Here is a 57,671-nt window from a genome sequence, read left to right as displayed (position 1 = left end):
CGGCCGAGCCAGCCCATGCGCGCGATGCAGTTGAAGATCCAGGCAAGCTCGGCGTGGCCGGAGACCTGGCTCTGGTTGAACACGATGTGCTTCCTGGGATCGATGCCGCTTGCGATGAACGCCGCGGTCACTTCGCGGGTGTTGCGTGCGAGCTCGGCCGGGCCGCCCCAGACGTCCACGCCTTGCGTGATCGCGTGCATGTCGACGACGCAATAGATGCAGTTGTGGGTTTCCTGCATCTTCACGAAATTGACGATCGCGCCGAGGTAGTTGCCGAGGTGCAGATTGCCCGTCGGCTGGACGCCCGAAAAAACCCGTTCAACGAATGGCATGGTCAGTTTTCCTGAGAGGTCGCCGGCCGTCGTTTCCAACAGCGGCGCTGCCCCGTCAAGGGCAATTCGATAAACCCGCGCGGGCCAGGGCCGGTCAGGCGGGTCGCTTCAGGGCGCTAACCGCCTCGCACCAGGAGGCCGCGCCGAGGATTTGCAGGAGCATGCCGTAGACGGCGATTCCGGCGCCAATCTGCAAGCCCAGCACAATGAAGCGGATGAGGCCGTGGGCCTCCACCGGCATCAGCCCCGTCGTCAGCCAGAGCAGGACGCCCATGGCGGCGGCCGCAAGCACGATCCGCGGCAGCCGTTTGCGGGCGGCGGCGTCGACAGAGAAGCCGAATTCGCCGGTGCCCTTCCGAAGCAGCGAGAGCGCGCTGCTCCAGCCGCCGGCCGCGATGCTCGCGGCAATTCCGCTCGCGCCAAAGAAATGGCCGAGCAGGACGGCGAGCGCGATCGCGACTACAAAACCTTTGGCCGTTGCGAGCAGCGGCGTCATCGTGTCGCTGCGGGCATAGAAGGCCGGCGACAGCGCCTTGATCAGCACATGCGCCGGCAGGCCCAGCGCCAGCCACATCAGCGCGTGTGCCGTCGCCGCGCTGTCCTCCGCGCCAAAAGCGCCGTGCTCGAACAACAGCCGCACGATCGGTTCGGCCAGTACGATCAAGCCAAGCGTGGCAGGCAGCGCGAGTCCGATTGCAAGCTCCAGCGCGCGCGATTCCGCATGCGCCACCGCGTCGCGGTCGCCACTGCCGACCGCGCGTGTCAATTCAGGTACCAGCACCGTGCCCATGGCGACGCCGACGATGCCGAGCGGCAGCTCGATCAGGCGGTTGGCGAAATAGAGCCAGGAGACGGCCGACGGCGTGGCCGAGGCGATGATCGCGCCGGCTACCATCAGCCATTGCGGGCCGGAGCTTGCAATCATGCCGGGGATCGCCTTGGCGAAGAAGCCGCGCATCTCCTTGTCGAAACTCGCGCGGAGCGGTGTCGCAAGACGTGCGCTTCGCTGCGACAGCAGCATCACGAGTTGCAGCAGGCCGGCGATCCCGACGGTCGCCGCCAGCATCCATGCGGCGAAGGTCGCATCGGCGTGCCACAGCAGCAGCGCGGCGATAGCGGCGATCAGCGCGATGTTGAACAGCAGCGGCGAGAGCGCGGTGAGCGCAAAGCGCCCTTGCGCGTTCAGCAAACCCATCAGCACCGTGACCGGGCCGGCGAAGGCGAGATAGGGCAGCATCAGCCGCGCGTTCTGGACGGCGAGATCGAGCGTATTGCTGCCGGCGAAGCCGGGCGCGATGATCATGATGATCAGCGGCATCAACAGCGCGATCACGATGGAGATCACCATCAGGGCCGCGCTGACCGTGCCGAGCACGCGCCCCGCAAATGCCGATGCGGCCTCTTCGCCGTCGCGGTCACGCAAGCGGAGCCAGGCCGGGATCAACGCCGCATTCAATGCTCCCTCGCTGAGCAGGCGCCGCACCACGTTGACGAGCTGGAAGGCAGCCAAAAAGGCATCCGCCACGACGCCGGTGCCGAGCAGCGCCGCGATCAGGGAATCACGGGCAAAGCCCAGCAGCCGCGAGGCCAGTGTTCCCGTCGAGACTGTCAGGAAGGAGCGGATCATCGGCTGTTATAATACCGTTGCTTGCCCGTGCAGGGCCGGTCGTGATAGGCCGCGAGCTACATTTTCAGGCCGACAGGAAGCGGATTTTCCGCAACCCTGCAACCGGGCAACGGGATCAAAGTGAATGGCTGACGTGAAATATGACGTTCTCGGCATCGGCAACGCGCTGTTCGACGTGCTGGTACGGACCGATGAAGCCTTTTTGGTCAAGCACGGCATGGCCAAGGGCAGCATGTCCCTGATCGACGAGGCACGGGCCGCCGCGATCTATGCCGACATGGGCCCGGCGACGGAAGTCTCGGGCGGCTCGGCCGCCAACACCATCGTCGGCATCGGCAGCCTGGGCGCGCGCGCCGCTTATGTCGGCAAGGTCAAGGACGACCAGATCGGCAAGCTCTATGTCCACGACATCCGCGCCGCCGGCGTCGCCTTCAACACACCCGCCGCGAAGGACGGCCCTGCCACTGGCTGCTCCTATATCCTGGTCACCGGCGACGGCGAGCGCACCATGAACACCTACCTCGGCGCAGCGCAGGATTTGTCGCCGGCCGATATCGATCCGGCAGAGATCGCCGCCGCCAAGATCGTCTATCTCGAAGGCTATCTCTGGGATCCGCCGGGCGCCAAGGAAGCCTTCCTGAAGGCCTCCAAAATCGCCCACGAGGCCGGCCGCAAGGTGGCGCTGACGCTGTCGGACTCCTTCTGCGTCGGCCGCTACCGCGATGAGTTCTTGGGCTTGATGCGCAACGGCACCGCCGACATCGTGTTCGCCAACGAGTCCGAGTTGCACTCGCTCTATGAGACATCCGATTTCGACACTGCGCTCAAGCAGCTGCGCAATGACGTCAAGCTCGGCGTGGTCACCCGCAGCGAAAAGGGCTGCGTGGTAGTGACGCCGACCGACGCCGTTGCCGCCCCGGCCTCGCCGATCAAGCAGCTGGTGGACACCACCGGCGCCGGCGATCTCTTCGCCGCCGGCTTCCTGTACGGTCTTGCGCGCGATCTCTCGCACAAGCAGTGCGGCGAGCTCGGTGCGCTTGCGGCCGCCGAAGTGATCCAGCACATCGGCGCGCGCCCGCAGGTCTCGCTGAAGGAATTGGCTCGGCAGCGCGGGCTGACGGTTTAGGGCTCGCCTCTCTCCCCGTCATTGCGAACGTCACTCTCCGCTGTCGTCGCCCGGCTTGACCGGGCGACCCAGTATTCCAGAGGCGTTAGCGAGATACAGAGAAGCTGCGGCGTACTGGATTCCCCGCTTTCGCGGGGAATGACAGCCTGATTGTGGCCGCCAGCTGTGGCCTCACGCCGTCTTCGCCGCCTTCAATCCCAGCCGCTGCTCCACCGCCTCTCGCATCACGAATTTCTGGATCTTTCCGGTCACGGTCATCGGAAATTCGTCGACGAACTCGACATAGCGCGGAATCTTGTTGTGGGCGATCTGGCCGTCGCAGAAGGCGCGGACTTCTTCTGCGGTCAGCGCCTCCCCTGACCTGACACGGATCCATGCGCAGAGTTCCTCGCCGTAGCGGGTGTCGGCCACGCCGAAAATCTGCACGTCCTGAATCTTGGGGTGGCGATACAAAAACTCTTCGATCTCGCGCGGATAGAGGTTCTCGCCGCCGCGGATCACCAGATCCTTGATGCGGCCGACGATGTTGCAATAGCCTTCGTCGTCGATGGTGGCGAGGTCGCCGGTGTGCATCCAGCCATTGGCATCCAGCACGTCGCCGGTCTTTTCCTTCTCCTCCCAATAGCCCAGCATGACGCTGTAGCCGCGGGTGCAGAGCTCGCCGCGTTCGCCGCGCTTGACGATCCTGCCTTCGAGGTCGATGACCTTGACCTCGACATGTGGATGAATCCGGCCGACCGTGGACACGCGCCGCTCGAGCGGGTCGTCCGTTGCGCTTTGGAAGCTGACCGGGCTGGTCTCGGTCATGCCATAGGCGATGGTGACCTCGCGCATGTTCATCTCGGTGTTGACGCGCTTCATCACCTCGATCGGGCAGGGCGCGCCCGCCATGATGCCGGTGCGCAGTGATTTCAGGTTGAACGTCGCGAACTCGGGATGATCGAGCTCCGCGATGAACATGGTCGGCACGCCGTACAACGCGGTGCATTTCTCCTGTTCGATCGCGCGCAACGTCGCGAGCGGATCAAAGCCCTCGCCGGGATAGACCATGGTCGTGCCGAGCGTGACGGATGCGAGGTTGCCCATCACCATGCCGAAGCAATGATAGAGCGGCACCGGAATGCAGATGCGGTCCTGCTCGGTCAGGCGCATCGCGCGGCCGGTGAAATAGCCGTTGTTGAGGATGTTGTGATGGGTCAGCGTCACGCCCTTCGGTGATCCGGTGGTGCCGCTGGTGAACTGGATGTTGACGGGATCGTCGAACTGAAGCGCCGCGCCAAGCGTAGCGAGTTGCTCGCGATGCCTGGCGCCCCCCAGGCGCGCGACCTCTTCGAAGGGGATCGTGCCGGACGCCGAGGGACCGCCGATCTGGATCACCATCCGCAGCGCGGGCAGCCGCGCCGCCTGCAACTGTCCAGGCCTGGCGTTCGCCAATTCCGGGAGCAAGGTGTTGAGCATCTCCACGTATTGGCTGGTCTTGAACGCGGTCGCTGTGACGATCGCCGCGCAGCCGACTTTCTTCAGCGCGAACTCCAGCTCGCTCAATCGATAGGCGGGATTGATCGTCACCAGGATCAGGCCGGCCTTGGCCGCCGCAAACTGGGTCAGCGTCCATTCCGGCCGGTTCAGCGACCAGATGCCGATCCGCTCACCGCGTTCGAGGCCGAGCGCGAGAAAGCCCGCGGCGAGCGCGTCGACGCGCTCGGCGAATTCGGTCCAGGTCCATCGCACGTCGTGGCTGGGCGAGACCAGCGCCTCGCGATGACCCCAGCGCCGTACCGCATGGTCGAGACTGCGACCGATGGTGTCGCCAAGCAGCGGCGTGTCCGAGATGCCGCAAACGTAACTGTCGGCTTTGCCTGGAAGACCGTCCGCCAAGTTCGTCTCCTCAATTTTGTTGCCTCGTGCCCGAAGCCGATGGCTTTCGGGCACGAGGTTATCCGTTGCCGGGAAGGCGCGCGACGCCGTGCGCCTCATACTAAGTGGTTAGGCCGCCTTCTTTCCGCTGCCCGCATCGAGCCCGGCATACACGCCACGCTCGAAGCTCGCGAATGCCTGCAGGCATTTCGCGTCGGCGAACGGCAGCAGCTGCATCAGGATCACGCCGGTGACGTCGCGCGCCGGATCGATCCAGTAATAGGTGTTGGCAAGACCCGCCCAGGCGAGGCTGCCGGCGCTGCGACCCTCCGCGGTCTTGGCGGTGTTGATCATGAAGCTGAGGCCCCATTTCTTCACCTGGTCCGGATAGAGATCGACGTCGTTGCTGTACATCGGCGCCGCGGTGGGCAGCTTCGTTACGTTGAGATCGCCCATCTGGTTCTGTCCCATCATGGCGATCGTCTCGGGCTTCAGCACCTGGTTGCCGTTGCCGCGGCCCTTGTTCAGGATCATCTGGGTGAACCTGATGTAGTCGGCCGCGGTCGAATAGAGGCCGCCGCCACCCATGTGGAATTCCGGGTTCTGTTCGAGCTCGAACGGGATCGCGGCGAGCTGGCCGTCCTCGCCGCGGGCATGCATGCCGACGAGACGCTTGCGCATGTCGTCGGTGATCTTGAAGGCGGTATCGGACATTCCGAGTGGCGCGAAGACATTGTCGCGCAGATAAGCATCGAGCCGCTTGCCGCTGACGGCTTCCACCGCCTTGCCGACGAAGTCGATATTGGTGCCGTATTCCCAGCGCGTGCCGGGATCGGTCATGATCGGCGTCTTCAGCGCGGCATTCTGGCAGGTGGTGATCGCGGGGATGCCGGCCTTCTCCAGATGGATCGCAAGATCGCCGTTCCACATGTTGTAGGCGAAGCCGGCGGTGTGGGTCATCAACTGGCGTAGCGTGATCGCGCTCTTCGCCGGCCGCAGTTTTGGTTCGCCCTTGGAATCAAAGCCGTCGAGCACTTGCGGCTTGGCGAGATCGGGCAACAGTGAACCGATCGGCGCATCGAGCGTGAGCTTGCCCTGCTCGACGAGCTGCATCGCGCCGGCTGATGTCACCGCCTTCGTCATCGAGGCGATCCAGAACACGCTGTCGGCGGTCATCGCATCGGGCTTGGACAAGTCGCGCTTGCCGAACGCGCCCTGATACAGAATCTCATTACCGCTGGCGGCGATCGCAACGGCGCCGGGAATCTCCTTGGCGTCGCTCATCTTGCTCAGAATCTCATCGATCTCAGCTTTGCCTTGCATACGCGTTTCCTCCGGTTTGATTATTGTTGGAAGTGGTCGATTGTCCTCCCGCATCCGCTGCGCGGCAAGCGTGGCCATATGCACCCTTCGGTCGCGATGTCGTGACTTGACGGTCCCGGGCCAGCGCGGGACGACTGACCTCAACGCGTCCTCACAATCTGCGGTGGATGCCGCGCTTCGCCGTGACCTTGGATGGGCTCACACGGTATGTTTTGAGTGTTTGAAGCACTTGAAACATTTTGTGCGTTGCGGCGTTTGGCATCTGGCCCGGTGGCGGCTGACGTTAAGACTTGAAGCAAATTTGGCGGCCGTCCCATCGGCCGCGGGGGACCCGAAATGATTTCGACCTGGAACGAATGGAAACGCTATCCCCGCCCCGGACGAGGCGACAATCTGGAAGCGCCGATTTCTCCCGGAATCTACGAAGTTCGCATCGCCGGCACCGGCGCTCTCTATTCCTTCGACGCGGTCGACAATCTGGCGCAGGCCCTTGCGCTGCTGTCGGTCGGCTCAAAATCCTGGTTTGGTCGCCGTGATGCCTCCGACGTCCCCGATCTCGAATACCGGACCTGCGCGACCTCTTCGAAGGCCGACGCCAAGGCGGCCGCCGAGCGTATGATCGGCCGGCGCGAGACCTATCTGAGCGGCGCGGCGTAACCTCTCCGCTTCCGGTTTAATTCCCATCAGATGTGCGTTGCGGGCCGGTGCATTGCGCGCCGTCTGTCCCTATATTCCGGGCCGATCCGATCGCCCCAAATGATCGTCCGAGGAGTGACGCCATGACCCCGACCGCCGCCGCACGCGCCCAGCACGCCACTGCCACCCTGCAGGGCCGGTTGAAGGACCCGTTGTTGCTGAAGGAGGCCTGCTACATCGACGGCGCCTGGGTCGGCACGCCGGTCTTCGCGGTGAACAATCCCGCGACCGGTATCGAGATCGCAAAAGTCCCACAGCTTGGTGCGGACGACACCACCAAGGCGGTTGAGGCAGCCCAGCGCGCCTTCCCGGCCTGGGCCAAACACACCGCCAAGCAGCGCTCCAACATTTTGCGCAAATGGTTCGAGCTGATCGTCGCCAACCGCGAGGACCTCGCGCTGATCCTCACCTCCGAGCAGGGCAAGCCGCTGTCGGAAGCGCTCGGCGAGGTCGACATCGGCGCCGCCTATATCGAGTTCTTCGCGGAGGAGGCGCGCCGCGTCTATGGCGAGACCATCCCGACGCAGCGGCCCGATGCGCGGCTGCTCGCGATCAAGCAGCCGATCGGCGTCTGCGGCGCCATCACGCCGTGGAACTTCCCGAACTCCATGATCACGCGCAAGGTCTCGCCGGCGCTGGCCGCCGGCTGCACCGTCGTGCTGAAGCCCGCCAACGAGACGCCACTCTCGGCGCTTGCGCTGGCCGTGCTCGCCGAGAAGGCCGGTATCCCCAAGGGCGTGCTCAACATCATCACCGGTGATGCGCCGCCGATTGGCAAGGTGCTGTGCGAGCATCCGGCCGTTCGCTTCGTCGGCTTCACCGGCTCGACCGCTGTCGGCAAGATCCTTTACCAGCAGGCTTCCGTCGGCGTGAAGCGGCTCGGCCTCGAGCTCGGTGGCAATGCGCCCTTCGTGGTGTTCGACGACGCCGACATCGATGCCGCAGTCGAAGGCGCGATCGTCTCGAAATACCGCAACATGGGTCAGACCTGCGTCTGCGCCAACCGCCTCTACGCCCAGGACAAGATCTACGACGAGTTCGTCAAGAAGCTGTCGGCGAAGGTCGCGGCGATGAAGATCGGCGACGGCACCGAGAGCGGCGTCACGCAAGGGCCCCTGATCAATTTGAAAGCGGTCGACAAGGTCGAGCGTCACATCGCTGACGCCGTGAAGCGCGGCGCCAAGATCGTCACCGGCGGCAAGCGCAGCGAGCTCGGTCGTTCCTTCTTCGAGCCGACCGTACTTTCCGACGTCAAGCCGGACTCGCTGGTGGCGCAGGAAGAAACCTTTGGTCCGCTCGCCCCGGTGATCCGCTTCAAGGACGAAGCCGACGTGGTTGCGATGTGCAATGCCTCGCCGTTTGGTCTGGCCTCGTACTTCTACTCCCGCGATCTCGGCCGCGTCTGGCGCGTCGCCGAAGCCCTGGAATCCGGCATGGTCGGCGTCAACACCGGCCTCATCACCACCGAAGTCGCGCCTTTCGGCGGCGTCAAGGAAAGCGGCCTCGGCCGTGAAGGCTCGCGTCACGGCATGGAAGAATATGTCGAAATCAAATACGTGATGATGGCGGGGGTGTGAGGCCCTAGCCGTTCCCGCGCCGTCATGGCCGGGCTTGACCCGGCCATTCACGACTTGGCGGTTTCGTAGCCCGGATGGAGCGCAGCGTAATCCGGGGCCCTGTTGCTTGTGGCACAATCCCGGATTGCGCTTCGCTCCATCCGGGCTACGAGGGCCTTACCGCCTCAACACTGAGATCGTCCGGTTCGCAAACGTCAGCCGCTCGGCCATGACCGACACGAAATAGGTCAGCAACTTCTGGCTCAGCGCGGGGTCTTCTTCCCTGATCGCGTCGAACTGGTGCGTGTTCAGCACGTAGAGCACACTGTCGACCTCGGCCTGGATCGTCGCGCTGCGCGGGGCGCGCGACACCAGACCCATCTCGCCGATCGTGGTGTAGCGGCCCAGGCTGCGGACGCGCGTGGTGCGGTCGTCTTCGGCGGGGATCATGATGCCGACGCGGCCGTCGAGGATGAAGTGCATGGAATCGGCGGGGGCGCCGGCCTGCACGATGACCTCGCCGGCCTCCACCTCGATGCGCTGGCAGCGGCGGATCAGCGCGTCGGCATCGTCCTCGCTGCCGAGAATGCTTGCGAACCAGTCGTGCAGACTTGCTTCTTCCAACGCCAGGCCCTGATGCTGCGAGATGATCTCGTTCTCGCACCATTCCAGCGCGTGATCGAGTTCGGGGATGATCGTGACGCCTTCGCCGACGAAGTCGCTGGAGCGCAGCACCTTCTCGGCCGCTGCCGACAGATGCACCAGAATCAGCTCTGCGCCGAGGTCGACCGCGCTGCGCTTGATCTGCGCAAAACTGTAGGCGGCTGAGGAATCGACGCCGGTGACGAGCTTGAAGTCGAACAGCAGATAGCGGCACTCCGGGCGTTCCTGGAGCAACCCCTTGACGTGCTGGTAGAGCCGGTTGGCGGAGCCGAAGAACAGATAGCTCTGGAGATTGAGGCCCTGGATCTTGCCGCCATGTGCCTGAAGCACGTCCTGGTCGTCGCGCGAGCGGTCGAGCGAAGAGCGATACTCGGAGCCATCAAAACCGTACTTGATCGATTCGACCCGGGCCGCGCTGAACGCAAAGGTCGCGCAGCCGATGATCACGCCGATCAGGATGCCCGGCACGAAACCCCAGGCCACGATGATCACGATGATGGCGACCAGCGACAGATATTCGAGCTTCGAAAGCCGCTTGCGCGATTCGATGATCCATCTGTGCAGTTGGTCGGCGCCGAGATAGAGCAGCAAGCCGCCGAGCACAAACTTTGGAATGAAGCCGAGCAGGTCGGGCGCGACCGCGAGCATCAGCAGCGACAGCGCCGAGGCGGTGAGACCCGACGACCGCCCGCGGCCGCCGCTGGAGAAATTGAGGACCGAGCGGCTGATCGAGCTGCAGCCGGGATAGCCGCCGAGCACGCCGGTGAGGATGTTGGCCGCGCCGGTGATGTTCAGCTCGCGCTCCAGATTGGCTTCGCGGTGGATGGCGACCTCGATGCCGGTGGTGTTGAACAGTGTGCTCGATGCCGTGACGAAGATGACGGCGACGAGATTGCCGAGCAGGTCCGGCACGGCAAACCAGGGATAGCGGGCGAGATCGTCGCTGTGCCAGGGCAGCATGAACGCCGCTTGCGGCGGCGGCTGAAACGTCCAGCCCAGCGCGTGGGCCTCATCGAGCGAGACGCCCGAGATCCAGAACGCCAGATGCGCCGTGATCACGCCGCCGATGAGAATAATCGGCAGCCCGAACGGATTCCGCGAGCGGTGCCAGGTCAAATACAGCACCAGCGCCATGGCGCAGGCGGCACCGAGCTCAAGCAGCGTGGTGCCGTTGGCGAAGCGCGGCAGCGTCGAGAGCTGCACTGGAGTGTTGGTGATGACCCGGACCGCGCCCAGGGCGATGAGAAGTCCGGTGGCGCCGAGGAAACCGCCGACCACGGGATAGGGCACGTAGCGGATGGCCCGGCCCAGCCGCGTCAAACCCAGCCCGCACAGCACGACACCAGTCAGCACAGTCGACAGGCCGAGCGTGATCAGGACCGCCGAGAGCAAGGGTGCCGACGGATTGGCGGCTTCGATATGCGCGGCCAGCGAGGCCGCCAGAATTCCAGTCACGGCGGCGGTCGAGCTGTCGGGGGCGGCGATCGCGAAGGGCAGGGAGCTGCCGAGCCCGATCACGGCCGCAAGCACCGCGGAGCTGATGAAGGTCGCGGCGATGCCATAGGACAGATAGGGCGAGAGCGGGCCGGCGAAGATCAGCAGCGCATAGGACAGCCCGAACGTCACGGTGAGGACGCTCGCCGCACTGCCCCCCAGCATATCATTCAGCGCACGCTTGACGGACGGGCTGACCCTGGTGACCGGATCTGTCACGCCGTGACACTCGCTCATGAAAATTCCCGTCCGGAGAGGTAGACGAGTGCCAGCCTAGCGCAACTGGATTCTTGCAAATATGAAGTATCCGACAGTTCGTCGGCGGTCGGCGTGTGAACGGTCAGCCATAGAGTTAGTGGGCAAAACCAAAATGCCCACCGGGACAATAGGGGATGCGGCTGTGCTGGAGAGACGCGCCGGCCTCTCCGCGTCATTGCGAGCGCAGCGAAGCAATCCAGAATCTTTCCGCGGAGCAGTCTGGATTGCTTCGTCGCAAGAGCTCCTCGCAATGACGGAGGCTGGAGCTAAATCTTCAGCTCGCTCCCCGTCACGCGACGATACGCTTCCAGGTACCGCTTGCTGGTTGCATCGACCACGCTTGCGGGCAGTGGCGGTGGCGGGGCGTCGCCGTTCCAGCGGCCGGCCCGGCGCTCGACATCGAGATAGTCGCGCAGCGGCTGCTTGTCGAAGCTCGCCTGCGGCTGGCCGGGCTTGTAGGCATCGACGGCCCAGAACCGCGACGAATCCGGTGTCATGACTTCGTCGATCAGGATGATGCGGCCGTCCTTGTCGCGGCCGAACTCGAACTTGGTGTCGGCGATGATGATGCCCTGCTCGCGCGCCAGCTCTTCGCCGAGTGTGTAGATCGCGCGCGTCATGCTTTCGAGCGTGTAGGCGACGTCGTCGCCGACGACCTTACGCATCTTGGCGATGGTGATGTTCTCGTCATGGCCGGTCTCGGCCTTGGTCGCCGGGCTGAAGATCGAGGGCTCGAGCTTCTCGCTCTCGACGAGGCCCGCCTTCAGCTTTTCGCCCGCCAGCGTGCCGGAGCCAGCATATTCCTTCCAGGCCGAGCCCGAGAGATAGCCGCGGATCACGCATTCGATCGGAAACACGGTGGTGCGGCGGGACAGCATGGCGCGGCCGAGGATCTCGGCGCGGTGTGGTTTCAGCGCCGGCACGGCCGCGATGATCTCGTCGGCATCGGCGCTGATCATATGATGCGGCACCACGCCTTCGAGCTTGTTGAACCAGAACGCGCTCACTTGCGTCAGCACCGCGCCCTTCATCGGGATGGTCTCGCCCATCACGACGTCGAAGGCGCTGATGCGGTCGGTGGTGAGGAGCAGCAGGCGGTCGTCGTCGATGGCGTAGATATCGCGCACCTTGCCGCGGCCGATCTTGGTCAGGGGCAGGTCGCTGGAGAGCATGGTGGTCATCGCAAAGCTTTCGAAGACTTGGCCTTCAGGCGAGAAATCCGGTCGCGCCGGACAGCGCGACCGGACACCGGATTAGCCTATTCCGGCAGCGGAATGAACTCATGTTCCTGCGGAACCGCGGCGAAGCGGCCGGTTTTCCAGTCCTGCTTGGCCTGCTCGATCCGCTCCTTGCTGGAGGAGACGAAATTCCACCAGATGTGACGCGGGCCCTCCAGCGCATCGCCGCCGAGAAACATCATCCGCGTGGCCTTGAGCGCCTTCACGGCGATGCGGTCGCCGGGGCGGAAGATCAGGAGCCGCGGCCCCTCATAGCGCTCGTTGGCGATCTCGACCTCGCCATCGACCACGTAGATCGCACGCTCCTCGTGATCCGGGTCGAGCGGCACGCTCGCGCCCGCCACCGCCGTAACCTCGGTGTAGAACCAGGGTGAGACCATTTTCACCGGTGAGGTGATACCGAAGGCAGATCCGGCGATCACCCGCGCGGTAAAATCGCGCTCGGAGATCATCGGCAACTCGCCCGCCGCATAATGCTGGAACGAGGGATCGATCTCTTCGGAGCCAGCCGGCAGCGCGATCCAGCTTTGCAAGCCGAGCATCTGCTGCCCCGCGGCGCGCTGCGCATCCGGCGTGCGCTCGGAATGGGCGATGCCGCGCCCAGCCGTCATCAAGTTCATCGCGCCGGGTGCGATCTCCTGCACGTTGCCCTCGCTGTCGCGATGCATGATGGACCCGTCAAACAGATAGGTGACCGTGGCAAGCCCGATATGTGGATGCGGCCGCACGTCCATGCCCTTGCCGGAGACGAACTGCACCGGACCGAAATGATCGAAGAAGATGAAGGGCCCGACCATCTGCCGCTTGCCATGCGGCAACGCGCGCCGCACCACGAATCCATCGCCGAGGTCGCGGGTGCGCGGCACGATGACGAGATCGAGCGCGTCGCAGGACATGGGATCGCCGAGCACGGGATCGTTGGAGGGTTGCCAGCTCATGGTGAACTCCTTCTTTAGACTTGCGAGGCCGATGGTAGCAGCATTTTGCATTGCCGTCGCGACAAAGGCCGGGCAGTGACTGTCGTGGTGCGGATGGTCCTTGAAAAGATGAGCGCAACGAACGATGTTCGACCGACTTCCACCGTGACCGGCCGCAGCATTCGATGACAACAGCCGCCCTCGAACTCGCCTTCCGCGCCGCCAGCGTCGCGCTGCTGCTGGTGCTGGCGGCGTCGCTGCTCTCGGATTTCCGCAATGTGCTTGCGGGGCGGCTCGGTGCTGCTCTCGCGCTGGGCCTGGCCGCGCATGCGGTGAGCTATTCGGTTGGCGTCACATCGCGGGTCCCGTTATGGCATGCGCCGCTGATTGCGCTATCGACCGGCAACATCGTGGTGTTCTGGCTGTTCACGCGCGCGCTGTTCGACGATGAGTTTCACTTAAATTGGTGGCACGGATGGGTCTGGGCGCTGGTAACGGCGTTCAGCTTCGCAGGCTGCGTCTGGATTGCGCCTGGCGGCCATTTGCGGTTCTCGGTGACGGTGGTCAACCTGATCGTGCTCGGCTTCATCGCGCTTGCGATCGGGCAGACGATCGCATCGTGGCCGGCCGACCTGGTCGAGCGCCGCCGCCGCGTTCGCGTCTTCATCGTCTGTGCCGGCGCGCTCTATGGCGGGGTGAATGCGCTGCTTCAGATCTCCGTTGCGGGTTACCGCGTCGGCTCCGTCGCCGATACGATCAATGCCGGCGTGCTCGCCTGCATCGTCGCGGCCATCACCTATGCCATGATGCGCGTCGATGGGGCCGATCTGCTTCCGGCTGCCGCGCAGGCCGCACCGGCCGTCGTGTTCACCCCGCAGGCTTCCGAAGACGCTGCCGACCAGAAGCTCATCGACGCCCTGATGCGGCTGATGGCGGACGAGCGGATCTACCGCCAGGAGAACATCACCATCGGCGTGCTGGCGGGCCGGCTCAAGATTCCCGAATACCGGTTGCGCCGGCTGATCAACCAGCAGCTCGGCTACCGCAACTTCAATGTGTTCCTGAACAACCACCGGATCGAGGAGGCCAAGGCCGCGCTGGCCGATCCCGCCCAGGCCGAGGTTCCCGTCATCACCGTCGCAATGGACGCCGGCTTCCAGTCGCTCGGCCCGTTCAACCGCGCCTTCAAGGCGGTGACAGGCGTGACGCCGACGGAATATCGGCGGCTCAAGGCCGATGCGGCCTAGATCTTTAGATCATTGAAATCACACAAGGATTTTGGAATCGGCTAGTCCCGATCCAATTTCAACAATGCCATTCCAAATCCGGCGAGCGCGCTCGCCCGCATCCGGCTTGTCTCCGGCACTCGCCCCGAAGCCGGAGAAAGCCCGTGACCCGCCGCCGCAAGATTATCCTCCTCACCACCGCAATTGTCTGTGCCGGCCTCGCGCTCGGCGTGGCGCGGGCTCGTGACGTGCCCAGGGTTGCCACCGGCTTCATCGCCGACACGCTCTGCTCGGAGACGTTCGTCTCGGGCCTCGATCCCAAACGCGACCTTGCCGAGACCACCGATGCGATGCCGGGCGCGGGTCTGTTGACCTGGGCGATGGATTTTCAAGTCGATCGCGCACGCAAGGATATCACGGTGTCGCTGTTCGGGATCGGCCGCAGCCATGCCGTCTATCGCGAGGGGCTCGGCTGCACGCTCGACCACGGCCAGGGGATCGCCGACGTCGCGCTGCCCTCCGACGACAAGCAGCCCGCCTTGCTGCCCGAGATCGCCGGCGAGGGGCTCGTGCCGCCGCAAAGCGCTGCGCTATCAGCCGCGCTCGACCGCGCCTTCGCCGAGCCTGCGCAGCCGCCCTATCGGCGCACGCGCGCGATCGTCGTCATGAAGGCCGGCCGCATCATCGCCGAGCGCTATGCCGATGGCATCGGACCGGAGACGCAGCTGCTCGGCTTCTCCATGACCAAGTCGGTGACCTCGGCGTTGACGGGCATTCTCGTGCGCCAGGGCAAGTTGAAGCTCGACGAGCCCGCGCCAATTGCCGCCTGGCAGAATCCGGATGATCCGCGCCACGCCATCACCGTCGACCAGCTGCTGCGGCATACTGCTGGCATAGCGCTCGGAAGTTCGTTGCAAGCCTCGCTCGGATCCGTGCTCGAGCCGGTCAACACCATGAAATACGCCGAGGACGACATGGCAGCCTTTGCCGCGCGTGCGCCGCTCGCGACCGCGCCGGGCACGGCCTGGAATTATCACGACGGCAACTTCCTCATCCTCGCGCAGCTGATCCGCAATGCCGCAGGCGGCAAGCCGGCGGATGCGCTTGCCTTCGCGCGCCGCGAACTGTTCGCGCCGCTCGGCATGGTCAACGTCACGCTTCAGCTCGACGGTGCCGGAACGATCGAGGGCTCCGGCGAAATGCTGGCGTCCGCACGCGACTGGGCGCGGTTCGGCCAGCTCTATCTCGACGACGGCGTCGTTGGCGGTAAGCGCATCCTGCCTGAGGGCTGGGTGAACTACTCCGCGTCAGCCACGCCGAACGCTTGGGTCGGGATCGGCGCGGGCTTCTGGACCAACCAGGGCCGCAGCTTTGGTGCGAAGTTTCGTATCGCGCACGGCTGGCCGCGCGATGCCTTCTTCGCCAAGGGGACGATCGGGCAGTACACGATCGTTATTCCCTCCGAGCGCCTGGTGATCGTACGGTTAGGCCGCTCGCCGAACGTGCCGCCGGAAGCGGATGGTGTCTTTGATCTCGTGCGCGATGTCATTGCGACAACGCGCGAGAAGGAGAAGCTGGCGGGAGCGAATTGATTTAACCTCGCCCCGCTTGCGGGGAGAGGTCGGATCGCCCTTGCGATCCAGGTGAGGGGGTACAGGTCTCTCGACGATCTCATGCGCGGAGAGAGGCCCCTCACCCCAACCCTCTCCCCGTAAGAACGGGGAGAGGGAGAAGAGCGACCTACTGCCGCCCCAGTTCCGTCGCCTTCGCCACGCGATCGAACCGCTCCAACGTCATGATCGCATCGGCGAATTTGTCGGCTCGTGCATTCAGCACGGGCCGCGCCAGCGTCAGAAACTTCTGCTGCATCGCCTGCGCATCCGGGAACGATGCCGGCTCGCCGGAGGGATCGGCGTAGAGCCGCTCATGCACGCCGTCATCCGTGGTAATGCTGACGCGTGCGCCAAAGGGATGGGTGCGGCCGACCTCGAGCCGGTCGTCTTGCACCACATCGAACTTGTCGGCGAGCGCGTCGATCGCGGTGTCGCCGAGACGGTTGTAATCGTCCCAGCCGAACGAGCCCTGGTCGAGCGCGAGCGCGCCGGTGAAGAACATCGAGAACTGGCCGCCGACGATCGAGGTCGGATGCCGCTTGGTCGCGGCGTCGCCGGTCAGCGTGATGCCGTTACGATGCAGCCCGATCTCGACGCGCTTGACCTTGTCGGGCGTCAGATTGTGCTCGCGCCGCATCGCGATCAGCGCGTCGATCGCGGCATGGGTGTAGCGGCAGCTCGGATACGGCTTGACGCCGATCTTCATGGTCTCGTAGGTCTTGCCGAGTCCGGCCACCGCCTTGTCGGGATGCGCGTCGTCGGTGTAGCCGGCGAGCAGGCCGTGCTTGCCCTCGACCGATTCCGTCGCGCCGACGAAATCGTTGCGGGCGAGCGTCGCGGCGATCACGCCATTCATCGCGGCCGCGCCGACCTGGTAGCGTTTGTTCCAGGCGCCGTTCATCAGGAATTGCAGCGAGCCCGCGGCCTGGCTGCCGGCGACGCCGAAGGCGGCGATGATCTGCGCCTCGGAGAGGCCGAACAGTTTGCCAGCCGCCGCAGCCGCGCCATAGGTGCCGGCCGTCGCGGTTGGATGGAAGCCGCGCGCATAATGCGAGGTCGGATCGAGCGCGTTGCCGAGCCGGCAGCAGACCTCATAGCCCGCGACGATCGCCGTCAGCACGTCGCGGCCGGACGCGCCGACCATCTCACCGACGGCGAACGCGGCCGGAACCACCGGCGCGCTCGGATGCAGCGAGGAATCCGCATGCGTATCGTCGAAATCGAGGGAATGGCCGAGCGCGCCGTTGAGCAGGGCCGCCACGGCCGGGGTCCAGGTCTTGCTGTCGCCGAACACGGTGGAGTCGCCCTTGGTGTCGAGCGACAGCGCTTCCAGCATTTTCAGCAGCGATGGGGTCGATTCCGCCTCGGACCGCGCGCGGATGGCACTGCCGAGGAAATCCAGCGTCAGCACCTTGGCGCGATCCAGCACCTCCGCCGGAATATCGGCGAATTTCAGGTTGGCGACATAGGCGGCGAGCGTTGCGGTTTCGTGGGCCATCGTGTTTCCTCGTTTTGGCCGGCAAATTAGGCGGGCTGATTTGGCCTTTCAAGCGGCCTTGCGGCCGCGGGCATCAGCTATGCTTCTCGCTGGCTCTACGAGGATTGGACCGGGACATTCGATAATGACACTCGCAAAAGAGCTGTTCGACCGGGTCTGGTCGCGAAAGACGCAGTTGGGGCTGGCGGTCCGGGTCACGGTGGCGGCGACGGCAGCCTATGCAATCGCCACGGCGCTGCATCTGTTGCTGCCATTATGGGCCGTGCTGACCTCCATCATCGTGACCCAGATGAGCGTCGGACGCTCGCTGAAGGCGACACGCGACTACATGCTCGGCACGATCGGCGGCGCCGTCTATGGCGGCGCGATCGCAATCCTGATCCCCTATTCCGGCGAACTGGGCCTGCTGGGTTTGCTGGTGTTGGCCGTGGCGCCGCTTGCCTTTGTCGCATCGATCTATCCGAACCTGAGCTCTGCAACGGTGACGGCCGTGATCGTGCTCGTGCTTCCGTCGATGCATCATGCCGACCCCATGGCCTCGGCGATCGATCGCGTCAGCGAAGTTTCCGTCGGCGCGGTGACGGGACTGCTCGTCTCGTTCCTGGTGCTGCCCTCGCGCGCGGTGCGGCAGATCCGCGCCAGCGCGGCCAGGCTGCTCGACCTGATCGCGGAGGCCTTCACCGAATTGCTCGCGGGCCTCACGCGAGGCCGCGACAACGATGCATTGCATCGGATTCAGGATGGCATCGGGACCGCAATGGTGGGCATGAATACCATTGGTGCCGAAGCCGAGCGCGAGCGCTCTGCGCGATTGTCGGGCGGGCCGGATACCGGCCCGTTGCTGCGAACGATTTTGCGGTTGCGCCATGATGTCGTGATGATCGGCCGCGCCACAGTGGTACCGCTGCCGATAGAATTGCAGACCCGCCTCGCCGCGCCCTTGTCGGAGGTCGCGACTGCGATCGCCCTCTTCGTGCGCTCGGCGGCTAGCGCCTTGCGGGCCGGTGCCGGCGCCCCGGCGATCCGCCCTGTGCATCTGGCGCTCGATCGCTATGCCGATGAGGTCGCGGCCGTCCGCCGCGACGGCCTGATCCGCGGCCTGCCCGGCGAGATGGCGGAACGCTTCTACGCCATCGGCTTCTCGCTGGAGCAGATGCACCAGAATCTCTGCGACCTCGATCGCGTGGTCGGCGAATGGGCGGAATCTACGGCCGACAAGTCCGCGCGGATGGCGGAGTAATTATCGGGCCGGCTCCACGATGCGTCCCATCATGCCGCGCACGACGAGCTTGTGGAACGGGATGATCAGCGCGAGGTAGGTCCGTCCGAGGAGGTTGTTGGTCCGCACCAGCGTGGTCGAGGTGACATGGCGCAGCGTCGCTTCGCCCGCGACGTCGACCACGAGGCGGAAGTCGAGATGGGAATCGTCGAAGCCGGCGATGAGCTGATCCGGCGTCTCGCTCAACACCGGAAACAGGCCGATCAAGCCGCCTGGTGCGTACGCGCCTTCGCCCGATGTCTTCAGCCCGAAGGGTTTCACCAGGATGTTGCGCAAGCGGGTCAGCGCATCGATCCAACGCGGCGCGTTCAGGACCATTCGGGTGCAGGCCTCGCGCGCACTCAATTCCGTCGTGCCGACCTCCACACGAAACGAGTCGATGAACTGCGCGCCTGATAGCACCGTGCCGGCATCGACATTGGGGGTGATTTCGCGAACGGGAGCTGTCATCCCGCGATCTTGCGCGTCAACATCCGGAATCGCAAGATCAAGAGTCCGGCATAGACGAACGATCCGATCGACAGTCCGATCCAGACGCCGACCGCGCCGAGGGCGGCGTGGAAAGCCAGCCACCAGGCGATCGGGAAGCCGACGCACCAATAGCCGATCGCGGCGAACACCAGCGTCATCCTTGTGTCATTTATGCCGCGCAGCGCGCCGCCCATGATGGTCTGGAGCGCGTCCGCAATGAAGAAGGTGGCGCCGACCAGGAGAAGTGTTGCGGTCAGGTCGACGGTCGGCGCGCTGGCCTCGCTACTGCCGAAAAACAGCCGCCCCAGCTCATAGCGGCCGAGGATGATGGCAACCGTTAGCGCCGAGACGAACGCCACTCCGAGCACCGCTGCGACGAGGCCTGCGCGCCGCACCGCGGCCGGCTCGTTGCGGCCGAAGGCGTGGCCGACCCGGACGGTCGCGGCCATGCCGATGCCGAGCGGGACCATGAACAGGACGGCGGTGACCTGGAGCGCGATCTGGTGCGCGGCGAGCGCGGTGGTCGAGATCAGGCCCATCAAGAGCGCGGCCGAGGAGAACAGGCCATATTCCAGCAGCAACGAAAATGAGATCGGCGCGCCCAGCGCAACAAGTTGGCGCATCAACGGCCAGTCGATCCGCCACAGTTGGGCCAGTGGATGATAGTCGGCGAACGGCTTGCGCCACGCCGCGACGGCGAGCGCGGCAAGGAAGGTGCCGAGATTGACCAGCGTGGTCGCGAGTCCCGCGCCGAACAGGCCGAGCTCCGGCAGGCCGAACAGGCCATGGATCAGGCAATAGACCAGCGCCAAGTTCGCGGGGATCGCCGCGAGCGTGATCCACAGCGGCGCCTGCGGCCGGTTCACCGCGCTCATCATGCTGCGCAGCGCGATGAAGCCGAGTGCCGGCGCGATGCCCCAGGCCAGCCCGTTCAGATAGCGTTGGGCGAGGCCGGCTGAATGTGGCGCCTGTCCGAGCGCAACCAGGATGTGCTCGCCATAGAGCGGCGAGGCCATCATCGGCAGCGAGATCAGGAGCGCGACCCACAGGCCGACGCGCAAGGAGAGGCGGATGCGTCTGACGTCGCCGGCACCGAACGCTTGCGCGGCCAGCGGTGATACCGCAGCCATCAAACCAAGTCCGAAGGTGAAGCTGACGAAATAGACGGTGTGCGCAAGTGCCGCAGCGGCGACCGCATCCTCGCCGAGCCTCCCGATCAGCACGAGATCGCTCGTGATCATCGCGATCTGCCCCAGCTGCGTCAGCATCATCGGAACGGCCAGCCGCAACGTCTCGACGAATTCTTGCGCGAGATGGCTGTGCACGCCGGCTTGCGGCTGCGGATGTGGTTCGACGCTGTCGAGCATGAGGGGTCAATAGCACGGTCGCGCGACGAAAACATGGCCCCTTGTGCGAGGGGTGAGGGGCTCTATCCGCTAGCTCGGGTACCGTAGGGTGGGCAAAGGCGCACTCGCGCCGTGCCCACGATCCATCAATGATTCCGAGAGAAATGGTGGGCACGCTGCGCTTTGCCCATCCTACGACACTGTGGTCGCGGAGAGTTAGCCCGCAACAAGAAACCGCCTTAGCTCTTCCGCTCGGGCACGCGCCGGATCTTCGCACCCAACGCGTTCAGCCGTTCGTCGATGCGCTCGTAGCCGCGTTCGATCTGGTCGGCGTTGTTGATGGTGGAGGTGCCCTCGGCGCAGACGGCCGCAAGCAGCATCGCCATGCCGGCGCGGATGTCGGGCGAGATCATCGATGCGCCGCGCAGCCGGCTGGGACCCGCAATGATGGCGCGGTGCGGATCGCAGAGGACGATGCGCGCGCCCATCCCGATCAGCTTGTCGACGAAGAACATCCGCGACTCGAACATCTTCTCGAACATCAGGATCACGCCTTCGCATTGCGTGGCGGTGACGATCGCGATCGACATCAGATCGGCGGGGAAAGCCGGCCAAGGCTGGTCCTCCAGCTTCGGCACGTGGCCGCCGAAATCGTCCTGGATCTTCAGCGTCTGGTTCGACGGCACGATGAGGTCGTCGCCCTCGACGCGGCAGACGATGCCGAGCCGCTCGAAACCCATACGGATCGAGCGCAGATGCTCGACGCCGGCGCGTGTGATGCGGAGCGGAGAACGCGTCACGGCGGCAAGCCCGATCAGCGAGCCGACCTCGATATGGTCGGGCTGGATTCTGTAGGTCGCGGCGCCCAGCGTGGCCGGACCATGCACGATCATGGTGTTGGTGCCGATGCCCTCGATCTTGGCGCCGAGCGCGACCAGGAAATTGGCGAGGTCCTGCACATGCGGCTCGGAGGCCGCATTGCGCAGGTAAGTGATGCCGTCGGCGGCGACCGCGGCGACCAGCGCGTTCTCGGTCGCGGTGACACTCGGCTCGTCGAGGAATACGTCGGCGCCGGTGAGTTTGGACGCACGGAATTCGAGCCGGTCGGTCGCGGTGACCTTGGCGCCGAGCTGCTCGAGCGCCAGCATATGCGTGTCCAGCCGGCGCCGGCCGATGACGTCGCCGCCGGGCGGCGGCAGCATCACCTCGCCGCAGCGGGCGAGCAGCGGGCCTGCGAGCAAGATCGAAGCGCGGATGCGCACGCAGAGATCTGGATCGAGATCGGCGGCGCGGATGCTCTTGGCGTGGATATGAAGCGTATTGCGCGCGGTCCATTCCGCGGACGCGCCGACCGAGCGGATCAGCTCGACCAGCGTCTCGGTGTCGCGGATCCGGGGCACATTCTCCAGCGTCACCGGATGCTCAGTGAGCAGGGCCGCCGCGATGATCGGCAGCGCCGAATTCTTGTTGCCGGCCGGCTCGATCGAGCCCGAGAGCCGGTGACCGCCCTCGACGATGTATTGGATGGGCGCCACGGGGTTCTCTCCGTCCTGTTGGGTTGGGGCGGGCTGCTTTGGAGGCGGAAACTATAGGGAATTGAGCGCGGTAGCAATTCTGCGCTGGCCGCTCCGAAGAGGGTGCGCTCCCTCCCCCGCTCGCGGGGCAGGGCAATCGCAGATGGACAAACGTAGCGAGGAGCTCGCCCGCAGCCATCCTTCGAGACGCCCGCCTTCGGCGGGCCCTCAGGATGAGGGCAGAGGATGCCGTAGCAGTTTCACCAGCGCTGCTACCACGAAGCCTCATCCTGAGGAGACCGCGAAGCGGTCGTCTCGAAGGACGAGGCGCTTGCTCAGGCCTATCCGAAACATCATATGCGATTGCCCTGGCTCGCGGGGAGGGCCGGGGAGAGGGCGCCTCCGCAACGGGACATTCCCCCTGGAGGAAAGAACCCTCACCCGGCGCATTGCGCCAACCTCTCCCGCAAGCGGGAGAGGTTGCAGCGAGTGCGCGGCGAGCAGATCGAATCCGAAAGGCTATCGGGCCTCAGATATCGATCGTCGCGCTGAGCGAATGTTCCTGGATGAAATCGCGGCGCGGTTCGACCACGTCGCCCATCAGCTTGGTGAAGATGTCGTCGGCCTCGTCGACTTCCTTGACCTTCACCTGGAGCAGCGAGCGCGCGTCGGTATCCAGCGTGGTCTCCCAGAGCTGCCCCGGGTTCATCTCGCCGAGACCTTTGTAGCGCTGCAGCGTGATGCCCTTGCGACCGGCTTCGGTGACCGCCTCGAACAGGTCGACCGGGCCGTGGACGGGATGTTCCGTGTCCTTGCGCCGCAGCTTGCCGGAACGGGAATAGACATCTTGCAGTTTCGTCGTGTACTCGTCGAGCTTGCGGGCCTCGGCCGAGCCCAGGAACGCGTCGTCGATAACCGCCGCTTCCTTGACGCCCCGAACGGTGCGCTCGAACATGAAGCCCTGGCCCTCGACGAATTGCCCGACCCAGCCGCGCTCGACCTCTTCGGCCTGGTTGTCCAGGCGGCTCGCGATGTACTGCGCCGCCGCGGTCGCGTTGTCGGCATTGCCGTAGATCGATTTGTTCAGCACGCCGGTGATGGCGGCCTGCTCGATCACCTTGCGGTTATAGCGGCTGTGCAAATTGCGCAGGATGCTGCGGACGACTCGGGCGTCGTCCACCAGGGAACGCAGATCGCGGCCGCTGCGGTCGCCGCCGGTCCCTGGAATGTAGATGCAGTCGTCAAGGCCGGTGTTGATCAGATAATCTTCCAGCGCCCGCTCGTCCTTCAGATACTGCTCGGACTTGCCGCGGCTGACCTTATAGAGCGGCGGCTGGGCGATATAGAGATAGCCGCCGTCAATGATGTCGCGCATCTGCCGGTAGAAGAAGGTGAGCAGCAAGGTGCGGATGTGGGCGCCGTCGACGTCGGCGTCCGTCATCACGATGATCTTGTGATAGCGCAGCTTCTCGATCGAGAATTCGTCGCTGATGCCGGTGCCGAGCGCAGTGATCAGCGTGCCGATCTGCTCGCTTCCGAGCATCTTGTCAGGACGGACGCGCTCGACGTTCAATATCTTGCCGCGGAGCGGCAAGACGGCCTGGAATTCGCGGTTGCGGCCCTGCTTGGCGCTGCCGCCTGCCGAGTCACCCTCGACGATGAAGAGTTCGGACTTGGCCGGATCCTTTTCCTGACAATCGGCGAGCTTGCCGGGCAGCGAGGAGACCGAGAGCGGGCTCTTGCGGGTCAGCTCGCGCGCCTTTCGCGCCGCTTCGCGCGCTGCGGCGGCCTGGATCACCTTGCCGACGATCATCTTGGCTTCGCTGGGGTGTTCCTCGAACCAGGCCTGGAGCGCCTCGTTGAGCACGTTCTCGACCACGGGACGCACTTCCGAGGACACCAGCTTGTCCTTGGTCTGCGACGAAAACTTCGGATCGGGCACCTTCACCGACAGCACGGCCGTCAGGCCTTCGCGGCAGTCGTCGCCGGTCAGCGCGATCTTTTCCTTCTTGGCGTTGGCCTCGGCGTAGCCGTTGACCTGGCGCGTCAGCGCGCCGCGGAAGCCGGCGAGATGGGTGCCGCCGTCACGCTGCGGGATGTTGTTGGTGAAGCACAGCACGTTCTCGTGGTAGCTGTCGTTCCACCAGAGGGCTGCCTCGACGCCGATGCCATTCAGCTCTGCGCGCACCATGATCGGCGCCGGCACGATCGCCTTTTTATTGCGATCGAGATATTTGACGAATTCCTCGACACCGCCGGAATAGTGCATCTCCTCGCGCTTCTCGACCGCATGGCGCATATCGGAGAGCGCGATGTTGACGCCGGAGTTGAGGAAGGCGAGCTCGCGCAGCCGGTGCTCCAGCGTCGCGAAATCATATTCGATGTTCTTGAAGGTCTCGGTCGAGGCCTGGAACGTCACTTCCGTGCCGCGCTTGCCCGGCGCATCGCCGACCACTTTCAGCGGCGCAACCGCGTCGCCATGGGCGAACTCGATGGTGTGCTCCTTGTCGTCGCGCCAGATGCGAAGCACGAGCTTGCTCGACAGCGCGTTCACCACGGAGACGCCGACGCCGTGCAGGCCGCCGGACACCTTGTAGGAGTTCTGGTCGAATTTGCCGCCGGCATGGAGCTGGGTCATGATGACCTCGGCCGCCGAGATGCCTTCGCCCTTGTGGATGCCGACGGGAATGCCGCGGCCGTCGTCGCGCACGGTGACGGAATTGTCGGCGTTGAGCACGACATCGACGCGCGAGGCGTGGCCCGCGAGCGCTTCGTCGATAGCGTTGTCGACGACCTCGTAGACCATGTGGTGCAGGCCCGAGCCGTCATCGGTGTCGCCGATATACATGCCCGGACGCTTGCGGACGGCATCGAGCCCCTTGAGCACGCGGATCGATTCCGCACCGTATTCGCTCGCGGCGGAGGGCTCGTTTTCGGCAGCGGGCTGCCGAGCAGGTTCTGTCATGAGAGGCCTTCGAGATGTCGCCCGAATCAGCCGCGCAAAAGGCGCTGATTTCGAAGCTATTTGTGCCACGAAAGAGAGATTGCGCCTAGCGCAAAGTATCCTCCGGCAACCCTTTGACTAAATGGGGTTTTTGGGCCGGTTTTCAAGGCGCGCGAGGGCCGATTTTGGGGCTCGCGAAAAGCCCGATTCGGCCGTCCGTTTTCACCCCTCGAAAGGCGTGGATTTTGCGGGGCGCGGAGGGCGGCTCCGGGGCGCTGGAAGCGCCCTGGAGCGGTCCAATTGGAGCGAGCTACGGGCTCAATACATCTGAAGCGGCACGACATCGCCGCCGGGTCCCACTATGAGGCCCCAGGCGAGCGCCGCGGGAAATGGTCGGGTTCAACGGCGGTTACCGCCGCGCCGACACCCGTCCGCTCTCGACGTCAAAGACTTCTCCGCCCGCGTCGATCTCGGCAAACGCGGCCGGATCCGCGCCGGTCAGCCAGACCTGTGCGCCGAGCTTGCGCAGCTCCTCGAACAGCGCGGCGCGGCGGTTCGGGTCGAGGTGGGCGACGACTTCGTCGAGCAGCAGCAGCGGCACGATGCCGGTCATCTCCGCGACCAACGTCGCATGCGCCAGCACCAGGCCGATCAGCAGCGCCTTCTGCTCGCCGGTCGAGGCGTCGCGCGCGGGCATGCTCTTCGGCGCGTAGATCACCTGGAGATCGGTGAGATGCGGGCCGTCGGTGGTGCGGCCGGCGATCGCATCGCGCGGGCGGTTGTCGCGCAGGATCTGGCGGTAGCGGTCCTCGACCGAGGTCGCGGTCTCGGTCAGCAGCGCGTTCTCCATCCAGCCGTCGAGCGCGATCTGCGCCGACGGAAACGCGGACTGCTGCGCACGCGCATTCAGCATGCCGGTCAGGCGCGCCGCGGTCTGGCCGCGCGTTGCCGCGACCGCGACCGCAAGCTCGGCGGTCTCGCGCTCGATCGCGTCACACCAATGGTCGTCGTAATTGCGTGTCTCGAGCAGGCGGTTGCGCGAGCGCAGCGAACGATCGAGCGCGTTGATGCGGCTGGAATGCTCGCTGTCGATCGCAAGCACCAGGCGATCGAAGAAGCGCCGCCGCTCGGAGCCTGCGCCCATGAACAGCCCGTCCATCGCCGGCGTCAGCCACACCATGCGGATGTGGTCGCCGAAGGCGGTCGCCGAATTCACCGGCTCGCGGTCGATGCGGCAGCGCCGGCTGACCGCGCTGTCAGCGCGCGGCGGATCGATGCCGGTGCCGAGCGTGGCGAGCCCCAGCGCGCCCTCGACCTGCGCGGAGACTGCCCAGGAGCCATCGCCCTGGTTATCGGCGACATCCTCCAGCGTGGCGCGCCGCAAGCCACGGCCCGGCGACAGGAACGAGATCGCCTCGATGCAATTGGTCTTGCCCGCCCCGTTCGGCCCGACCAGCGCCACCATGTCAGCCGCCGTCTCGAGCCCCGCCGCCCGATAATTCCGAAAATGCGTTAGCGTCAGGCGATGAATGCGGGAGGGGGTCATGCTGTCTTTGTCGTCGCCGGACCTCTACGCCCGGCAATGACGGATGTAGTCGATGCGGAGGGACGCCGGTAGCCCCTCACACCCGCATCGGCATCAGCACATACAGCGCGCTCTTGTCGTCCTTGTCCTGCACCAGGGTGGGCGAGCCGGGGTCGGCGAGCTTCAGGGTGGCGACGTCGCCTTCGATCTGGGCTGCGATGTCGAGGAGGTAGCGGGAGTTGAAGCCGATATCGAGCGCATCGGAGGCGTACTCGACCTCGATCTCTTCGGTGGCGCTGCCGGAATCCGGATTGGTCACCGACAGCACCAGCTTGCCCGGCGACAGCGACAGTTTTACCGCGCGACCGCGCTCGCTCGAGATGGTCGAGACGCGGTCGACCGCGTTCTCAAAATCCTTCTTGTCGACGACGAGCTCCTTGTCGTTGCCCTGCGGAATGACGCGGCCGTAGTCGGGGAAGGTGCCGTCGATCAGTTTTGAGGTCAGCACCACATTGCCGATGGTGAAGCGGATCTTGGCCTGCGACAGCTCGATCGTGACTTCGGCCTCGTTGTCCTCGATCAGGCGCTGCACCTCGCCGACCGTTTTGCGCGGCACGATGACGCCGGGCATGCCCTCGGCACCCTTGGGCTGGACCAGATCGAGCTGGGCGAGGCGGTGGCCGTCGGTGGCGACGCCGCGCAAGGTCGCGGCTTTCGCCGTGCCGGCAGCATGCAGATAGATGCCGTTGAGATAATAACGCGTCTCTTCGGTCGAGATCGCGAACTGGGTGCGGTCGATCAGCCGCTTGACGTCCTTGGCGGCGAGGTTGAACGCGTGCGTCAGGTCGCCTGTGGCCAGATCAGGGAAATCATTCTCCGGCAGGGTTTGCAGCGTGAAGCGCGAGCGGCCGGCGCGGATCGCGAGCACGGCGCGGTCGCCGTCGGCTTCCAGCACGATCTGCGAGCCATCCGGCAGCTTGCGCACGATGTCGTAGAACATGTGCGCCGGCACGGTGGTCGAGCCGGCCGTGGCGGTCTCCGCCGGCAGCGTCTCCGTCACCTCGAGATCGAGGTCGGTCGCCTTCAGCGACAATTTCGCGTTCTCGGCGCGGACCAGCACGTTGCCCAGGATCGGTATCGTGTTGCGGCGCTCGACCACGCGATGGACATGGCCCAGCGATTTCAGGAGTTGCGCGCGTTCGACCGTAACCTTCATTGCACTACTCGCCCGATCCCCAAAAGATGGAAAAAGCCGGGCGGAGGAAAGCGCGCCGCGGCACCGAAGACCCCGGAAAGCCGGATCATCCAGCCGATATGACCAAAGCCGTCGGGGTCGCGCAAGGTGGCTCGGATGGCCCCCGGATTCAAGGGATCGGTGGCAGTTTCCCACGATTTACCGCCCAGAACGAAGACCGCCGCCCGGGCGTGGCCGGGGCGGCGGGTGGGTGGGGGATGGCAAACTAGGCCTTTATTCCTGCAGCTGACGCTTGAGCGACTCGACCTCATCGGAGAGCGCGGTGTCCTTGGAGACCAGTGCCTCGATCTTGCGCACGGCGTGCAGCACGGTGGTGTGGTCGCGACCACCGAAGCGGCGACCGATTTCCGGCAGCGAGCGCAGGGTCATCGTCTTGGCCAGATACATCGCCACCTGGCGCGGACGCACCACATTGGCGGTGCGGCGCGAGGACAGCAGGTCGGAGCGGCTGACATTATACTGTCGTGCCACCACGCGCTGGATGTCCTCGATCTTGATCCGCTTCGGCTCCTGCGGCCGGATCAGGTCGCGCACCTCGTGCTCGGCCATTTCCAGCGTCACCGGCCGGTTGTTGAGTTTCGAGTGCGCCAGCAGGCGGTTGATCGCACCTTCGAGATCGCGCCCGTTATGGGTAATGGCGCGCGCCAGATAGGTCAGCACCTCCTCGGGCACCTCGAACGTCGCATGATGGGCGCGGGCTGCTGCGACGCGCGACTTGAGAATGCCGTGGCGCAGTTCTTCGCCGAGCGAGGCCATCTCGACCACGAGGCCGCCGGCCAATCGTGAACGAACGCGATCATCGAGACTTTCCAGATCGGAGGGCGGACGATCCGCCGCGATCACGACCTGGCGGCCGGCATCGATCAGCGCGTTCAGCGTGTGACAGAACTCGGCCTGGGTCGACTTGCCCTGCAGGAACTGGAGATCGTCGATGACGAGCACGTCGATACCGCGCAGCGCTTCCTTGAAGGCCAGCGCCGTCTGCGTCTTCAGCGCGGCGACGAAGCCGTACATGAATTTTTCCGCGGTGAGATAGAGCACCTTGCGCTCATTGCCGGAATTGCCGGCCCAGGTCACTGCCTGCAACAGATGCGTCTTGCCGAGGCCAACGCCGGCATGGATGTAGAGCGGGTTGAACATCACGGGATCGCCGCGGCGTCCCTCGGCGACCTGACGCGCGGCCGCATGGGCCAGCGTGTTGGAACGGCCGACGACGAAGCTCGCAAAGGTCAGGCGCGGATCGAGCGGCGAGCCGCCGAGCGCATCATGATTGGCGGAGACCGGCGCGGTCGCCGTCGAGCGCAGCTCGGGCGCGGGCGCACGGCGCGTCTCGACCGCGGCCGGGGCTTCCTTCTGCTGCACCACGGGGCGCACTGCGGAGCGAACGGTGAGGTCGATGCGATGTACTTCCGGCATCTCGGCCTGCCAGCACGACAACACGCGCTCGGCATAATGGGCCTGGATCCAGCTCTTGAGGAAGCGGGTCGGGACCGAGAGCCGCACGCTCTCTTCCTGCACGCCTTCGAGATCCATGCGCGCAAACCAGCTCGTATAAACGTCTTCGCCAACGTTCGTGCGCAGCCGGCTCTTCACGCGTGACCAGCGATCCTGTTCCGATGTCGTCATCATTTGAAAACTTTTCTTGAGAGATAAGGTTGCGTTGTGGGCGCCATGCAGGGTTCCCTGCCATGGCGCGACCTCAAGCGAGTCCATCTTCGGGCACAGCTCGACCGTTCGGCGAAAACGCCGCGGGTCAGATCAGTGATGTCTCGGATGGAGAGTTCGCGAGGTCAGCGCGTACTCGACGCGCCCTCACACGTGGGGGGCTGATCGCGGGACGGATCGGAAACGGCATCGGTGAACGATGATAGTTGAGTCAATACCGCGTTGAATCCGTAGGACATGATACCTCCCCGTCCTGCCGTGATCGCTCACGGCAAGGTCCTGCGTAAAAGAACTCCCGCGCCGTACGCCAGTCGCGAATGTCCTGCCCGTCTTGTCGTGTCGTCCGCTCGGCTTCGCCATCGCGCGTGTCGGGGTAGCTTCGAGACGTCTCTCCTGTGCGTCTGGCGCGAGCAGGATCGCTAAGATCCCGCTTGGAGACATTCAGACAAAGAGCTACCGTTCCCACATTGCTGTGGGTTTTTCTACCGACAATCGCTTGTTGAAGCGTCGCCTACGTGCACACCGCCGCCGATTTGCACGCTCGCCCCGTTTCTAAAACCGCGCTGGTCTCAAGATCGTGGGCGCCGCGAACGACTTAAGGAATACACTAAGCGGGAAGACTCGCAATGAAATTGATTCACACTTGAGGCATCAAAAATCTTGACCAGCGTTAACGCCGCGCACGACTTGTTCACAGGCTTGAGACCAAGTTTCTGGATTCGTGCACAGATTCGAAAATCGCCCGTGTCGTGTGACAAAGACTCCCCCACCGCCAAAAATTTTTTACAAAAGCGTCACGCACCCGACGCGCGGGCGAATTTTCCAAATGCTTGTCGCTGCTATGTCGATAAGTGATTAGCGAGACATCGTTTTTTGAGTCTCGTTTCACAGGGTAACTCCACCGTCAGAGTTGTTCCGGGGAAACTACGGTGTGCAGAACTCGCGCGTGCGAGAATGCAAGATAGCCGCGCCCCGCAGGGGCTTTTCGCAGCGCAGTGAAAGTTTCCGCTGTTGCAAAAACAGCGGCAGGTAAATTACGGGCGCGGCATGGCGAAGACGGCACGACTCTGGTCGCCCAAGCGGGAATTGTGACAGGCAACAAAAAGCCCGGCGTGAAAGCCGGGCTGATTGACGATCGCGATGACCGCTTCAACCGATCGAAGGAGACGACCGGATTGTTCGACGGCCGTGCTTCGCGAGTTTACTTCGCGAGCTTGGCGATCTGCGCGGTGAGGCGCGAGACTTTGCGGCTGGCGTTGTTCTTGTGAACGATGTTGCGCTGCGCGGCCTGCATCAGGGCGGGCTCGGCACTCGCTATCGCCTTCAGCGCGGCGGCGCGGTCGCCGGTCGCGATGGCTTCCTCGACGGTGCGGACGGCGCCGCGCATCTGGGTGCGGCGCGATTTGTTGACGGCGGTGCGGCGGGCGATCTTGCGCGTCGCTTTCTTGGCGGAGGTTGTGTTGGCCATGGTCTCAATGTCCTTATGCGGTACCGGTCGCGTCTTGGTCGGGTAGCGCCGGCTGCTTGACCGCGGAATCGACGCTCGGATTTATGGTGTTCGGTTGCTGGGCTGTTCCCGAAGCATGAGCGATAAGCCTCGCGGCCATCTCTGAGGCTCAATAGAGCCTGCAACTGCTCAAAGAACAGCGGCGGCAGGATTGCGCCCGCCGCCAGTTGGCGCCCTTATAGAGGGGGTCTTTGGCACCGTCAACGCTTTCCAGGCTGGAAAACAGCGCCTCAGGGACTGCGAGGGGTGCCGTAACGCCCTGAAGAGGTTGAATTTCTGCCGTCGTCCGGTTATTGGCTGGCGGCGTTTCTTTGGGTCGTCCGATCAGACGGCCATCTGGGGTGAGGCATGGTCCGCGGCTTTTTCCGACTGATTGGCTTGCTGCTGCTCGCTGGCGGGTTCTTCTTCATGGTCTATGACGGCGCCCGCTGGGTGGCCGACCAGAGCCTGCGCTTCACCCGGTTCGGCCAGTTCTGGAACGACATCAACCAGGCCAGCCAGTCCGCCTTCCGGACCTGGGTCGAGGCCAAGGCGCCCTGGCTCTGGACTTCGGTGATCCGCCTGGTGCTGGACCAGCCGGTTTTCGCCGTCCTCGGCCTCCTCGGCATTCTCCTGATGATCCTGTTCCGCCCGCGCAAGCCGCTGATCGGCTATTCCCGGGACTGATCTTCAGTTCCCGCCCGGGACTGACCTTCAGTTCCCGCCGGGACTGATCTTCAATTCCCGCCGGGATTGAGCGCCGCACTGGGCGCGGCGTAACAGAGCTGCCCCTTCCCGCGTACATGCTTATATTCCCACTCGATCGCGAGCACGCCGCCTGAGCGCCTGGTTCAGGCGACCGACAGCTCGTTTCTCGGAGATCCCATCATGCTGTTCATGCGCAAGACCACCGCACTGCCAAACGCGGCTGAATCGCTGCCCGGCCGCGCGCAACCGATTCCGACCGCGACCACTCATTTCGTCAACGGCGCAAACTTGCAGCCGCCTTATCCCGCAGGTCTCGAGCAGGCCGTGTTCGGGCTCGGCTGCTTCTGGGGCGCCGAGCGAAAGTTCTGGGAGCTCGGCGACGGCGTCTATTCGACCGCTGTCGGCTATGCCGGCGGTCACACGCCAAACCCGACCTATGAAGAGACCTGTTCGGGACGCACCGGCCATACTGAAGTGGTGCTGGTCGTGTTCGATCCGAAGAAGATCTCTTACGAGAAGCTCCTGAAGACGTTCTGGGAGAACCACAATCCCACGCAGGGCATGCGCCAGGGCAACGATGTCGGCACGCAGTACAGAAGCGCGATCTACACCTATTCCGATGCGCAGAAGAAGGCCGCCGATGAGTCGATGGCGCTCTATCAGAAGGCGCTTGCTGGAAAAGGCCTCGGTGCCATCACCACAGAGATCGCGCCCGCCGGCGCATTCTATTTCGCCGAGGACTATCATCAGCAATATCTGGCGAAGAATCCCGCCGGCTATTGCGGCCTCGGCGGCACCGGCGTGTCGTGTCCCATCGGTGTGGGTGTGAACGCGTAAGCCAGCCACGAAGTTGGTGCACCTCTCCCGCTTGCGGGAGAGGTCGGCGCGTAGCGCCGGGTGAGGGTTCTCTCCTCTTGGGGAGTGTCCCTATGCAGAAGCACCCTCTCCCCAACCCTCTCCCGCAAGCGGGCGAGGGAGCGCACCGTGCCCGTTGCTCCGTTGCTCCGTCGCTCGCATCGTCGCACCAAAGACCCCCTCAACCCTTTATTAACCATAACCGGTGCATCACTGCGGCTGTCTCGTTCCGAGGGATAGCTCCGGTGCCGGTTGCACGCGCGTTTCGATGGTCGATCCTGGCAGCGTCCGCCGCGCTGACCCTGGGCGGCTGCATGCAGACAACCGGCTCCGTCGCGTATATGCAGCCCCGTCCCGATCTCGACTCCATGGCCTATGGCCAACCCTACGGCGCTCCGCAGCCGGTCGTCGTTGCCAGCGGCGGCGGCGCCATTGACGCACTCACCAATTCCTTTGCATCGGGTCCCGCCTCTGTGCCGGTGGCCTATGCTGCACCGATGGAGGCAGCGCCGGTCCGCTACGGCTCCTCCTATCACCTCGACGCCGGCGACAGGCTGCGCGTGGTGGTCTACGGCCAGGAAGGGCTCACCAACAGCTACGCCATCGATGCCGGCGGTTCCATCACCATGCCGCTGATCGGCGGAGTGCCGGCACGCGGCCGCACTCCGGCAGGGCTCGCCGGTGAAATCGCCGCGCGCCTGCGCAACGGCTTTATCCGCGAGCCTTCGGTGGCGGTGGAGATCGAGTCCTATCGCCCGTTCTTCATTCTCGGCGAAGTCTCCGCGCCCGGCCAATATCCCTATGTGCCGAACATGACGGTCGAGAGCGCGGTCGCGATCGCCGGCGGCTTTTCGCCTCGCGCCAAACGCGACCTGGTCACCGTCACGCATACCGAAGGCGGCGGCTCCATGCGCGCCGTCGTGCCGCTCGGCACGCCCGTCAGCCCCGGCGACACCGTGTTCGTCGGCGAGCGCTGGTTCTAGTTTTTGTTGTCATTCCGGGCCTGCACCGCTTCGCGGCGCATCCCGGAATGACGGACGAGAGAGGCGTACGCTACTTCGTCAAATGCTTCGCAAAAAACGCCAGGCTGCGCGGCCAGGCGATCTCGGAACTGGCCTTGTCGTAGCTCGGCCGCTCGTCGCAATGGAAGCCGTGCTGGGCACCCGGATAGATGAAGATTTCGACCTCCGGCCGCTTCGTCTTGACGGTCTCGACGTCGGTCAGGGGAATGCCGTTGTCCTTCTCGCCGAAATGCAGCTGCGTCGGCACTCTCGGCTTCTCGTCTGCGAAGCGCACGACGGCGCCGCCATAATAGCCGATCGCGGCCTTCAGGCCGGTCAATCGCGTCGCCGCGACAAAGGCGATGCTGCCGCCGAGGCAGAAGCCGATGATGCCGACCGGCCCGACGCTCTTCACAGCGTCGATCGCGGCTTGTGTGTCGCGCAGCATCGCGTCCCAATCGGGATTGGCGACGAACTTGCGGGCTTCCGCGATCTCATCGGGCGTATAGCCCGACTGGAAGCCCGGCGATGTCCGGTCGAAGATCGACGGTGCGATCGCGACATAGCCTTCGCCTGCGAGGCGGTCGCAGACCGAGCGGATGTGGTGATTGACGCCAAAAATCTCCTGGATCACCACCACCGCGCCCTTCGGCGTGCCTGAGGGATCAGCGCGATAAGCGCCAGGCTGGAAATGATCCGACGCCGTCAGTTTGATGTCTTGTCCCACGCGGGTTGTCCTTCTTGCTTAGTCGTTCCGAAATTGCAGCTCTCTCCCCTCATCCTGAGGAGCGCGTCAGCGCGTCTCGAAGGATGAAAGGCCGAGATGCGAGAGCCGGGCCTTCATCCTTCGAGACGCTTGCTTCGCAAGCTTCTCAGGATGAGGGAAGGGGCCTCACTCCCACATCCAGTTCTCGCCGTAATCCTCCTTCCATCCTGCCAACCGTCCACGACGGAATTGCAGGAACAGGCGGTGGCGGTACGGCACCAATCCACTGCCGCCGATGTCGCGAAGGGCGAGATAGATCTCGTTGCCGGGGCGCCCCTTGACGTATTGCAAGGGCTGTCTGAGCGCGTGCGCGGTCTGCTCCGCGTCCATCCCGAACGCCAGAGGCGTGTTGTTCGACAGGGTTTCGACGAAGGGACGGCGCAGCGGCACTGTGCCGAACGGTTCGGCTTGCACCGACGCTGCCATCGAGAGAAGCGCTGCGACCGCAGCCAGGATTACCCTCTTCATTGCCGTGGTCCTCGCCTTGCCTATCCCGGCAAGTTCTTCAGGAAAGGCACCACGGCGTCAACAAAAGCCTTGGGCTGATCGATGTTGACGGCGTGTCCGGCCGCGGGGATCACGATTTTTTGTGCGCCGGGGATTTTTGCCGCCATGTAGTCGGACGCCGCCAGGAACGGCGTGTCGTCGGCGCCGACCACGATCAGCGACGGCACCTTGATATCAGGCAGCAGCTCCATCACTTTGGCATCGCGCTGGGTCAGCATGCCGCGCGCGGCCAGCGCCAGTCCCCTGGCGTTGCGATGGTTGGCGGTGGCGCGCTCGCGCGTGGCGGCTTTCAGCACGTCGAGACCTTCGCGATCGAGCTTGTCTGCGGTGGCGAGCGCTCGCGCATTCCAGGCCTCGCGCGCATCGTCCTTCTTGAAGCCGGGGCCGGTGTCGATGATCAGCAGCGCACGGGCGGACTGCGGATAGGCGCGATAGAACGCGAGCGACATGTAGCCGCCGAGCGACAGCCCGCCGATGATGGCACGCTCGGCGCCGACGGCATCGAGGATCGCCGCCATGTCGCCGACGGTAAGCCGCTCGCTATAGGCCTTGGGGTCATCGGGATAATCGGACTGGCCGTGGCCGCGCATGTCCCACAGGATCAGCTTGTAGTCCTTCGAAAGTGCAACGACCTGCTCATGCCACATCGCCGACGTCGAGGAGTAACCGTGCGTGAGCAGCAGCGGCGGCCCATCGCCATGAACTTCGTAGTAGATGCCGACGCCGTCCCGATCGATCTTTGGCATTGCTTCCGCCCTTCTTGTTCTTCATTCCAACCACGACACCGGTGCACCCTTCCAACTGGCAGGAAAGAGCGGCGAGATGGAGTGTCTCTCCGCGAGCCCGGAATCGTAGGGTGGGCAAAGGCGCACTTGCGCCGTGCCCACCACCTTTCTCCGATCGCAGCCAATGGTGGGCACGCTTCGCTTTGCCCACCCTACGAGACTGTCTCGTTCCTCCGCATCCTAGCCCGCATGGTTACTCAGTAGAAACCGCCTCGCCGCGATGACATGCACGCCCAGCGCGCTGCTTGTTGCGTTCAGTCGCTAACGTCAACGCCGTTGTCGCAACGCACAACAAGCGGATGCCGAGTTAGTTTCGATCGATTCCAAATTGCATTTGCCTCTGGCCGCGAACCCGATCATTCTTGCGCTCAAGGCGGCCGCCGACCCGGTGGGCGTCCGCTATTACAAGTTGCCGCCGTAAGCGGCTTCATTGCACCGGCAGGGGAAGACGCCTATGCCAACGCTCACCATCAACGGGCGGAGTATGTCCGTGGATGCGGCAAACGACACGCCGCTCCTTTGGGCTATCCGCGAACAATTGCAAATGACCGGCACGAAATTCGGCTGCGGTGCCGGCCTGTGCGGTGCCTGCACCGTGCACGTCAACGGCGAAGCCGTGCGCTCGTGCCAGACCATGGTCGGCGACGTTGCCGGCAAGAAGATCACCACCATCGAAGGCCTTTCCGCCAAGGGTGATCATCCCCTGCAGAAGGCGTGGGTCGCCGAGCAGGTGCCGCAATGCGGCTACTGCCAGTCCGGGCAGATCATGCAGGCGGCTTCGCTGCTCGCGAAGAACGCCAATCCGACCAAGGAAGAGGTCGTGGCGCATATGGACGGCAACCTCTGCCGTTGCATGACCTACTCGCGGATCCAGAAGGCAATCATGCGCGCCGCCACCGAGATGCGCACAGCATCCGCCGCCGGCAACGAGCGGAGGCCCACATGAATCGCCACGTGAAAAACGTAACCCCCGAGACGACAGATCTCAGCCGCCGCTCCTTCCTGGTCGGCACTGCCGCCACCGGCCTCGTGCTCGGCTATGCCGGCGTGCCCGGCATCGGTGAAGCGCTCGCCGCGGCTCCCGCCAATTTCGAGCCGAGCGTCTGGTACGCGATCTCGCCGGACGGTCTCGTCACCGTAACCTGTGGCAAGGCCGACATGGGCCAGCACATCGCCTCCACCATGGCGCAGATCGTCTGCGAGGAGCTGGGCGCGAAGTGGAGCGACATGCGGGTCAACCTCGCCTCCAACGATCCGAAATTCAACGATCCGGTTCTTGGTGCGCAGATCACCGGCGGCAGCTGGTCGACCATGATGAACTTTGACGCGATGAGCCGGGCGGGCGCCGCCGGACGCATGGCGTTGACCGAAGGCGCTGCCGCTGCGATGGGCGTGCCGGCCTCCGAACTCGCAGTGCGCGATTCCATGATCGTGCATGCGAAGTCGAAGAAGCACATGTCGTTCGCCGATGTCGTGAAGAGCGGCAAGGCGACCAAGACTTTCACGCCTGACGAGCTGAAGGCGATCAAGCTGAAGACGGCGGATCAATACACCATGATCGGCGTGTCGGTGCCGCAGCTCGACATCCCCTCCAAGACCAACGGCACGGCCAAGTACGGCATCGACGTAATGATTCCGGGCATGGTCCATGGCGCGATCGTCACTCCGCCGGTGCGTTTCGGCGCGACGGTGAAATCGGTTGACGACAGCGACGCCAAGAAAGTGCCGGGCTTCATCAAGGCCGTCACCCTCGACGACAAGACCCAGACGACGACCGGCTGGGTGGTCGTGGTCGCCAACACCTATGCCAACGCCAAGAAGGCGGCGGCAGCGCTGAAGGTCAGCTATGACGGCGGGCCGAACGCGAAGGTGTCGAGCGAGTCGCTCTATGCCGAGGCCAAGCGGCTGCAGGCTCTCGACGATTCCGGGCAATTCTTCGTCAAGGATGGCGATCCCGCGGCAGCGTTCGGCACGGCGGCCAAGGTGCTGGAGGCGGAATACACCACCAGCATCAACATCCACGCTCCGATGGAGCCGATGAACGCCACCGCGGAGTTCAAGGGCGACATCCTGCACATCTATTCCGGCAACCAGTTCGCGACGCGCTCGGGTGCGATCGCGGCGGGTGCCGCCGGGATCGATCCGAAGTTCGTCGTCATGCACCAGATGTGGCTGGGCGGCGGTTTCGGCCGCAGGCTCGATGCCGACATGATGGTGCCGGCAGTGCAGGCGGCCAAGGCCGTCGGCAAGCCTGTGAAGGTGATCTACACGCGCGAAAACGACATGACGATGGATTTCTCGCGTCCGCTCACCTTGCAGAAAGTGAAAGCCGGCGTGGACGGCGACGGCAAGCTCGTCGCGCTCAGCCACGACGTGGTCTCGGCCTGGCCGACACAGCGCTGGGGAATCCCCGATTTCCTGTCGCCCTCGGTCGACAAGAAGGGGCCGCTCGACGCGTTCACGGTGAACGGATCGGACTTCTTCTACACCGTGCCCAACCATACCGTGCGGGCGATCAAGAACGAGATGGCGCACAACGCCACCCCGTCCGGTCAGCTCCGCTCGGTGGCACCGGGTTGGACCTTCTGGGCGGTCGAGAGCATGATCGACGAGATCGCGGCTGCGACCGGCAAGGATCCGGCGCAATACCGTATCTCGCTGCTCGACGGCGCCGGCAAGAACGACGGCGGCGCGCAGCGGCTGCGCAACACCCTGCTCGCCGCAATGGGCCTTGCCGGCTATGGCACCAAGAAGCTCCCCAAGGGAGAAGGCATGGGCGTGGCCTGCGTGTCGTCGCAGGAACGCGCGACCGCAAGCTGGACCGCATGCGTCGCCCACGTTGCCGTCGCGCCCTCGGGCGAGGTGACCGTGAAGAAGCTCACGGTCGCAACCGATGTCGGCACACAGGTGCATCCCGACAACATCCGCGCCCAGGTCGAGGGCGCGGCGATGTGGGGCCTGTCGCTGGCCTTGTACGAGAAGGCGACGTTGAAGGACGGTGGCATCGAGCAGACCAACTTCGACAGCTACACGCCCTTGCGTATGAGCCAGGTGCCGGAGGTCGCGATCGCCGTGATCGCCAACGGTGAAAAAGCCACCGGCGTCGGCGAGCCAGCGGTGACGGTCATCGCCCCCGCCATCGGCAACGCCATCTTCAATGCCTCCGGCGCCCGCGTGCGAGCGCTGCCGATCACGGCCGAGGCCGTGAAGGGGGCGATGAAGGCGTAAGGCCGGGCCTCATTGCCAGGAAAAAAGATCCGCCGGAGGGCAGCCTCCGGCGGATTTTTCGTGGCTCAACAATCGCGCGCTTACGGCACCAGCGAATAGCTCGTACTGCGGCCACCGGCGGCGTCCCTCTGAAGGATGCCCTTGTCGATCAGGTCTTCGATGTCGCGGGCAGCGGTCGCTTGCGAGACCTTGACGATTTGGGCCCATTTCGAGGAGGTGAGCTTGCCCTCGAAGCCCTCGAGCAAGCGGTTCAACATCAGCCGCTGGCGATCATTGAGGGAGCGCGCGCCATGGCGCTCCCAGAACCTTGCCTTGTGCAGCACATTTCCGATGATCGTCTCGGCGCCGTCGAAAGCGCGATCGAGGCAATCGAGGAACCATTGTAGCCAATTGGTGATGTCGAGCGTTCCGCGCTGTGTCCTTTCGAGGATGTCGTAGTAGGCGTTGCGCTCTTTTCTGATCTGAGACGACATGCTGTAGAAGCGTTGCGTGCTCTGTTCCGAACGCGCGAGGACGAGATCGGTTATCACGCGCGCAATGCGGCCATTGCCGTCCTCAAACGGATGAACGGTCACAAACCAGAGATGCGCAACTGCGGCCTTGATAACAGGGTCTGATTCCCGGTCGGCGTTGAACCAGTCGAGGAACGCGCTCATTTCATTCTCGAGCCGCTTGGCAGCGGGTGCTTCAAAATGAACGTGCTCGCGGCCGACTGGCCCGGAGACGACCTGCATGGCGCCCGACCGTTCGGTGCGCCATCCGCCAACGACTATTTTCAGCATGCCGCTCCGACCCGTCGGGAACAGGGCGGCGTGCCAGCCGAACAAGCGCTCGGCGGTGATGGGCTGATCGAATTTCTGGGTGGCGTCGAGCGTCATATCGACGACGCCCTCGACGTTTCGTTCGACAGGCGTGAGCGCGCCAATATCGATGCCGAGCCGGCGAGCGATCGACGATCGAACCTGATCGCGATCGAGGATATCACCTTCGATCTCGCTCGATTTGACGACATCTTCCGTGAGTGTCCGGAGCGAGGCCTCTGCCTTCAACGTGAAGCCGAGACTTTCCATCCGGCCAAGCAGGCGGCCCTGCTTGTGACGTACTTCGGCCAGTCGCGCCGCTAACCCGGCTACGCTCCACTGAAACGCCGGCCAGTCAACTCGGTCGTGAATATAGACCATATTCTCGGCATCCTGTGACGAGAAAATACGACTCCTTCTCGTCACGGTCAAGCTATTCTCGTCATAATTCGACGAGAATCTCTTCGTGTGCCTACTGTGCATGGGGTTGTTTTCGCCGCCTTGCTGGAACCGCCGCGGGACACCAATCCATAAAATTGCGCGCAATTCCGGCAGGTTCCGTTGAGCACGCCTCTTAAGGGCCAGAGAACCTGATCAGGCCTAGGCTGACGCCAAATACAGTCCCGTGCTTTTGGGGAAGCCATGAACGCGCCAGCCAAATCCGCCGCCAAACGCCGGCTTCTGCTCGCCTCCGACCGCAGCGACGCCAGCACCGAGCTCGCCAGCATCCTGAAGGCGGTCGGCGACGTCTCGACGGTCTCGACGCAGGAGATTCCCGAGCAGCCGTCGCGCGAACTCTCCGGCCTCGTCGTCGACATCAATCTGCGCTCGCCCGAAAGCGTGCAGCGGGTGCGCAACAAGCTGCGCGGCGATGCCTATCGCGCGATGCCGCGGCTGTTCGTGCTGGCCGACGCTCTTCATCATGGCACCATGCAGGCCTGGGCGTTGGGGGCCACCGACACCATCTCGCGCCCGCTGCAGCCCGAGGACATCCTGCAGCGCATCCGTGCTGCGTTTCCGGACACTGCGACCTATGACGCGACTGACCGCGGCAAGACGCTCAACCGCGGCGTCGAGGCGGCGCATGCGGTGCTGAAGAAGATGTTCGAGAAGCTGCCGCTCGGCGTGCCCCTGACCTTCGACGACGTCATCGCGGCCGAGAGCAAGATTTTGAAGGCGATCAAGCACTCGTCGCTGCGCGAATGGCTCACCACCGTCGGCTGCCACCATGTCGGCAGCTATCGCCACTGCCTTTTCGTCACCGGCTTTGCGGTGTCCTTCGCGCAGCATCTCGGCATGCGTGAGGACGACCAGCGCCGGCTGACCCGCGCCGCGCTGCTGCACGATGTCGGCAAGGCCTTCGTGCCCTCCGTGCTGCTCGACAAGCCCGGCAAGCTCACCGACGAGGAAATGGCCGAGGTCCGCCAGCATCCGCGCCGCGGCTATGACGCGCTCGCAGCCCAGGGCGGCTTCCCGCCGGAGATGCTGGATGTCGTGCTGCATCACCACGAATTCCTCGACGGCAGCGGCTATCCGAACGGGCTGTCGTCGAACCAGATCAGCGACATCGTGCGGCTGACGACGATCGTCGATATCTACGCAGCCCTGGTGGAGAAGCGCGCCTACCGCATGCCGTTCACGCACTCGCGTGCGTTCACGATGATGGAAGGCATGGGCGGCAAGCTCGACCAGCAGCTGTTGCAGGCGTTCCGGCCCGTGGCGCTGGGGTCGTTCTGAGCCAACGTCCTCCGCTGCTGTAGGGTGGGCAAAGGCGCGAAGCGCCGTGCCCACCGTCTATTACTTAAAACGATTGGTGGGCACGCTTCGCTTTGCCCACCCTACGGCAGCGTGCCGCTCGGCAGCACCGTCCTCACCCCACCAACTTCCTCAGCTCCGCTTTCGCCACCTTCTCCAGCGTCGAGCGCGGCATGTCGTCGACCAGCCTGATCTCGCGCGGCACCTTGAAATCGGCGAGGCCCTTGCGGCAGGCCGCCATCACGCTGTCCTGCAGATCCGGCGGCGCGCCCGCGACCCCGCCATGCGGGATGATGAAGACGACGGGCACCTCGTCCAGCATCGGATGCTTTTTCGCCACCACGGCCGCCTCGCGCACGCCGGGAACGATTGCGATCACCTGCTCGATCTCGGAGGCCGCGACGTTCTCGCCGCCGACCTTCAGCATGTCCTTGGCGCGGTCGCCGAACCTGATGAAGCCGTCCTCCAGCAGCGTGACACGATCGCCGGTGATGAAGAAACCGTGCTCGTCAAAGCTCTCGCGCGTCGCTGTCTCGTTGTGAAGATATTCGGCGAACAGCGACAGGCCGGGGATGCCCTTGATCGAGAGATTACCGGTGTCGCCGGCCGCGGTCGGCCGTCCGTCATCGTCGGTGACGCGGATCTGATATTCCGGCGCCGCGCGGCCGATCGACATCGGGATGTTAGGCTGGTCGACATCGCCGATGATGCCGTGGGTGATGGTCTCGGTCATGCCCCACCAGCCGATGATCTTGACGCCGAACGCGGCAAATGCCGGCGGCTCGTTGATCGCCGTGCCCCACAGGCGGAATTTGTGATCCCGCGGGATCTCCTGCTCGAGCAGCGCTTTCATGCAGAACGGGATCGTCGAGGTCCAGGTCGAGCCGTGCTCGCGCGCGACGCGCCAGAACCGGCTCGCGGAGAAGCGCGGCTGGATCACGCAAGTCGCCCCGACCCACAGCGCCGCCAGCATGGAATAAGCCAGCGCATTGGTGTGGAACAGCGGCAGATAGGTCTGGTGCACGTCGCTTGCGTGAAGATCCTCATGCGCGGCGTTGATCCTGGCGCCCCACAGTGCGTTGGCGTGGGTCCAGAGCACCGCCTTTGGACGCGATGTCGTGCCGGACGTGTACTGCACACTGCACGGCGCGAGCGGATCGGTCGCGCGCCTGGGACGGTCCGCGCTGTCGGCGAACAGCGATTCAAAGCTGTCGCTGCGTGAAACGGCTTGCGCGGGCGCGGCTCCCGCATCGTGAGACGTCACCGCCATCCAGCGAATGTTGCGGCAGTTCTGCGCGACGATCTCCGCATGGGCCGGTTGCGTGATGGCGGCGACGGCGCCGCAATGATCCGCAAAATACTCAATCTCCGCCGGGGCCGAACGCGTGTTGGTGGTGACCGCGATGGCCCCACACTCGACGCAGGCAAACCAGGCCAGCAGCGCCTCGATGCAATTGTCCAGATGAATGAGCACGTACTCGCCCGGCTTCACGCCGCGCCTGGCGAGCCCCGCCGCGAGTGCGCCGACCCGCTCGTGAAACTCGCCATAGCTCCAGCGCCGCGCCGGCGCCTCGAACGGTGCCCAGATCAGGAACGGATGATCTCGCCGTACCCCGGCGCGCATCTTCAGCAGCCACGGCACATCGAGCCCGTCGAACGGGCCAACGATTCCGGCTGCGGTCTGTTGAATGGACATGATTCCTCCCATGCAGCCTGCATCTTGATGGCGGCTGTCTTTGGATTATTGCGTTTTCCTGCTCTCTCCTCCGTCATTGCGAGCGCAGCGAAGCAATCCAGGCTGTCTCTGCCGGGGCAGTCTGGATTGCTTCGTCGCATCAGCGCAAAATTGCTCCGCAATTTTGTCGCGAGCTCCTCGCAATGACGGCGAGGTTGGCAGCGCGGCCTACCGACCGCCCTCCACGTACGACGAAATTTCGATCAGACTGCCATCAGGATCCCGGCAATAGACCGAGCGCAGCGTGCCGCGGGCGCCTTGCTTGAGAACCGGGCCTTCCTCGATCGCGACGCCATGTGCCTTCAAATGCGCCACCACCTCGTCCGGCGTGGCGGTGGTGAGGAAGCAGAGATCCTCGCTGCCGGCGGTTTGATGGTCGGCGGTGAACCACTCCACCTTGTCGGCGTCGCGCGGCCGAACGTTGATCTTCTGTTGACCAAACTGAAGCGAGGTCCGCGGCGCTTTGCCGCCGCCGGGGTCGAACACCTTGACTTCCATGCCAAGGATCCTGCGATACCACTCGGCGGTAATTGCCACGTCGGCGACGTTGATCACGAGGTGATCGAGGGCCTGAACCTTGACCGGCATGCCTTATCCTTTGGTCGCCATGAACGCTGCGCACTTTCCGCGCGTGGCGGGCTTTGGTACAACGCCGCTGACGCCACTATCAAGCTATCCGGCGATCAAGAACACCGCCATTTGAAGAACAACACCCCTTCAAGAACAACACCTGGGAGAAACCTTGAGATGATCACTCGCCGTTCCGCGCTGGGCCTGCTCGCAGCCACTCCCCTTGCAGCCAGCCCGTTGTCGAAGGCCTTCGCAGCGGACTATCCGTCCCGGCCGGTGAAGTTCGTGGTTGGCTATCCGCCGGGGGGCGCCACCGACATTCTGGCCCGACTGATCGGCCAGCGGCTGTCAGAGCGGCTCGGCCAGCAATTCGTGATCGAGAACAAGCCGGGCGCCGGCAACAACATCGCCACCGAATCCGTCGTCAATGCCGAGCCCGACGGCTACACCGTGCTGCTGGTCAATCCGGCGAACTTCATCAACTCCACGCTCTACGTCAATCTCAAGTTCAACTTCGTTCGCGACATCGCGCCGATCGCCGGCTTCCAGCGCGTGCCAAACGTGATGACCGTCAACAAGGACGTGCCGGCCAAGACGGTCGCCGAGTTCATAGACTACGTGAAGGCCAATCCCGGCAAGGTGAACATGGCCTCCTCCGGCAACGGCACCTCGGTGCATCTGTCCGGCGAGATGTTCATGGCCTTGACTGGCTGCAAGATGCAGCACGTGCCTTATCGCGGCGCCGCCCCCGCGATCACCGACATGCTCGGCGGCCAGGTGCAGGTGATCTTCGACAACATGCCGTCGATCATCCAGCACATCCGCTCCGGCTCGCTGCGCGCGCTCGGCGTCACCACCGCGCAGCGTTCGCCGCAATTGCCGGACGTGCCCGCGATCGGCGAGACCGTGAAGGACTACGAGGCGAGCGCGCTGTTCGGCATGGGCGCGCCGAAGAACATGCCCAAGGACATGATCGCCAAGCTCAACAACGAGATCAACACGCTCATGAAGGAGCCCGACATGACCAAGCGCCTGGTCGAGCTCGGCGGCGATCCGCTGGTGCTGACGCCCGAGGCGTTCGGCCAGGAGATCGCGGCCGAGACCGCGAAGTGGAAGAAGGTCGTCGAGTTCGCCGGCCTCAAGGTCGAGTAGCGATCTCAGGAATGACTGTGAATGAAGCCCCGCCGAAAGGCGGGGCTTTTTCTTTCGTGGTCTGTCGGCCTGATCTGGAAAGGTACGACGAAGTCCGACGATACCCGGCGCAGCGTCGTGCGGGTTTCCGCTTGACGGATCGGCGTTTGCGCCTATACTAAACCTTATGGTTAAGCATCAGGACAGGGCGCTCGATCATATCTTTGCGGCGCTGTCCGATCCGACGCGGCGCGCGCTGATCGCGCGGCTCGGCGAAAAGGACAGTCTGTCGGTGAGCGAGCTGGCAGCGCCGTTCTCGATCTCGCTGCCGGCGATCATGAAGCATCTCGACGTGCTCACGGATGCGGGCCTGATCGTGCGCGAGAAGACCGGGCGCACGGTCTCCTGCCGGCTCACCGCGCAGCCGATGGAGCAGGCGATGAACTGGCTCAATCGCTACGCGCAATTCTGGTCCGAGAGTTTCGACCGCCTTGCCGCCTTTGTGGAGGACAAACCATGGTCAACGCAGCCGCCAACATCGCCGAAGGTGCAACCGAGGGCCCAAGCCTCACCCTCACGCGACGGCTCCGCGCGCGGCCGGACAAAGTCTTCGCGGCCTGGACGCAAGCCGAGCAACTAGTGCAATGGTTCGGGCCACCGAACATGAAGCCGGCGACGCTGAGCGCCGAGCTCGATGTCCGCGGCGGCGGCAGCTTTCGCATCTCCTTCACTCGCGACGACGGCGAATATTTCGAGGCGGGCGGCATCTACCGCGAGGTCGTGCCATACGAGCGGCTGGTCTTCACCTGGGCCTGGCATTCGACGCCGGAGCGCGAATCGCTGGTGACGATCACGCTGAAACCTGACAGCGCCGGCACGCTGATGATCTTTCATCACGCCCAGTTCTTCGACGAGACCGCGCGCGACAACCATCAGCGCGGCTGGAGCTCGTTCTTCGACAAGCTCGACACCTTCGTTGCTTGATCCCTGTTAGAGGAGGATACCATGCAGCAACATGAGATCGTCTCGCGCGAGCAATGGGTCGCGGCTCGCAAAGCCCATCTGGCGCATGAGAAGGACCTGAGCCAGGCTCGCGAACGCCTTGCCGAGGAGCGCCGCGCATTGCCCTGGGTGAAGGTCGACAAGAGCTATGTGTTCGATGGCCCGAACGGAAAGGTCACCCTCGGCGATCTCTTCAAGGACCGCCCGCAACTCGTCGTTCAGCACGTGATGTTCGCGCCCGACTGGGAGGCCGCCTGCAAGAGCTGCTCGTTCTGGGCCGATGGTTTTGAGCGCATGGTGCCGCATCTGGCGGCGCGCGATACCACGATGATCGCGATCTCGCTGGCGTCAGTCGCAAAGCTCGAAGCATTCAAGAAGCGCATGGGCTGGAGTTTCGACTGGGTGTCTTCAGGCCGCAACGACTTCAACTATGATTACGAGGTCTCGTTCACACGCGAGCAGATCGAGCAGGGCGTCCCGAAATACAATTTCGGCACCACGCCGTTCTATGGGCCCGAGCTGCCCGGCATCAGCGTGTTCTTCCGTAACGAGGCCGGCGAGATCTTTCATACCTATTCCTGCTTCGCGCGCGGTCTCGATATGATGAACGCCGCCTATCAGTATCTCGATCTCACGCCGCTCGGCCGTCACGAGGAGGGGCTGCCCTATCCGATGGACTGGGTCCGCCTGCGCGACCAGTACGAGCCGCAGACGAAGGGCGCGTGCTGCCACGGGTGAGGGGGCGATGTAATTCTTGTAGCCCGGATGGAGCGCAGCGAAATCCGGGGGGGCGAGGCGCGTGGCGGACCCGGATTGCGCAGCGCTCCATTCGGGCTACGAGACTGGCTTTTGCCATTACTTCTTCGCGTCCGCTTGCTCCGTGCCGTGACACGAGATCAGCATCGTATAGGCACGCGCGTTGGCGGCAATGTCGGTGGTCTTGAGCTCGCCCTTCGGCTCGGCCGTCTGATACGGCACGACCGAGTTGTCGAGGAAGTCGCGAAGCGCGCCGGTCTTGATGGCGAAGTTGATGTTTTCGGGGATGCTGCCGGTTGCCGCGGCGACTCGCAATCCATCGAGCTTTCCGGTGACGACGCCGACGACCTGACCAGTCGTGTCGAACAGCGGGCCTCCGCTGTTTCCCGGCTGAACGGGCGCACTGATCTGCAGGAAACGCGAATCGTTGCGCATGCCGCTGAGCGAACTCACGATGCCCGTCGTCACGGTGAAGTCCGAGGTCAGCAATCCGTGGAACGGAAAGCCGATCGCTACGACGGAATCGCCGGAGCGGATCGAGCGGTCACGGATCCGGGCAAACGCCTTGAACGTCGCCGTCGACGGCGCCTGTAAAAGGGCGAGGTCGTTATTCGCATCGCTCGATACCACACGCAACACCATCGCGGCCTCGCCGGTGAGATTGCCCTTGAGCTCGCTGCAACCGTCGATCACGTGGTTGTTGGTGACGATATGCCCGTAAGTGCTGACCACGAAACCGGTGCCAAAGCCGCTGCTGCTTTTGGCCCCTTTGCCGGGTTTGCTGGCTGGCGGTGAGCCCTGCTTGTCTGCCGTGGCGGCCGGTTTCACCGCCCCCTTGGCGAAATCGCCGGCCTTGTCGAGCCCGACGGCCTTCACCTTGGTCACGCAATTGGCCAATGCGGCGATCACCGGCCCTGTCGAGGTCAGATCGAAATTCAGAACGGCGCGGCCGGCTGTCGCCACCATCAGGCTCGCCTTCTGGAACGTACGCACAACATTGAGCGGCATGATGGCGGTGAGCATATTGGGCTGGTACGCGGTGGCAAACAGCCTGGCTTGCTCCTGCCCGTCAAATGTCACGTCGATCGCGGCGTTCTCGCCCTTGTTGAAGTGGTAGGTGGGACTCGCAAAGGCGAGCGACCATGTGCCGGCGGCATTCTGGCTCACGACGAGGATGACGCCGTTGGCATAGGGCGTCGTCGCCGCACAATGGGAGAAGGCGCCGGTCTGGTCGTTGCTGAAGGCGCCGCCGATCCAGTTGCCGACATTGACGGAGCCGAACGGTCCAGCCCCATGCGCCAGTCCGGCAAGGCTCAACTGCAACAGAGCCGCAGCGACAAACGACTTCAACCACATGGCTTCCCCCCGGAACGCTTTGGCCGCATCTTATCTGCGCGAACTGGTGCCACGCAACCAACAGTTGCTCGGCTGGACGGCGCCCCTTGCTGACGACTTCGGGCTTGCCATTACTTTGTCAGGCGGTATACTTTGCATTACAAAGTGACTGGGTGAGCCGGTCCGTGAGCGTGGGTGGAGCGGAGTTGTGGCGTTGCCGATGCGCGATCTCGACAAGGCGCTGGCCGATATCGTGGCGATCCGCAGCCAGATCGCGGCTGGCACGGCGTTTCGCGGCTACGGTCCGGCGACGATGGCTGCGACCGGCGCGGTTGCGCTTGTCACCGCGATCCTGCAATTCTGGCTGCTTGGCGATCCCACCGGCGAGCCGCTTGGCTTCTTTCTCGGCTGGTTGGTCGCGGCGACGTTGTCGGGTCTGATGATCTGGATCGAGATGCGTGCGCGCTCGCGCCGTCATCATTCGGGCCTTGCCGACGCCATGATCCACCAGGCGGTCGAGCAGTTCTTGCCCGCGGGCGTCGCCGGCGTTCTGCTTGCGGTGGTGATGTGGAAGTTCGCCGGGGAGACGCTGTGGCTCTTGCCAGGCCTCTGGCAGATCCTGGTGTCGCTTGGCATTTTCGCGTCCGTTCGATCGCTGCCGCGTAGCGTGGCGTTCGCCGGAGCCTGGTATTTCATCTCGGGCTTCGCGGTGGTGGTGCTGGCGAGCCAGACCCATACGCTCTCGCCATGGACCATGGGAATGCCTTTCGTGATCGGCCAATCGGTGATGGCGGCCATTCTGTATTTCGCGTCCGGAGACAATGATGTCGAAGACTGACAGCGCGCCTTTCTCCTATGAAGGGCTCGACCGTGTGATCCACGAGAAGGCGAGGCTTGGGCTTCTGACCTCGCTGATGGCCCATCCGAAGGGGCTTGCGTTTGCCGATCTCAAGCAGCTTTGTGGCCTCACTGACGGCAATCTCAGCCGGCACCTCGCCGTGCTCCAGGAGGCCGGCCTCGTCGAGGTGACGAAGGGCTACGAGGGCAACCGTCCGCACACCACCTGCCGTCTGACCAAAACCGGCCGCCGTCGCTTCCTCGATTATCTCGCCGTGCTCGAGCGTCTCGTGCGCGACGCCGCCAAAGCGGCCGGCCGCGGGGCGCCATTGCTCGGCCGTCTCGGCATTCTCCCGACCTGATCGTCCCCCTTTTTGACTGGAGACTTTGCAATGCAAAGTGGCATCACGTCCCACAACGAGAAGCTTCATGTCGGCATCATCATGGACGGTAATGGACGATGGGCGACGCGGCGCGGCCTGTCGCGCGTACGCGGCCACGAGGCCGGCGTCGAGACGATCCGTCGCATCGTCGAAGCGTCGCCCAAGCAGGGCATCGGCACGTTGACGCTCTACGCGTTCTCGACCGACAATTGGCGCAGGCCCAAGGCCGAGGTCGCAGCCCTGATGACGCTGTTGCGCTTCTATCTCGCCAATGAGGTGCAGAGCCTGGTGAAGAACGGCGTGCGGCTCAACGTGATTGGCCGCCGCGACCGCCTGCCGGACGGCGTCGCCAACGCGATTGCGCGTGCGGAGGCTGCCACCGCACATGGCAGCACGCTGCATTTGCGCATCGCCGTCGACTATTCCGCGCGCGATGCCATCCTGAATGCCGCGGCCAAGGCCGCCGCGCTGACCAGCCTCACCCGCGAAGCCTTCTCGCAGCTTGTCACCGGCGAGGCAGGCTTGCGCGACGTCGATCTCATCGTCCGCACGTCCGGCGAAAAGCGGCTGTCGGACTTCCTGCTCTGGGAAGGCGCCTATGCCGAGCTGCACTTCACCGAGCGGATGTGGCCCGAATTCGACGCAGGCGATCTCGCCACGGCGCTCGCCTCCTTCCATGGCCGCGAGCGACGCTTCGGCGGCCTTCAGGCAATCATGCCTGAGGAGGTGCCTTCTCTCTCTCGGGCATGACACTGAGGCGGAGCCCAGCATGGGTCTCCACGCGCCCTGTGGCACGGGACAACGCCCTGTGTCCTGGCGCGCTTTCAACGCGGGCGATCGCATGACCTCCTTCAAGACCATTCGTGCCCGTGCCGAGAAGCGCAAGGGGGGGCCCAAGGCGCTCGAAAAACTGATGCCCGAAAAGCCCGACCTCAAGGGTCTCGCAAAACTCGGCGACGATCGTATCCTCGCAGAGATGACCAGGCGAGTATTTTGCGCGGGCTTTGCCTGGAGCGTGATTGATGCGAAGTGGAACGGTTTTGAAGACGCCTTCCTGCACTTCCAGCCGGCCAAGCTCTCGTTCCAGCCCGAGGACTATTGGGAAGCCCTGATGCGCGACGCGCGGATCGTGCGCAATGGTGCCAAAATCATGTCGGTGCGCGAGAACGCCGCCTTCGTGCAGGAGATCGCGAAAGAGCACGGTAGCTTCGGCAAGTTTTTGGCGAAATGGCCGCCGTCCAACGAGATCGGCCTGCTCGACCTCCTCATCAAGCGGGGCAGCCGGCTGGGCGGCAACACCGGACAGATGCTGCTGCGCTTTGTCGGCTGGGACGGTTTCGTCACGTCGAAGGACGTCGTCGCCTGTCTGCGCGATGCCGGCCTCGACATCGCCGAAGAGGTCAAGTCGAAGGGCGATCTCGCACGAGTGCAGGCGCAGTTCAACGCGTGGGCCGAGGAGACGGGCCTGCCCTACACATATCTGTCACGCATCTGCGCGCTCTCGGTCGGCGAAAACCGGAGCGAGCACTAGCGCTTATCGATCAGATCGTGGACATCGTGTGGCGATCTCGCGCCGTCTGCGCGGCAGATGCAGCGCGCGATCACGAAATTCATTTGGCAGGAACATTTGTGCGCAGCACCCGTTCGGGAATTTGAGCCAGGCAACACAGGCGCAGGGAACATGCGCTCCAGCCAAACCCTGGTTCAAGCCATGAAACTCGAATGACAGAACGGAGCAGCTCATGAAGCTCACATCCGAACAGGTGAAACAGACCGTCAACCAGCTCGGCGCCCAGGTGCTGCCCGACGAGCATCCCGCCATGCCCCAGCTCAACAGCATGTTCGGGGAGCACACCTTCTTCGTCGACGAGATGGGATTGAAAGTCCTCGAGCCGACCCCGTCGCTCGGCGCGGAGCGCGAGACCGGTGAAGTCGTGAGTCTCGCCGACTGGAGCGATGCGGATCTGACGCGCCTGATGGCGCACGACCCCGAGCCGACCGGCGTGATCGTGGTGTTCGAACATGTCAGGCACTGAGACCGCGAGGACGAGGGCCGCGTACGGCCCCCGTCCGGATCGCAGTTGACCGGATGTTCGGCACCTTCGTCGCAGAGCGCGACGACCTGCCTTGCAATTACGGCCTGGTGAAGCCGCTGCGCTCCAACAATCCGGTCGTCAATGCGTTTCACGAATGGGCAGCGCTCGGGCGCAATCTCTGGCGGTCACCCACCCGGCGTGACCGCTTCGCCTGCCTGATCGGCCCGCCCGGGGACGGTGCGGTGACGCCGGCGGTCACGACGGCGACGGCGCGCGATGCCGGTCAAAAGGTCAGTGCTGTGGTGGATGAAATGGCGCACCCGACACGATTCGAACGTGTGACCTTTGCCTTCGGAGGGCAACGCTCTATCCAGCTGAGCTACGGGTGCAGCGAGGCCTCATTTAGCCGATTGGCGAGGGGTGGGCAACCGGTCTCGCTCCGACAATCGTTGCGCTTTAGGCCGATTTGCGAGGGGTTGGGCCAGGAACCTGACCACCAGCCGGCATAGTGTCCCGGCCGAGGCCTGCGAATTCGGCCAGTATTCGCTCGGAGCAGACCACGCGGTTGCGGCCGAGCCGTTTGGCGGCATAGAGCGCCTGATCGGCCGCGCCCAGCAGCCGGTCGGGGGCGCCGTCGGCCTCGCCGGGGATGTGGCTGGCGACGCCGACACTGAGAGTGACGTGGTTGCCGGCCCCGTGGGCGCCATGGGCGATCGCCAAGGCCATCACAGCGCCGCGGATTTCCTCGGCGATGGCGCAGGCCTCGTCGCAGCTCATGTCGGGCAGGATCAGCGCAAATTCCTCGCCGCCATAGCGGCTGGCCAGGTCGAGCGGGCGCACCGCGTGGCGGCTGACGACGCCCGCGACCGCGCGCAGGCATTCGTCGCCGGACTGGTGGCCGTGCTCGTCGTTGAACAGCTTGAAATGATCGACGTCGACGAACAACAGCGCCAGCGGCTTCTGCGTCCGCTGCGCGCGCGCCCATTCGGTCATCAGCATCTGGTCGAACGAGCGGCGGTTCGACAGCCCGGTCAGCCCGTCCTTGGTGGCGAGCTCCTTCAACGCCATCTCGGCGCGTTTCTGGTCGGTGAGGTCGCGCAGCGTCTCCACCACGGCGATCAGATTGCCGGCCTCGTCATGGATGGGACCCGCATCGATCGCAAGATAGAGCTGGCTGCCGAGCTTCGGCATCACGCACCAGTTCTCCGCGCTGAAGCCGAGCCCGTTGTGGCCGCGCGCGGCGTATTCGGAATAAAACTCCGGCAGCCGCTCGGGCTGGTCGAGCGCAACGAGGTCAGCGAGGCACGGGCGCCTGGTCTCGTAGAAGGCCTGCCAGTGCTTATTGGTGCCGATCACCTCGGAGGCAGCGACCCCGGTCAGCCGCTCGCACGCCTTGTTCCAGATCACGACGCGCCGCTTCGGATCGATCACGAAGGTCGGCACCACCAGGTGCTGCATCAGCCGCACCGCGTAGGAATCCGCTACGTCGACGGCTTTGGCAGGAGCCTTGATGAGTTTTGCCATCTCAGGCTACCGCCGCCACGGGCTCGGCGTCGCCCGGGCCGAACAGCTCGCGCACCTCGGCCGCCGGCTTCGGCTTGCTGAACAGATAGCCCTGCATCTCCGTGCAGCCGAGCGCGCGCAGCATCTCGCGCTGGGCCTCGGTCTCGACGCCTTCGGCGACCGTGGTCATGTTGCTGGCGGCGGCGATGTTCACCACCGCCTGCACGATCACGGGCGATCCGCCGGCGTCGGCGATGTCGGCGACGAAGCAGCGGTCGATCTTGATCTTGTCGAACGGGAAGCGCTTCAGATAGCTCAGCGAAGAATAGCCGGTGCCGAAATCGTCGAGCGCGATGCGCACGCCGATCGAGCGAAGCTGGTGCAGGATCGAGAGTGCCGCCTCGTCGTCTCGGATCAGCACGGCCTCGGTGATCTCGAGCTCGAGCCGCCGCGGCTCGAGCCCGGAGGCTGCCAGCGCGCCCGCGATCCGCAGCGCCAGCGTGTCGCATTTCAGCTGCACCGGCGAGACGTTGACGGCGATGCGCACATGGGCGGGCCAGGTCGCGGCCTCGTTGCAGGCCGTGCGCAACACCCAGTCGCCGAGCTCGCTGATCAGGCCGGTGTCTTCGGCGATCGGAATGAATTCGGCTGGCGAGATCATGCCGCGTTCGGGATGGCGCCAGCGCAGCAGCGCTTCGCAGCCGGACACCTCGCCCGAGTGCAGATTGACCAGAGGCTGGTAATGGATCTCGAAGCCGCCATGCACCAGTGCCTGCCGCAAATCCTGCTCCATGGTGAGGCGGGCTTTGGCGCTCGCATCCATCTCCGGCACGAAGAAGCGGTAAGTGCGCCGGCCTTCCGCCTTGGCGCCGTACATTGCGAGGTCGGCATTCTTGATGAGCTGATCGAGATCGGCGCCGTCCTGCGGCGCCAGCGCGATGCCGATGCTGGCGTCGGTAGAGAGCTGATGGCCGAAGCAATGATAGGGGCGGCGGATCGCTTCATGGAGCCGCGTCACGAAGGACAGCACGTCGGCTGACGATTCGATTCCACTCTGGATCACGGCAAACTCGTCGCCGCCGAGCCGCGCGATCAAATCGCCGGGCCTGAGGCAGGCCCGGATGCGGCCCGCGATCGCCTTCAGCAACTCGTCGCCGACATGGTGGCCGAGCGAATCGTTGATGCCCTTGAATTCGTCGACGTCGATGTAGAGCAGCGCGAACCGCGCGCCGTCCGCGACCTTCGCCAACTCACGCTCGATCTGCTCGCGGAACAGCGTGCGATTCGGCAGGTCGGTCAGCGCGTCGTAGTGCGCCATATGCGCGATCTTGTCATGGGCGCGCCGCCGCTCGGTGACATCCTCGACGACATTGATGAGGTAGCGCGGCTCGCCTGAGGAGTCGCGGATGCCGATCCGGGTCGACGTGATGTAGCGCAGTCCCATGGTCTGGCTCGGCCAGGGGTGCTCGTCCTTGGACAATCCCTCGGTCGTCTGCAGTGCCTTGCTATCGTCCTCGTTGACAAGCCTGGCGGTGTCGCCCGGGTAGATGTCCAGGGGTGTCTTGCCAACGACGGCATCTCGCGATTGGCCGAATTGCTCTGCAGCGGTGCGGTTGATCAGCAGATATTGCCGTGTCCGGGCGTCCTTCACCGTGATCTGCGACGGGATGTGATCGATGATCTCGCGGAGGAACGTGTAGTTGCGGTCGCGCTCCTGCTCCAGATTGAGCCGCTCGGTGATCTCCTCGATCGTCGCCACCCATCCGCCCTGCGCCAGCGGTGTGTTGATGACCTGGAAGGCGCGGCCGTTGGGCAATTGATGCGTTTTCGTGGTGACCTTGCCCTCGGCGACGCCCCTCATGACGTCGGCGCAAAACGCCTCTACGTCGCCGCTGAACGCATTGCGCTCCTTGCGATGGGCCATCGCCCCGGTGATGTGACAGCCGGGCTTGATGACGTCGTGGGAGAGACCGAACATGTCGGCATAGCGGCGATTGCAGGTAACGATGTATCCGCCGGCGTCGTACAGGATCAACCCTTGCGACATATTGTTGAGGGCGGTGTCGAGCCGCTGCCGCTCCGCCTCCAGCCGTTGCTGGGCCTCGCGGTTCTGCCGGTTGATCTGCCGGACGATCATGAAGAGGATCAGCGCGATCACGGCCGCCGAAAGCGTCGCGGTGGTGACCATGAAGCCGGTCTGCTGCCGCCAGTCGGCAAGCGCGGACGACATGGTATTGGTGGCCACGATGACCAGCGGGAAATGCGTCAGCGACGCAGCCGAGCCGAGCTTCTCCTCGCCGTCGACCGGGCTCTTGACGCGAAGCGTGTGCTGGCCGCCGCGAGTCAGAACCTTCTGGATCAGCGGTGCGCTCTTGTAGCTGATCCCGATCATCGATTCGACATTCGGGTAGCGCGCCAGCATCACGCCTTCGCGGTCGTACAGCGAGATGGCGGCGCCTTCGGCCAGCGCGACCGAGGCGAAATAATGTCGATAGCTGTCGGGATCGATCCGCCGCACCATCGCGCCGACGAAGGTGCCATCCGGCAGGCTCAGCCGGCGCGCCACGATCGTGGTCCATTTGCCGATCAGGAAGCTGCGCACGGATTCCAGCAGCACCGGCTCCGACATCGGGTTCGATTTGAAGGTCTGGAAATAGGCCCGCGAGGAGACGTTGATCTTGGGCAGCGGCTGGGCGCCCGACCATGAGATCAGGTCGCCGTCGGCATCGTAAATCGCGATATCGCCGAGATAGGAGACGGCGCTGATCTTGCCTCTCAGCATCCGGCCGGCCTCAGGTCCCGACATGCGCTCGCGGAACATCTGCGGCGATGTGATCTCCGGCAGGTGCATCTGCCCGATCAGATCGGCAGCGATGACGTCGGAATCTTCAAACTGCTGATCGAAGTGCCGCGCGATCAGCTGCACCGTGTTTTCCAGCTCGCGCTCGCGGTTGGTCAGCGTGCGCTCGCGAAACTCGCCGACAGCCATTGCGGTCACGGCGAAGATGCCGGCAACCAGCAAGGCGCCCGAGAGTGTCAGCCACAGCACGGGGCCGCGCCGCAGGGCAGCGTCCCGGCCGCCCTTCGCGGCCAGGAACATCGCAGCTGCCATCCCTGAAAAAACCTGGCGCATTCCTCTCCCCTGGAGGAACAGAAATACTATGGACAGATGGCGCAATGCTTAGGAAAGCCGGTTACCCGTGGCTTAAACCGGTTGCGGATTAATACGGATATCCACCCACGCGGGAGCCGCGGAGCGTCACGCCACGGTTGTACGTCGCCCTCACGGCGCGCTGCGCTGCAGCGTTAATCGAAGCTTAATGCGAGGCGCCCGCGCTGTTGTCGCCGCGGCCATCACGCAGCCGCCCAACCACCGTCAGCGATTGCAGGTCGTTGTGGGCAAGGATGCGCCGCATGGCTCGGACCTCCAGCGACAATGGCTTCGCGATTGCGCAGGGATGATGGGGCTACAGCTGATCGCACTGATCGAAGAGGGTTCTTACCGCCGATACCCGTTCGCCCGCGAATAGCCCTGGCGGTTCTGCTGCATCGGGCGCGCGGAGACGTTGGCGCGGGACTCGCTCGAGGCGGGGGTGGCGAGCTTCAGCTCCTCCAGGAAGATCGGGCGGGCGAAATAATAGCCCTGCGCGTAACGGATCTTGGTCGCGGCCTGGAGATAAGCGAGCTCCTCGTAGGATTCGAGGCCTTCGGCGATCACCGTCATGCCGAGTGCTTCGCTCAAGGATTCGATCGCGCGCAGAATGCCCTGGCTGCGCGGGCGCTTATGGATGTCGGTGATGAAGGAGCGGTCGATCTTGATCTCGTCGGCGGTGATGTCGGCGAGCGCGGAGAGCGAGGAATAGCCGGTACCGAAATCGTCGATGGAGATGCCGATTCCGAGCTTGCGGAACATCGGCAGGATCTCCGTCTGGAAATGATCCTTGGCGACGAAGGCGTCTTCCGTCACCTCGATCATGAAGCGCTCCGGAAAGCCGGTATCCTCCAGCGCCTGCGCGAAACTGCGCATGAATTCGGGCTTTCCAGCCTGCTTGGCGGCGACGTTGATGCTGATGGTCGCTTCCGCACCGAAGGTGTCGTTGATCAGGTCGATCGACTTGATGATCTCGGCCAGCACGAGATGGGTCAGCTCATCGATCAGCCCGAGCTCGCTCGCCAGATTAATGAACGAGCCCGGCGCCTGGATCACGCCCTCATCGTCGCGCAGGCGCACCAGCGCCTCGATGCCCTTCACCTCCTGGGTGCGGATGTCGACCTTGGACTGGAAGGCGCAGCAGAAGCGCTTCTCGAGAATGGCGAGCCGCAGCGATTGCTCGATCTTCATCCGCGCCAGCGCCTCGCGCTCCATGCTCGAATCGAAGAAGGCGGCCGAGCCTTTGCCATTGTTCTTCATGCGGTACATCGCGATGTCGGCGTTCTGGCGCAGCGTCTCGAAGCTGCGGCCGTGATCGGGATAGAGGCTGACGCCGACGGACGTCGAGGCGAAGACTTCCGAATTGTCGATGAAGAACGGTGCAGTCAGCCGCTCCAGCGTCGACTGCAGGAATTCGGCGACTTCCTCCTGGCTCTGGATCGGCGATAGTAGCAGCAGGAATTCGTCGCCGGAGATGCGCGACAACATATCGGAGTCGCGAAGGTCGCGCCCGAGCCGTTTCGCAAGCTCGACCAGCAGCGCATCGCCGACAGGGTGGCCGTAATAGTCGTTGATGTGCTTGAAATTGTCGACGTCGAGAAAAGCCAGTGCGAAGCGCTCGTCGGCGCGATCGCGCGCCAGCAGGCCGTTGGCGCGATGCTCGATCACGCGTCGCGAGGGCAGGCCGGTCAACTCGTCGAAATAGGCCGAGCGAAACAGCTGGTCCTCGAAATTCTTCTGTTCGGTGATGTCTGCGGAGGCAGAGATCAGGAGCTCGCGGCCGGCGAACTGGACCGGCCGATGGGTGGTCAGCAGCACCTGGCGTGCGGTGCCGTCCCGAAGCGCTTCTTCGGAGGTGACCGGCTGTCCGGCCTTCAGCGCTCGCTCGCAGGCCTCGCGACGCTGCGCGAGATCCGGC

Annotated in this window: 47 protein-coding genes and 1 tRNA gene (2 of these 48 cut by a window edge); 21 read left to right on the top strand and 27 right to left on the bottom strand. The window is 64.3% G+C overall.

All coding sequences use genetic code 11. The features are described 5' to 3' along the window. Nucleotides 1-332: the 5' end (the start) of a tryptophan--tRNA ligase gene (gene trpS / locus ABIA96_RS07470; protein ID WP_354136372.1), read on the bottom strand. It extends 721 nt beyond the left edge of the window; only the first 332 of its 1,053 coding nucleotides appear in the window; it begins with the start codon at nt 330-332; its stop codon lies beyond the left edge, outside the window. A gap of 94 nt (nt 333-426) precedes the next feature. Further along, entirely contained in the window at nt 427-1,959 is a 1,533-nt protein-coding gene (murJ, locus tag ABIA96_RS07465; protein WP_354136371.1) for a murein biosynthesis integral membrane protein MurJ, read from the bottom strand. A 124-nt stretch (nt 1,960-2,083) separates the two neighbouring features. Here murJ and ABIA96_RS07460 point away from each other — a divergent pair, with 124 nt between their 5' ends. Then, nucleotides 2,084-3,085, top strand: a complete 1,002-nt coding sequence (locus ABIA96_RS07460; protein ID WP_354136370.1) for an adenosine kinase — start codon at nt 2,084-2,086, stop codon at nt 3,083-3,085. A gap of 171 nt (nt 3,086-3,256) precedes the next feature. On the opposite strand, the gene ABIA96_RS07455 is transcribed toward ABIA96_RS07460, so the two are convergent. After that, the gene (locus ABIA96_RS07455) at nt 3,257-5,062 is read right to left on the bottom strand and encodes an AMP-binding protein (RefSeq protein ID WP_354136369.1); all 1,806 of its coding nucleotides are present in this window, start codon (nt 5,060-5,062) and stop codon (nt 3,257-3,259) included. 9 nt (nt 5,063-5,071) lie between these two features. Next, the gene (locus tag ABIA96_RS07450; RefSeq protein ID WP_354136368.1) at nt 5,072-6,265 is read right to left on the bottom strand and encodes a serine hydrolase domain-containing protein; all 1,194 of its coding nucleotides are present in this window, start codon (nt 6,263-6,265) and stop codon (nt 5,072-5,074) included. 336 nt (nt 6,266-6,601) lie between these two features. On the opposite strand from ABIA96_RS07450, the gene ABIA96_RS07445 reads away from it, so the two are divergent. Both ABIA96_RS07445 and ABIA96_RS07440 read left to right on the top strand, forming a co-directional pair. After that, nucleotides 6,602-6,922: a hypothetical protein gene (locus ABIA96_RS07445; RefSeq protein ID WP_354136367.1), complete on the top strand. Its 321-nt coding sequence runs from the start codon at nt 6,602-6,604 to the stop codon at nt 6,920-6,922. Nucleotides 6,923-7,044: 122 nt separating this feature from the next. Next, a complete protein-coding gene (locus tag ABIA96_RS07440) occupies nt 7,045-8,538 on the top strand; it encodes an NAD-dependent succinate-semialdehyde dehydrogenase (protein WP_354136366.1) in 1,494 nt (497 codons plus the stop codon). A gap of 156 nt (nt 8,539-8,694) precedes the next feature. On the opposite strand, the gene ABIA96_RS07435 is transcribed toward ABIA96_RS07440, so the two are convergent. The 3 genes from ABIA96_RS07435 to ABIA96_RS07425 form a co-directional block, all read right to left on the bottom strand. Further along, nucleotides 8,695-10,911 (bottom strand): SLC26A/SulP transporter family protein, encoded by a 2,217-nt coding sequence (locus ABIA96_RS07435; RefSeq protein WP_354136365.1) that lies wholly within the window; start codon nt 10,909-10,911, stop codon nt 8,695-8,697. A gap of 287 nt (nt 10,912-11,198) precedes the next feature. Next, the gene (locus tag ABIA96_RS07430) at nt 11,199-12,113 is read right to left on the bottom strand and encodes a phosphoribosylaminoimidazolesuccinocarboxamide synthase (protein WP_354136364.1); all 915 of its coding nucleotides are present in this window, start codon (nt 12,111-12,113) and stop codon (nt 11,199-11,201) included. A 77-nt stretch (nt 12,114-12,190) separates the two neighbouring features. Continuing rightward, nucleotides 12,191-13,108, bottom strand: coding sequence for a pirin family protein (locus ABIA96_RS07425; RefSeq protein WP_354136363.1), 918 nt, complete (start codon nt 13,106-13,108; stop codon nt 12,191-12,193). A 164-nt stretch (nt 13,109-13,272) separates the two neighbouring features. On the opposite strand from ABIA96_RS07425, the gene ABIA96_RS07420 reads away from it, so the two are divergent. Continuing rightward, nucleotides 13,273-14,334 carry an AraC family transcriptional regulator gene (locus tag ABIA96_RS07420; protein ID WP_354136362.1) on the top strand — a complete coding sequence of 354 codons (1,062 nt, stop codon included), beginning with the start codon at nt 13,273-13,275 and terminating at the stop codon, nt 14,332-14,334. Nucleotides 14,335-14,477: 143 nt separating this feature from the next. Then, nucleotides 14,478-15,905, top strand: a complete 1,428-nt coding sequence (locus tag ABIA96_RS07415) for a serine hydrolase domain-containing protein (protein ID WP_354136361.1) — start codon at nt 14,478-14,480, stop codon at nt 15,903-15,905. A 148-nt stretch (nt 15,906-16,053) separates the two neighbouring features. Here the strand turns inward: ABIA96_RS07415 and ABIA96_RS07410 are convergent, their stop codons facing one another. Beyond that, a complete protein-coding gene (locus ABIA96_RS07410) occupies nt 16,054-17,424 on the bottom strand; it encodes an MmgE/PrpD family protein (protein WP_354136360.1) in 1,371 nt (456 codons plus the stop codon). Nucleotides 17,425-17,548: 124 nt separating this feature from the next. Here ABIA96_RS07410 and ABIA96_RS07405 point away from each other — a divergent pair, with 124 nt between their 5' ends. After that, the gene (locus ABIA96_RS07405) at nt 17,549-18,664 is read left to right on the top strand and encodes an FUSC family protein (RefSeq protein WP_354136359.1); all 1,116 of its coding nucleotides are present in this window, start codon (nt 17,549-17,551) and stop codon (nt 18,662-18,664) included. Here the strand turns inward: ABIA96_RS07405 and ABIA96_RS07400 are convergent, their stop codons facing one another. The 8 genes from ABIA96_RS07400 to rpsT all read right to left on the bottom strand — a co-directional run bounded on the left by ABIA96_RS07400 (nt 18,665) and on the right by rpsT (nt 30,891). Further along, complete coding sequence (locus tag ABIA96_RS07400; RefSeq protein ID WP_354136358.1) at nt 18,665-19,153, bottom strand: DUF2867 domain-containing protein; 489 nt, start codon at nt 19,151-19,153, stop codon at nt 18,665-18,667. Further along, nucleotides 19,150-20,541: an MATE family efflux transporter gene (locus ABIA96_RS07395; protein ID WP_354136357.1), complete on the bottom strand. Its 1,392-nt coding sequence runs from the start codon at nt 20,539-20,541 to the stop codon at nt 19,150-19,152. The genes ABIA96_RS07400 and ABIA96_RS07395 overlap by 4 nt, the downstream gene beginning before the upstream one ends. Before the next feature lie 218 nt (nt 20,542-20,759). After that, a complete protein-coding gene (gene murA / locus ABIA96_RS07390) occupies nt 20,760-22,055 on the bottom strand; it encodes a UDP-N-acetylglucosamine 1-carboxyvinyltransferase (RefSeq protein WP_354136356.1) in 1,296 nt (431 codons plus the stop codon). Nucleotides 22,056-22,563: 508 nt separating this feature from the next. Further along, nucleotides 22,564-24,999, bottom strand: a complete 2,436-nt coding sequence (gyrB, locus tag ABIA96_RS07385; protein ID WP_354136355.1) for a DNA topoisomerase (ATP-hydrolyzing) subunit B — start codon at nt 24,997-24,999, stop codon at nt 22,564-22,566. 388 nt (nt 25,000-25,387) lie between these two features. Next, nucleotides 25,388-26,524, bottom strand: coding sequence for a DNA replication/repair protein RecF (gene recF, locus ABIA96_RS07380; RefSeq protein ID WP_354136354.1), 1,137 nt, complete (start codon nt 26,522-26,524; stop codon nt 25,388-25,390). Between the two features lie 76 nt (nt 26,525-26,600). Then, the gene (gene dnaN / locus ABIA96_RS07375) at nt 26,601-27,719 is read right to left on the bottom strand and encodes a DNA polymerase III subunit beta (RefSeq protein WP_354136353.1); all 1,119 of its coding nucleotides are present in this window, start codon (nt 27,717-27,719) and stop codon (nt 26,601-26,603) included. A 252-nt stretch (nt 27,720-27,971) separates the two neighbouring features. After that, nucleotides 27,972-29,384, bottom strand: a complete 1,413-nt coding sequence (gene dnaA / locus ABIA96_RS07370; protein WP_354136435.1) for a chromosomal replication initiator protein DnaA — start codon at nt 29,382-29,384, stop codon at nt 27,972-27,974. A gap of 1,240 nt (nt 29,385-30,624) precedes the next feature. Then, nucleotides 30,625-30,891 (bottom strand): 30S ribosomal protein S20, encoded by a 267-nt coding sequence (gene rpsT / locus ABIA96_RS07365; RefSeq protein WP_354136352.1) that lies wholly within the window; start codon nt 30,889-30,891, stop codon nt 30,625-30,627. 387 nt (nt 30,892-31,278) lie between these two features. On the opposite strand from rpsT, the gene ABIA96_RS07360 reads away from it, so the two are divergent. From ABIA96_RS07360 to ABIA96_RS07350, 3 genes are all read left to right on the top strand, one after another. Next, complete coding sequence (locus tag ABIA96_RS07360) at nt 31,279-31,596, top strand: hypothetical protein (RefSeq protein WP_354136351.1); 318 nt, start codon at nt 31,279-31,281, stop codon at nt 31,594-31,596. A 201-nt stretch (nt 31,597-31,797) separates the two neighbouring features. Continuing rightward, nucleotides 31,798-32,454 (top strand): peptide-methionine (S)-S-oxide reductase MsrA, encoded by a 657-nt coding sequence (gene msrA, locus ABIA96_RS07355; protein WP_354136350.1) that lies wholly within the window; start codon nt 31,798-31,800, stop codon nt 32,452-32,454. A 263-nt stretch (nt 32,455-32,717) separates the two neighbouring features. Then, entirely contained in the window at nt 32,718-33,455 is a 738-nt protein-coding gene (locus tag ABIA96_RS07350) for a polysaccharide biosynthesis/export family protein (protein WP_354136349.1), read from the top strand. A 70-nt stretch (nt 33,456-33,525) separates the two neighbouring features. Here the strand turns inward: ABIA96_RS07350 and ABIA96_RS07345 are convergent, their stop codons facing one another. From ABIA96_RS07345 to ABIA96_RS07335, 3 genes are all read right to left on the bottom strand, one after another. Further along, entirely contained in the window at nt 33,526-34,200 is a 675-nt protein-coding gene (locus ABIA96_RS07345) for a dienelactone hydrolase family protein (RefSeq protein WP_354136348.1), read from the bottom strand. Nucleotides 34,201-34,365: 165 nt separating this feature from the next. Beyond that, nucleotides 34,366-34,707 carry a hypothetical protein gene (locus tag ABIA96_RS07340; RefSeq protein ID WP_354136347.1) on the bottom strand — a complete coding sequence of 114 codons (342 nt, stop codon included), beginning with the start codon at nt 34,705-34,707 and terminating at the stop codon, nt 34,366-34,368. A gap of 20 nt (nt 34,708-34,727) precedes the next feature. Continuing rightward, nucleotides 34,728-35,492 (bottom strand): alpha/beta fold hydrolase, encoded by a 765-nt coding sequence (locus ABIA96_RS07335; protein WP_354136346.1) that lies wholly within the window; start codon nt 35,490-35,492, stop codon nt 34,728-34,730. Nucleotides 35,493-35,985: 493 nt separating this feature from the next. On the opposite strand from ABIA96_RS07335, the gene ABIA96_RS07330 reads away from it, so the two are divergent. Then, nucleotides 35,986-36,477, top strand: coding sequence for a (2Fe-2S)-binding protein (locus ABIA96_RS07330; RefSeq protein ID WP_148777577.1), 492 nt, complete (start codon nt 35,986-35,988; stop codon nt 36,475-36,477). Next, nucleotides 36,474-38,759 (top strand): xanthine dehydrogenase family protein molybdopterin-binding subunit, encoded by a 2,286-nt coding sequence (locus tag ABIA96_RS07325; protein ID WP_354136345.1) that lies wholly within the window; start codon nt 36,474-36,476, stop codon nt 38,757-38,759. The genes ABIA96_RS07330 and ABIA96_RS07325 overlap by 4 nt, the downstream gene beginning before the upstream one ends. A gap of 80 nt (nt 38,760-38,839) precedes the next feature. On the opposite strand, the gene ABIA96_RS07320 is transcribed toward ABIA96_RS07325, so the two are convergent. Continuing rightward, nucleotides 38,840-39,940 (bottom strand): Fic family protein, encoded by a 1,101-nt coding sequence (locus ABIA96_RS07320; RefSeq protein ID WP_354136434.1) that lies wholly within the window; start codon nt 39,938-39,940, stop codon nt 38,840-38,842. 261 nt (nt 39,941-40,201) lie between these two features. On the opposite strand from ABIA96_RS07320, the gene ABIA96_RS07315 reads away from it, so the two are divergent. Further along, on the top strand, nt 40,202-41,296 hold the full coding sequence (locus ABIA96_RS07315) for an HD-GYP domain-containing protein (protein WP_354136344.1): 1,095 nt from the start codon (nt 40,202-40,204) through the stop codon (nt 41,294-41,296). Between the two features lie 133 nt (nt 41,297-41,429). On the opposite strand, the gene ABIA96_RS07310 is transcribed toward ABIA96_RS07315, so the two are convergent. Both ABIA96_RS07310 and ABIA96_RS07305 read right to left on the bottom strand, forming a co-directional pair. Next, entirely contained in the window at nt 41,430-43,010 is a 1,581-nt protein-coding gene (locus ABIA96_RS07310) for an ATP-dependent acyl-CoA ligase (RefSeq protein WP_354136343.1), read from the bottom strand. A gap of 207 nt (nt 43,011-43,217) precedes the next feature. Next, a complete protein-coding gene (locus ABIA96_RS07305; RefSeq protein WP_354136342.1) occupies nt 43,218-43,637 on the bottom strand; it encodes a VOC family protein in 420 nt (139 codons plus the stop codon). A 159-nt stretch (nt 43,638-43,796) separates the two neighbouring features. On the opposite strand from ABIA96_RS07305, the gene ABIA96_RS07300 reads away from it, so the two are divergent. The 4 genes from ABIA96_RS07300 to ABIA96_RS07285 all read left to right on the top strand — a co-directional run bounded on the left by ABIA96_RS07300 (nt 43,797) and on the right by ABIA96_RS07285 (nt 46,490). After that, on the top strand, nt 43,797-44,771 hold the full coding sequence (locus tag ABIA96_RS07300; RefSeq protein ID WP_354136341.1) for a Bug family tripartite tricarboxylate transporter substrate binding protein: 975 nt from the start codon (nt 43,797-43,799) through the stop codon (nt 44,769-44,771). Between the two features lie 166 nt (nt 44,772-44,937). Beyond that, nucleotides 44,938-45,390, top strand: coding sequence for an ArsR/SmtB family transcription factor (locus tag ABIA96_RS07295; protein ID WP_354136340.1), 453 nt, complete (start codon nt 44,938-44,940; stop codon nt 45,388-45,390). After that, complete coding sequence (locus ABIA96_RS07290) at nt 45,390-45,734, top strand: SRPBCC family protein (RefSeq protein ID WP_354136339.1); 345 nt, start codon at nt 45,390-45,392, stop codon at nt 45,732-45,734. Before ABIA96_RS07295 ends, ABIA96_RS07290 begins: the two co-directional genes overlap by 1 nt. Before the next feature lie 21 nt (nt 45,735-45,755). After that, the gene (locus ABIA96_RS07285; RefSeq protein WP_354136338.1) at nt 45,756-46,490 is read left to right on the top strand and encodes a DUF899 domain-containing protein; all 735 of its coding nucleotides are present in this window, start codon (nt 45,756-45,758) and stop codon (nt 46,488-46,490) included. Nucleotides 46,491-46,607: 117 nt separating this feature from the next. On the opposite strand, the gene ABIA96_RS07280 is transcribed toward ABIA96_RS07285, so the two are convergent. Then, nucleotides 46,608-47,864, bottom strand: coding sequence for a S1C family serine protease (locus ABIA96_RS07280; protein ID WP_354136337.1), 1,257 nt, complete (start codon nt 47,862-47,864; stop codon nt 46,608-46,610). A 199-nt stretch (nt 47,865-48,063) separates the two neighbouring features. Here ABIA96_RS07280 and ABIA96_RS07275 point away from each other — a divergent pair, with 199 nt between their 5' ends. From ABIA96_RS07275 to ABIA96_RS07255, 5 genes are all read left to right on the top strand, one after another. Next, entirely contained in the window at nt 48,064-48,681 is a 618-nt protein-coding gene (locus ABIA96_RS07275) for a hypothetical protein (protein WP_354136336.1), read from the top strand. Continuing rightward, on the top strand, nt 48,668-49,042 hold the full coding sequence (locus ABIA96_RS07270; protein ID WP_354136335.1) for a transcriptional regulator: 375 nt from the start codon (nt 48,668-48,670) through the stop codon (nt 49,040-49,042). Before ABIA96_RS07275 ends, ABIA96_RS07270 begins: the two co-directional genes overlap by 14 nt. 30 nt (nt 49,043-49,072) lie before the next feature. Then, nucleotides 49,073-49,813 carry a di-trans,poly-cis-decaprenylcistransferase gene (locus ABIA96_RS07265; protein WP_354136334.1) on the top strand — a complete coding sequence of 247 codons (741 nt, stop codon included), beginning with the start codon at nt 49,073-49,075 and terminating at the stop codon, nt 49,811-49,813. A gap of 91 nt (nt 49,814-49,904) precedes the next feature. Then, complete coding sequence (locus ABIA96_RS07260) at nt 49,905-50,594, top strand: DNA-3-methyladenine glycosylase I (protein ID WP_354136333.1); 690 nt, start codon at nt 49,905-49,907, stop codon at nt 50,592-50,594. 211 nt (nt 50,595-50,805) lie between these two features. After that, entirely contained in the window at nt 50,806-51,099 is a 294-nt protein-coding gene (locus tag ABIA96_RS07255; protein WP_354136332.1) for a hypothetical protein, read from the top strand. A 312-nt stretch (nt 51,100-51,411) separates the two neighbouring features. Here the strand turns inward: ABIA96_RS07255 and ABIA96_RS07250 are convergent. The 4 genes from ABIA96_RS07250 to ABIA96_RS07235 all read right to left on the bottom strand — a co-directional run. After that, nucleotides 51,412-51,488, bottom strand: a tRNA-Arg gene (locus ABIA96_RS07250). Between the two features lie 67 nt (nt 51,489-51,555). Continuing rightward, complete coding sequence (locus tag ABIA96_RS07245; RefSeq protein ID WP_354136331.1) at nt 51,556-52,623, bottom strand: sensor domain-containing diguanylate cyclase; 1,068 nt, start codon at nt 52,621-52,623, stop codon at nt 51,556-51,558. Between the two features lies 1 nt (nt 52,624). Beyond that, nucleotides 52,625-55,735 (bottom strand): bifunctional diguanylate cyclase/phosphodiesterase, encoded by a 3,111-nt coding sequence (locus ABIA96_RS07240; protein ID WP_354136433.1) that lies wholly within the window; start codon nt 55,733-55,735, stop codon nt 52,625-52,627. A 366-nt stretch (nt 55,736-56,101) separates the two neighbouring features. After that, nucleotides 56,102-57,671, bottom strand: partial view of a putative bifunctional diguanylate cyclase/phosphodiesterase gene (locus tag ABIA96_RS07235; RefSeq protein WP_354136330.1) — the 3' portion only. 167 nt of this gene lie beyond the right edge of the window; only the last 1,570 of its 1,737 coding nucleotides appear in the window; its start codon lies off the right edge, out of view — the gene reads right to left on this strand; its stop codon occupies nt 56,102-56,104.

Source organism: Bradyrhizobium sp. LB11.1, from assembly GCF_040549385.1.
Classification (GTDB): Bacteria; Pseudomonadota; Alphaproteobacteria; order Rhizobiales; family Xanthobacteraceae; genus Bradyrhizobium.
The sequence above is the reverse complement of the archived record's forward strand: the minus strand, read 5'-3'. Positions and strand labels throughout refer to the sequence as shown.

Coding starts and splice junctions, on each gene's coding strand:
- ABIA96_RS07270 (WP_354136335.1), top strand. CDS start 48,668: ATGTCGAAGACTGACAGCGCGCCTTTCTCCTATGAAGGGCTCGACCGT.
- ABIA96_RS07315 (WP_354136344.1), top strand. CDS start 40,202: ATGAACGCGCCAGCCAAATCCGCCGCCAAACGCCGGCTTCTGCTCGCC.
- ABIA96_RS07405 (WP_354136359.1), top strand. CDS start 17,549: ATGACACTCGCAAAAGAGCTGTTCGACCGGGTCTGGTCGCGAAAGACG.
- ABIA96_RS07450 (WP_354136368.1), bottom strand. CDS start 6,265: ATGCAAGGCAAAGCTGAGATCGATGAGATTCTGAGCAAGATGAGCGAC.
- ABIA96_RS07455 (WP_354136369.1), bottom strand. CDS start 5,062: ATGAGGCGCACGGCGTCGCGCGCCTTCCCGGCAACGGATAACCTCGTG.
- ABIA96_RS07265 (WP_354136334.1), top strand. CDS start 49,073: ATGCAAAGTGGCATCACGTCCCACAACGAGAAGCTTCATGTCGGCATC.
- msrA (WP_354136350.1), top strand. CDS start 31,798: ATGCTGTTCATGCGCAAGACCACCGCACTGCCAAACGCGGCTGAATCG.
- ABIA96_RS07305 (WP_354136342.1), bottom strand. CDS start 43,637: ATGCCGGTCAAGGTTCAGGCCCTCGATCACCTCGTGATCAACGTCGCC.
- ABIA96_RS07260 (WP_354136333.1), top strand. CDS start 49,905: ATGACCTCCTTCAAGACCATTCGTGCCCGTGCCGAGAAGCGCAAGGGG.
- ABIA96_RS07245 (WP_354136331.1), bottom strand. CDS start 52,623: ATGGCAAAACTCATCAAGGCTCCTGCCAAAGCCGTCGACGTAGCGGAT.
- ABIA96_RS07310 (WP_354136343.1), bottom strand. CDS start 43,010: ATGTCCATTCAACAGACCGCAGCCGGAATCGTTGGCCCGTTCGACGGG.
- ABIA96_RS07330 (WP_148777577.1), top strand. CDS start 35,986: ATGCCAACGCTCACCATCAACGGGCGGAGTATGTCCGTGGATGCGGCA.
- ABIA96_RS07420 (WP_354136362.1), top strand. CDS start 13,273: ATGACAACAGCCGCCCTCGAACTCGCCTTCCGCGCCGCCAGCGTCGCG.
- ABIA96_RS07240 (WP_354136433.1), bottom strand. CDS start 55,735: ATGCGCCAGGTTTTTTCAGGGATGGCAGCTGCGATGTTCCTGGCCGCG.
- ABIA96_RS07325 (WP_354136345.1), top strand. CDS start 36,474: ATGAATCGCCACGTGAAAAACGTAACCCCCGAGACGACAGATCTCAGC.
- ABIA96_RS07275 (WP_354136336.1), top strand. CDS start 48,064: ATGCGCGATCTCGACAAGGCGCTGGCCGATATCGTGGCGATCCGCAGC.
- ABIA96_RS07295 (WP_354136340.1), top strand. CDS start 44,938: ATGGTTAAGCATCAGGACAGGGCGCTCGATCATATCTTTGCGGCGCTG.
- gyrB (WP_354136355.1), bottom strand. CDS start 24,999: ATGACAGAACCTGCTCGGCAGCCCGCTGCCGAAAACGAGCCCTCCGCC.
- ABIA96_RS07410 (WP_354136360.1), bottom strand. CDS start 17,424: ATGGCCCACGAAACCGCAACGCTCGCCGCCTATGTCGCCAACCTGAAA.
- ABIA96_RS07460 (WP_354136370.1), top strand. CDS start 2,084: ATGGCTGACGTGAAATATGACGTTCTCGGCATCGGCAACGCGCTGTTC.
- ABIA96_RS07445 (WP_354136367.1), top strand. CDS start 6,602: ATGATTTCGACCTGGAACGAATGGAAACGCTATCCCCGCCCCGGACGA.
- recF (WP_354136354.1), bottom strand. CDS start 26,524: ATGACCCCCTCCCGCATTCATCGCCTGACGCTAACGCATTTTCGGAAT.
- dnaA (WP_354136435.1), bottom strand. CDS start 29,384: ATGACGACATCGGAACAGGATCGCTGGTCACGCGTGAAGAGCCGGCTG.
- ABIA96_RS07435 (WP_354136365.1), bottom strand. CDS start 10,911: ATGAGCGAGTGTCACGGCGTGACAGATCCGGTCACCAGGGTCAGCCCG.
- ABIA96_RS07320 (WP_354136434.1), bottom strand. CDS start 39,940: ATGGTCTATATTCACGACCGAGTTGACTGGCCGGCGTTTCAGTGGAGC.
- ABIA96_RS07395 (WP_354136357.1), bottom strand. CDS start 20,541: ATGCTCGACAGCGTCGAACCACATCCGCAGCCGCAAGCCGGCGTGCAC.
- ABIA96_RS07300 (WP_354136341.1), top strand. CDS start 43,797: ATGATCACTCGCCGTTCCGCGCTGGGCCTGCTCGCAGCCACTCCCCTT.
- ABIA96_RS07440 (WP_354136366.1), top strand. CDS start 7,045: ATGACCCCGACCGCCGCCGCACGCGCCCAGCACGCCACTGCCACCCTG.
- rpsT (WP_354136352.1), bottom strand. CDS start 30,891: ATGGCCAACACAACCTCCGCCAAGAAAGCGACGCGCAAGATCGCCCGC.
- dnaN (WP_354136353.1), bottom strand. CDS start 27,719: ATGAAGGTTACGGTCGAACGCGCGCAACTCCTGAAATCGCTGGGCCAT.
- ABIA96_RS07430 (WP_354136364.1), bottom strand. CDS start 12,113: ATGACCACCATGCTCTCCAGCGACCTGCCCCTGACCAAGATCGGCCGC.
- ABIA96_RS07335 (WP_354136346.1), bottom strand. CDS start 35,492: ATGCCAAAGATCGATCGGGACGGCGTCGGCATCTACTACGAAGTTCAT.
- ABIA96_RS07285 (WP_354136338.1), top strand. CDS start 45,756: ATGCAGCAACATGAGATCGTCTCGCGCGAGCAATGGGTCGCGGCTCGC.
- ABIA96_RS07360 (WP_354136351.1), top strand. CDS start 31,279: ATGGTCCGCGGCTTTTTCCGACTGATTGGCTTGCTGCTGCTCGCTGGC.
- ABIA96_RS07400 (WP_354136358.1), bottom strand. CDS start 19,153: ATGACAGCTCCCGTTCGCGAAATCACCCCCAATGTCGATGCCGGCACG.
- ABIA96_RS07340 (WP_354136347.1), bottom strand. CDS start 34,707: ATGAAGAGGGTAATCCTGGCTGCGGTCGCAGCGCTTCTCTCGATGGCA.
- ABIA96_RS07255 (WP_354136332.1), top strand. CDS start 50,806: ATGAAGCTCACATCCGAACAGGTGAAACAGACCGTCAACCAGCTCGGC.
- ABIA96_RS07425 (WP_354136363.1), bottom strand. CDS start 13,108: ATGAGCTGGCAACCCTCCAACGATCCCGTGCTCGGCGATCCCATGTCC.
- ABIA96_RS07280 (WP_354136337.1), bottom strand. CDS start 47,864: ATGTGGTTGAAGTCGTTTGTCGCTGCGGCTCTGTTGCAGTTGAGCCTT.
- murJ (WP_354136371.1), bottom strand. CDS start 1,959: ATGATCCGCTCCTTCCTGACAGTCTCGACGGGAACACTGGCCTCGCGG.